This window comes from Gordonia sp. (in: high G+C Gram-positive bacteria) (genome assembly GCF_049647785.1).
GTDB lineage: Bacteria > Actinomycetota > Actinomycetes > Mycobacteriales > Mycobacteriaceae > Gordonia.
The window spans coordinates 1-57,671 of sequence record NZ_JBARYI010000028.1 but is presented as its reverse complement, the minus strand read 5'-3'; the positions used below and the strand labels follow the sequence as shown (position 1 = coordinate 57,671).

Below are 57,671 nucleotides of genomic sequence, written 5' to 3'. Positions count from 1 at the left end.
CTGGGAACTCTAAGCCCGACAACCTCGCAACAACGTACTGCTACCTGTCTGCCGAAACTGCCAGGGGCGGCCATCAGCATTCACGCAGTAGATCAGATGTGTCGGAATTGAGGATTTGACGTGCATATTGTGTACCTCCACGGGGTCGGCAACGGCGACCCCGAAATGACGTGGTTCGAAGGCTTGAACCGGGGTCTGGCGGCTATCGGTGCCAAGACTGTCGACGAAGCGAATGTCGTCGCTCCTCGCTACAGTTCACTGCTCCGAGTCCCATCACTGAAGTCGACGCATCCCGCGGTGACTTACACGGAGAAGAATGATCGGGATGCGCGGCGCGCATTCGAGCGGCGGCAGGGGCAGGTCGAGCTCAAGATTCGCGACCTGGAGGACGTCCGCTCTTTCGGCCTCGGCAAGCTGTCTGACTCGGTGGTGAATGGCCTCCAGGAGCCGTTGATCGAGGCAGCTCCGCTCGAGGTCCTCGCTCAAGTCAAGAATTACCTTGATGATGAAGGCCTTCGTGGTGCGGTCCTGCAACGAATTCTCGATCGCCTGCCAGACACCGATCAGATTGTCCTGATCGGGCACAGTCTTGGCAGCGTCGTCGCCATCGACCTTCTCGACCACCTGCCGACAACGATGCGTGTTCGCCGGTTCATCACGATTGGTAGCCCTGCGGGCAGTCCGGTTCTTCACCGGAATAGCAATCGGATCCTCAAGCGATTCCCGTATTCGAGGGTCGACGATTGGTCGAATTTCCTTGATCCGCTCGACGGGGTCACTGCTGGCCGAGGACTTGCGTCGCTGTTTCCCGGCGCACAGGACTTTTGGCTGAAGGGCGCGCAGACCCACGACTCGAGCAAGTACCTGGAGAACAGGGCGGTGGCATCGTTGATCGACACCGTCGTGAACCCTGGGACCGCGATAGTTCCGGCAAGCGGTGATGTGGTCCGCCGCTTAACCGATGCCGAGGTGACGGTATTGGTGACGCTCGAATTTGCTAATGCGGTTGGTGACCACATTCCGAAAAAGCAGGTCGACACCCGTGAGCGATTCGACGACGCGTTGAGCGTCGTGCGGGATCTGTATATCGCCGAGCTGACGGCTCAATCCGACCTAGGCCAGTTGCCGCCTGAACTGCAAACATTGGTCGACGGACGTCTGCCGACGTTGCCTCGTGTATGGGATCTATCTGACGCGATCAGGCACGTGGTAGTTCTCGCGTACTCGAATGCGGTTGCCCCATACGAGATTGATACCGGTGAGGCATCGATCGACGCCATTTCGTCGGTGATGAGGCAACTCGGTTACTCAAGCGGGATCGCATCGAAGGTCCAAGATGCGGTCCGATCCGTCGATGCGCATTTGGAAGATCGACGCCGGACGCTTGGCACCAAGTCGCGTTGGGCGATGGCTGCTGCTGGAGTAGCGCTCCTCGCTGCGGCACCCGTTGGTCTGGTGCTGGCTGGTGCCGCGGGTACCGTCGGTGCGGCCGCGATCACGAGTGGCCTCGCTGCGTTCGGCCCGGGCGGAATGGTGGGGGGTTTGGCGATCGCTGGCGGACTGGCAGGGACGGGAGGAATGGTCACTGCCGCCGCAGCAACTGCGAAACCGGGAGTCAATACTGTTGTCCTGGACCCCACAAGCATCGCAATCCAGGTCGCGATCGCACACTCCTTGAAGAGTGTGGGCGAACCGTTCGACGCCGGTCTTTGGGAGCGAGTGATGATTGCCGAAAGTGAACTCTCAGCGCAGATCAATCGTCTGAGTCCGTTCAGCGACCCGAAGTCGCCGACCCTGGAACGACTCGCGGCGGGCCGCGACCTGATCTCGTCCCTGCTGGACTACATGAGGAAGCATGGCTTGGTCCCCGCTTCGGTGTTGCCGGCACTGAGCGATCCCGCCCGCGATGACGAAGATTCGGATTCAGATTCGGGCGGCTTCAACATCGGCAGGCTCTTTGGTCGGTAGGGCGACGGTGAACGCCTCGTCCTTTATGCGGATCGTAAAGCCGAGTTGTTCTCGGAGCTTGAGTCCCGCGGCTACATCTTTCGCGAGTCAGAAAATCTGCATGTGTTCATGCACTACGCGTACGGCGGCTACCTCGACACGTAGATCGTTCACGGTGCGCGATTTGCGATGGAGTTGGTCAGCACTGGTCGATCGGTAGACGTCGTCGAATTGAGGAAGGCCACAATCTCTTCACCAGCCTCATCGGAGTTGACGTCCCCGGGCACGGACACCGCAACGCGCTGGACGCATGGATGCTGCCCAAAGACATCCGAAGCGGCGGAAGTGGCGCTGATCGTGAGGTGACCGTCTTCGACGAGCCGAATGTCGATCAGCACCGCCGAACCCGTGGCCGACAGGCGTTCGTTGACGATGTCGCTGACGAGTTGGGCGTACGGGTCCACCGCGTCGAAGAATTCTGAGGGTGCGAGCGCATGTCGGTCGCAGAGGTGGGTGTGGTTGCGGCTGGCGTCGGGTGGAGGCGCATCGGCGTCGTCGCGCGGGGAACGATTGATGATGGCGTGCGGTCGCACGGTCGCGTGACGACGGGCCGAGGCGACAATCAGATCGCCCGCAGTGGAAGTGTGGGCCGGAAGGTCTGAGCTTGCGGACAGCGTCGGCGGGCCGACCGGAACGTGCAGAATGACGGGGGAGTTGGGGTCACCGGCGAGAATGGTTGCGCGAGCGAACATGTCCGGCCTTCCTCTGAGTACGAGCGCCTCCCGGGTTCTTACCGTTGCGGTTCGGCACGCAATCGCCATCGCGATTACAGGACAGGCAATCATGGAGGTACGACAATTTCCGTCGCCAACGACAGCAGTGAGAAGGGGAGGCCTTGATGCCCGGCGAACCCGCCACCTACCTCACGTTGAAGCGCGACGTCGAAACCCGGGAAATGCTTGAGGTGAAGCGGTCGAAGTTCTTGGCCGTCGTCCGTCGTGTCGACACCGAGGACGAGGCGCGCGAAATGATCGCCGACCTGCGAAGCGAGTTTCGCGATGCCCGCCATCACTGCACGGCATTCGTTCTGGGTGCGCGAGGTGAGGTCACGCGAAGCAACGACGACGGGGAACCGTCGGGAACCGCTGGCGCACCAATGTTGGAAGTGCTGCGCGGCGCTGAACTCAGCGATGTGTGCGCGGTGGTGGTCCGCTGGTTCGGCGGCACGCTCCTCGGTGCCGGCGGGCTGGTGCGCGCCTACAGCGACGCGGTGACGTTGGCCCTGGCATCGGCACCGGTGGTGCGGCGCGAGGAACGGATGCTGTCGCGGGTGAGTTTGCCGCATGCCGAGGCCGGTCGGGTGGAATCCGAACTACGGTCGCGCGGCATCGAAGTGCTGGACGCCGAGTACAGCGCTGACGTGTCGCTGCTGCTGGCGTCGACGAGCCTTGAACAAGTGGAAGTGGTTGTCGCTGAAGCGACTTCGGGGACATCCGCCGTAGAACCGGCGGGGACTCGGTGGATCGACCGAGCTCAGTAGCTGCGTCACCGGGGGCTTAACGCCCTGAAACAGCTTCACTGCACCGCGAGCGTTTCATCGAGCCAATCCAGCACCCGCTGATTGAGCAGCGACCGATTGCCCATCTCGCAGTGATCGCCAGCACCGTCCAGTGCCGCGGTGAACGTGAGCAACTCCTTCGGGCAAGTCAGGGCGTCGAAGAACTCGCGTGTGGTTTGGGCGAGGGGATCGTTCTCGGCCGACGTCAGCAGAGTGGGGCAGGTGATTTCGCCGACGCGATCCTTGATCGTGAACTCCGACAGCGACTGAAAGTAGGAGCGCAGGTCGCTGACGCCGTTAGCCCAAAACCCGCGTTGGACAATCTGCCAACGCATGATCCTGCTGTCGAGGACGTGCCGCATGATCTGGTTGAGAACAGCGTCGTCGAGCTCGGCAGGAGGCACTTGATCGCTCACACCGAAGGCGGCGAGAAAGGAGCCGACTGATTCGGAGATGTCCCACTGGCCGGGGTCCGCGATGCAGGCCGCGAGACGGGGCTCGCCCGACGCCGCGCGCGGCGCAAAGTAGCCGCCCAAACTCCAGCCGCTCAGGGCAATCCGATCAGCGTCGACGATGTTGATCGTCTCGGCATAGTCGATGACCGCCGAGATGACGGTCTCCCAGTCGGGGCGCAGCGGAATCCCGTGACGGTAGAGCATCTCGCCCTGTCCCGGACCGTCGAACATCAGCACGTGATAGCCGCGGTTCAGCGCGGCCACGCCCATGGCGAAGTAGATGTCGGTGATGGTCGCGTCGTAGCCGTTGTTCACGATCAGCAGCGGTCGTACTTCGGTAGACCGATGCGTCGCCGGAACCAGGTAGGCAGGCATGTCGTGGCCCTCGAACGGAATGCTCACCGCGCTGACGGGAGTCTCGCCCAATTGCATCGCCTCGTGGAACATCGACATCTGCGTGTCGAACGCCGCGAGCAGTCGCGGGTCGGTGGGTGCCCCGTAGATCGGGTGATAGGCCGCCCCATACATGCAGCTGGCACGTAGGAAACGGTCCCGAGCACTGTGCCGACGCCCCTTGGACAGGAGCGCTCGGGCGTCCGCTGCTTTGGCGTCACCCGAGGCGACGAAGGCGTCGTAGAACGCAGACTCGTCGCCGTCGTCGACAGCCTCGGCCACCGCGACCACGTCACCGATTTCCGCTCCGCCCGCCGCGATGAAGCCGACCGGCCACCGACCAAACCGGTCGAGGAAATCGGAATTGAACAACGCCTCGCGGCTCCGAGACACGACTGCGCTACTGCTCATCACTGAGTCCTTTCGGAAAGCCGAACCGTCGCCGACACCTTGATCGCTGGCGTCGACGCCGCTGTGACCCCAGTCTCTTCGCGACGGCACCGTTCAGCCATAGACCCAAGTCGCTTTCGGGCGAACCCGCTACTGCGCCAAGTACCGCACCACCGCCAGCACCCGACGGTGGTCGTTCGCATCGACCGGAATGCCCAGCGCGTCGTAGATGTGCGACGTGTGCTGAACCACCGCCTTCTCGGAAACCACCAGACGCGCGGCGATCGACGCGTTGCTGCGACCCTCGGCGATCAAGGCGAGGACCTCGATCTGTCGCGGAGTTAGACGGGCCAGTTGCCCGTCGACGAGTCGGGCACGGTTCACCATCACCTCAACGACCTCCGGGTCAATCGCGGTGCCGCCGTCGACCACCGTGTGCAGGGATCCGAGGAAGTCGTCGAGGTCGGAGATCCGCTGCTTCAGCAGGTAGCCGACCCGCTCCGACTGATCGGCCAGCAGTTCGGTGGCGTAGCGGCGTTGCACGTACTGCGACAACACCACCACCGCCACGTCCGGGTACTTCGCCCGAATGCGCGCGGCGGCCACGAGGCCGTCGTCGGCGTGGTTGGGCGGCATGCGGATGTCGGTCACGACGAGATCGGGTGGGCGGGCGTCGACGGCGGCGATCAATTCATCGGCCGAACCCACCGATGCGACAACGGTGAAACCGCCGCGAGTGAGCACCGACTCCAGACCTTGGCGCAGGAGAAGGTCGTCTTCGCCGATCACAACGCTGGTCACAGCGCCTCCGGTTGGTGTGTGCGACAAGGCAATTCGGCGCGCAGACGGGTGCCGTCGGCAGCGGTGCTGTGGACCTGGAGAATCCCACCGAGGGCGTGGACTCGGTCGGCCAGACCGTGGAGGCCGTGCCCGGGACGGGTGGCGGCACCGCCGACGCCGTCGTCGTGAACTTCGACCACCACCCGCTCGGCAACCCGACCAATCCGCACCGACATCCGCTGCGCCTGCGCGTGCTTGAGAGCGTTGGTGAGCCCCTCGGCGATGAGGAAGTATGCGGTGCTCTCGATGTCGGCCGACAGTGAGCCGTCGACGATCTCGGTGTGCAGCGCGGTCGGCACCGGCATCCGATCCACCAGATCCTCGGCGGCCGCGCACAGACCGCGCTCCAGCAGCGCTGGCGGCATCAATTCGTGGACGAAGGCGCGCAGCTCACCCGCGGTTTCGTCGAGCTCGCGGCGCAGGGCAACCACGCGGTCACGGTCGATGGGGGTGCTGCCGGTGGCGTCGGAGGCGATGCGCTGCGCCTCCAACGCCAGCAGGACCATCCGCACCTGAAGGCCATCGTGCAGGGCGCGGGCGACGCGGCGTCGTTCCTGGTCACCGGCCGTCACGAGGCGGGCCCGCGAGGTGATGAGCGCATCGCGCTGGGCGAGCAACTGCGCCGACAGCCGTCGTCGTTCCAAGGCGAGGGCCAGCACGCGGCCGGCGGCGCGAACCGGTTCCGGGTCGGCGATCAGGTACGAGTCGTAGACGATGACCCCGATGAGTTCGTCGGCCAGGGTGATCTCGATGTGGGCGCGATCGTCGGGCAGATCGACGACGACGCCGGTCTCGTCGACCCACTGGGCTTGCTCGGGGATCCAGTAGAGGACCTGGATTGAGTTGTCGCCGAGCGCCCGCGCCAGAAGTTCGGACGGCCTACGCGGTTCGCCGTCACCGAGTTGGGTGGCGAGCTCCTCGAGTTCGCCTTCGCGAGCGAAGCCGCCCCGCAGCATGGCCAACACAAAGGTCAGCGGCACCCCGGCGATCACCACAAACTGTACGACCGCCGCGGTGACCGGCCCGAACAGTGGCTCCAACAGCACCGGTCGCAGCGGAACGGACAGTAAGGCGAGCATCCCGTACACAAACAGCGGGATCAGCACCCGCCGGTGAGCGCTGCGGGCGCGGGCGACGCGTCGCGCCAGAATCACCGCGGAGGCCACGACGACGACAGCACCTGCCACACGCTGGAGCCACGTGCCGATCGACGCGGCAGGGTCGTCGAACAGGTATCGGGGTGCTTCCAAAACCAGCGACACCACATACGCTGCAACGACGACGACCCGCGAGGCTCGATCGGGGAGCCGACCCGATGGAAACGCCAGTAAGAGGTGGACCGTGACCGCCAGCACGAGCGTGGCGGTGACCGAGCCGACAGCCACCAGAGCGGGGATGCCGGTGTTGCCGAGAGTGCCGGCGAGGACGGCGAAGCCGCCGACGGTGACGATCATGCCCATCGGGTTTCCGGGGCGCCGCTGCCAGGCGAGTAGACCCGCGACGATGAAACACGCGAACGTGCCGATGATGACGAGATGCACCCACCACAGTGACCCCGAATCGGGGAGAGTAAGCGCCAGTTGCAGGGCACCCAGGCCCGCTGCGGAACCGCCGAGCATCAGGAGCGCGCGGTCGAGCGAGCGCATATGCGCTGTTCGCGAGGCCGATGCGGGGCCCATCAATTCGATCCGCTCATGGGGCCATCGTAAGTCGCCTGCATCGGTCGCGGTCGTGAGTCGGCGTGGCGGAACTGTACTCATTTGAGGACACTGTGCGTCGCCGGGACCGACCGACACCATGGGCCTGGGTCTATTCCTTTCACCGGCGGGGTCCGGAAGCATCGAGGCATGAGAATCAACAGGCATCGAACTCTGTTCGCGACCGTCGCGGTCGCGGCGGCATTGGCGCTCACGGTCGCTGGCTGCTCGAGCAGTGACGACTCGTCGGGTGACAACTCGGCGGGGGACAACTCCACCTACGGACTGCCCGCCAACGTAACCTCCGGGTTCACCGCGGTGACGGTCGAGAACCTGGGGTCGCCGACCTTCCCGTTTGTTGGCAGCGACGGTCGTGCCCATGTGGCGTACGCACTGCAATTGACCAACGCGGGCCTCGCGCCCGCCACGCTGACGAAGGTTGAGGTGGTGGACGCTAGCAAGCCGTCGGCTGTCCTCGCCTCCTACAGTGGGCCGGCATTGTCGGATCCGAAGTGCGAAACCGGCGAGTGCAATCGACTCCGCGTACTGCCGTCGACGCCCGCCCCCGACGCGGTGATTCCGCCCGGACAATCTCGGGCATTCCTGGTCGACTTTGCCGTCGACCAGGTGAGCGACGTGCCGCAGACGGTTCTGCACCGAATTTCGGCTAAGGCCTCGGCGAACCCGGGGCCCGGTGCGCCGGTTGACGTGACGTACACGGTGGCTCCGAAAGAGGTGGCCGCCGGTACCGCGCGGGTGATCTCGCCGCCGCTGCGCGGTACCAACTGGCTGGCCCAGAACGGCTGCTGCGGCACCGATTTCCCGCACGTCACGTCGCTGGCTCCGCTCAGTGGCGCACTGTCGAACAGTCAGCGGTTCGCGATCGACTGGATGCGGACCGACGATCAGGGTCGCTTCTACGACGGCGACAAGAACAACAACGACAGCTACCTGTCGTACGGTGAGAACATCTACGCCGTCGCTGACGGCACGGTGTCGTCGACACTCGACGACATGGACGCCAACGCTCCCGGCGTCTTACCCGCGTCAGACCCCGTGCTCGCGGCGAAGCTGACGATCGAGAATGTCGACGGCAACCACATCATCCTGGACCTCGGTAATGGGACTTGGGCGATGTACGCCCACCTGCAAAAGGGATCGCTGCAGGTGAAGGCTGGCGACAAGGTTAAGAAGGGGCAGGTGATCGCCAAACTCGGCAACACCGGTAACTCCAACGCGCCGCACCTGCACTTCCAGTTGATGAACGGCCCCGACCTCGCGGGAAGCGACGGCCTGCCATACGTGTTCGATACCTTCGACTACGCCGGTTACGTCGACCCCGCCGCCATCCGTGTCGCCGACGACTTCCTGACCGGCGACTACTTCGCACATCACTCGACCACCCCGCAGACCCGGACCGATCAGTTGCCGCTCAACGAATCGATTGTGAACTTCGCGAATTAGCTACGCGAAATTGGTTTGACGCCCTGTCCGAATGAGCGATGGTCGGACTTGTCAGAGGTGCTTTGTACTCTTCGATCGAGCGTCGCGGTTGTGGTGCCGCGACGGTGATCGGAGAGCCTGATGTCTAGTAAAAAAGCCGATTCGAACGACGGCTGCCTGGGGATGGGCGGCCTCATGCTGTTGTTCCTCGTGATCGGCGGCGTGATGATGATTCCGAAAGGCGTGTGGATCGGGCTGGGCGTCCTCGTAGGCCTGGCAGTCGTGGCATGGCTTGGCGTCATAGTTTTTCAAGAGGTCGATAAGCGGAAGCAAGTACGTTCGGTGGAGCTTGAGAAGCAACGGAAGGCCGCTGCTGTCGCGGAAAAGCAAGCGAGGACGGAGCGACTCGGGTCTGAGAATGCGCGGTCTGTCGACCTGGCGCGCAGTGCCGTCGAGCAGATCGTCGAATCCCGTGCGGCCCGCGAAGGGTGGCTGGGCGACGTTGACTTCGCCGCGGATATCGAAGGTATCGAATCGGACTTTGCGCGAGCGCAAGAACTCCGAATGGTCGCCAACGAGTTGAAAGATCTTCCGGAGCCGAGTCCGGAAGATCGACGACTGTTGGCCGATGCGGTCGCCGCGACAGACAGACTCGAAAACGCCGGACGGGCACGCGTCGCTCTGATCGCCGACTGTGCGCGGGAGGCTGCGCTCGTCGATGAATCTCTGAGTGATGAGGACCAACGAGCACGCACCGAAGAACAGCGTGAAGAGCTTCACCGCAGGTTGAGCACCATGCTCTACGGTGCGGAAGCTTCGGCAACCGAGTCACCGAGCGAAAGTGCCGCCGATCAAGTGTTGGCGCGCGTCGCGGGGTACCGGGAGATTAAGCGGCAGATCGCGGATACAGCTGGCACCGAATAGAGGGCGCTGAAAGTAGCGACGCAAAAGACCCGGGAGCGAACTCCCGGTCCCTTGCTACGTGAATTTGCTACTTGTTCAGCTTTTCCAGCGCGGCAGCCAAGCGTTCGACGGTTCCGTCGACGTCGGTCAGCTTGTCGACGCCGAACAGGCCGATGCGCAGCGACGAGTAGTCCTCGCCTTCGCCGCACTGCAGCGGAACGCCGGCGGCGATCTGCAGGCCAACTTCCTTGAACGCGGCACCGGTCTTGCGGGTGGCGTCGTCGGTGAAGGCAACGACCACAGTCGCGGCGTCGAAGCCCTCGGCGGCCACGGACGGCATGTCGTTGGCTGCGAGGAGTTCGCGGACGCGGGTGCCGAGTTCAATCTGACGGCGGCGCAGTTCCTCGGTGCCGAGGTCGACGGTCTGGCGCATCAGCTCGACGTTGTGTGCGAGCGAGTCGGTCGGCATGGTCGCGTGGTACGGGGCTGCGCCGTCGACGTACGAGTCGCTGATCGACAGCCACTTCTTCAGGTCCAGCGCGAAGCTAGTGGACGTCGAATTCAGCACAGCGTCGCGGCCGCGCTCGCGCAGCATGATGTAGCCGGCGCACGGCGTGCCGCTCCAACCCTTCTGCGGGGCGGTGAGGAGAACGTCGATGTCGAGCGCGGCCATGTCGACCCAGAGGGCGCCGGAGGCGACGCAGTCGAGGACGAACAGTCCGCCGACCTCGTGGACGGCGGCGGCCAGCGTCTTGAGGTAGTCGTCGGGCAGGACGATGCCGGAAGCGGTCTCGACATGGGGTGCAAAGACGATCTCGGGGCGCTGCTCGCGGATAGCGGCGACAACCTCGTCGATCGGTGCGGGCGTCCACTGTGCCTGGTGGGCGTCGCTGGTGGGGCGGGCCTGGCATATCGTGACCTGGTCGGTGATGCCGCCGGTCTCAAGGATCTGCGACCACCGGAACGAAAACAGTCCGTTGCGCACCACGAGGGCGCGGCGACCGGTCGCCAACTGGCGTGCGACGGCCTCCATGCCGTAGGTGCCGCCGCCCGGAACGATGGCGACGCTGTCGGCCTGGTAGGTGGTGCGCAGGATGCCGAGGAGCTCCTGCATGACGCCTACAAACCGCTTGGACATGTGGTTCAGTGAGCGATCGGTGAACACCACCGAGTACTCAAGCAGGCCGTCCGGATCAATGTCGTCATGAGGAAGAGTCACATATTTAGGGTCTCATATTGACCCCGACGGGTTACTCTGGGGCGGATTCGCCCTGGTCCGCCTCGGTCTTGTCGGACTCCTCGCGGACGTACCAGGCGCGGTCGTCGCGTTCCCATCCGATGGATCCGGCGTGCAGCTTGCGGAACTCGCGGAGCACAGGCTTGGCGATGGCGCGGTGCCCGTTCTTCTCGTACACGAACGCAGCCCCGAACTTCGCCTCGATGGCGTCGACGACGGCGACCTGCTCAACCGGGCCGGATTGCCGGATCTCGTCGACCATCCACTGAGCTACTTCTTGTTCCGTTGCCATGGTGTTGAGAGTAGTCAGGGGAAGGGGTGGGAGGGGAATCGAGAAGGTGGGGGTCGCACCGATTGACGGGCTTAGGTAGCGAAATCTGCTTGGCGTCGGTCGTCTAGAAATGTCAGACCCAGATGAGAGTCTCGTGTCATGACCGATGCAATCACCAAGTTCCGCGGAGACTACTTCTTCCTGTCGAACTTTTTCAGATGCGAGTTCGAGGTGCCGGGACTTGGTTACGTCCGGAGCGCCGAGCACGCCTACCAGGCATTGAAGACCGACGCCCTCGAGGCCAGGGCAGAGATCTTGCTAGCCGATTCGCCGCACGACACGAAACGCGTCGGCCGTGAGGCGCCGCTACGGGCCGACTGGGAATTTGGTGGACGTGTCGCGGCTATGCAGTCGGTGTTAGCGGCAAAGTTTAGTAGCCCGGACCTTGCCACTCGACTTTCGGCGACGGGACTGGTGCAACTCGTCGAAGGCAACGAGCACCACGACAACTTTTGGGGCGACTGCGTGTGTGGGTCGCCCGATTGCGTCGATCGGGGTGCAAACATGCTCGGCGAACTTTTGATGGTGATTCGGACAACCGCGACGTGGTCTGGCGACATGGCCCTTTGGTAGAGCGAATCGCGGACATCGATAACTCAGCCGTAGATGTGTCTCGGCGATGTTCTTGAGGTGAGGGCGTGGGTGGGCAATCGCGGCGTTGGGGACTAGCGCGACGGCCGTACGACAGCCATTTCGCGTAGGTGCGTCAGCGCCTCGATTGCTTCATCGATCGCGGCCAACGGGGAGTTGGGCGCGGCCTGAATCTGGGAGATCTGGGTGAGGAGGATATCGCGGGCAACAGTGGAAACCGGCAGGTCTCTGGCGCGTGCGAGGGCCTCAAGATCTGCGAGTCCGTCCTCGTTGAAGCGAACCTGCAGAGTCCGAGTGCGTCTACCGCCACGAGTGGTGACAACGTCGGTGCGCACCACGCGATCGGGTGACTCCTCGATATCGGCGGCTTCGGCGAGTGCCTGCTCAAGGCGGTTGCGAGATTTGCTCATCATCTACTCCGCTGTGTTGTCATGGCTCTGCGCTCGGAGGTGGACAGTCCGAGTGTTTTGCGCCCGCAATACAGAAGTGAAGGGCTCGATCATCTGGGCTTCCCCAACCCCTTCGGCACGCGCAACGACAGCGACACATCGTCGTCGAGATCGAACTGTTTGCGATAGGAGGCGCTGGTGAAGGGAACGCCGTTGGCGTCGTTGTGGAGGGGAACATGCGAGGCCAGGCCCGCAAACCACAGGCCACACACGTGACACTGCAAACGGTCGTGGCTTTCGGCAAGGAATCCCGGCTTGCTCACGGTCATCGATTGCGTGAGTGGCCAGTCGGGGCCGCAGTTCTCCACCAGATACGACCACACTTCTTCGCGTCCACTGCCGATCTCGTCGGCCATCTGAGCCACGCCGTCGAACCGCTTCACCGCCGCCACCATGAACGACTCCCACGACCCATAACCCGCAGCCTTCACACGATTCAGCATGCGTTCCCTCTTGGCCTTCGACGGGACTGCGATCGCCGACTTCGGGGCCAGTCCATGCTGTTTCCGATAGGTCACCGCCGTGAACGATTCACCGTCCGCACCTGAGTGAAGCTTCACGTGTGGGGCCAAGGTCTCGAACCACAATCCGCAGTCGTGACACTGCACGCGATCTCCATCAGAGGCCAGGAAACCGTCGCGACTCTCGCGGTAGGGAAGCGTTGCTGCCCATGGGTCGTCGGACTTGAGCGAACGAGCAAACTTGATGAGGGCCTCACGTTTGACGCCCATCGCCACAGACAATTCGGCAAGGCCGTCGTGATTGCGCGCGGCAGCAACCAGGGCATCGTCGAACGACGCGAACCCAGCATCGGCAATTCGCGCTGCCCAGACATCGTCGTACCCGGCCCACACCGAACGCAGCGAACTTCCCTCGGGCAGTCCGTGTCGACGCTGATAGTTGAGCGTTTCGAGGTGCCTGCCGTCCGACCCCCGATGCGTACGAACGTGCTGGTCGAGCGCACCAAACCAGAATCCGCACTCGTGGCACTGCGCGCGTGAGCCGTGCGCGCCCAGGTGCCCGTCGACGCTCTCCATGATTGGACGTGCCGCATTCCACGCCGAATCAGGAAGGTCAGCAAGAGCTTCAAGGACCGCGAACTCTGACATTCCGAGATGCTCGGCCAGCTCCGCCGGATTCAAGTACTCGGTGGCCGCGAAGGCGAGTGCGTCGCTCCATGTCGCGAACCGGGACGACAATCCCAAACCATGCGCCCGCTGATACGACTCGTACGTGTACGACACATGATGGCTCAAGCGGGTGAACCACAAGCTGCACTCGTGGCATTGGGAGTAGTCGCCGTCGGTGGCCAACGTGCCGGGCACGCTGAGTTGAAACTCGCCGACGGCAGCCCGCACCGCCGCCGGGTCGACGGCTTTCAACGCATTGCCAACGGCATCGCTGCGGGCACCAAGTAGGTCGCCGAGCTCGGCGAGACTGATACGGGCCCGTGCCGCAAAGGCCACCACATCGGGCCACGAGTCGAATCCGCCGATCGCTAAGCGCTGCGACCAGTGACTGCTCGGCCGATCGTCGGCCCCGGAAGTGCTCAGTCGAGTGTCGTCGTCGAGACCGTGCCGTTCCCGGTACGACGCGGGCGTCAACGGGTCCCCGGCATCGTCGCGATGACCGGTCAGATGTTGGCTGAGGCGTTGGAACCAGATGCCGCAGTCGTGGCATTGGAGGTGGTGACCGTTGTCCTCAAGATGGCCGTAGGTGCTCAACCGGAACTCAGCGGTGGCCACGAACGGGTCGACGGGGTTGTCGTCGGTGACGAGTCGGATGACGTCCTCGCCGCGAATATCGACGCGCTCACCCATCGACGCGGTCGTCTGCCCGCTGGTGACAGCCCACCGAACAAAGGCGGTGATGTCGTCGAACCCGGCGAATTGGATCCGCTCGACGATTTGCGCGAACGGGGAGCCCGTCAGCTTGGAGTCCGTGATGCCGCGACGGTGGGCGGCAGCGATGCGGGCGGCATGGTCGAGTTGCCAGTCGGGGTCGAGTTGATCGAGTCGGTCCTTTGCGGCGAGCGGTGCATCACCACTCTTGAGATGACCGCGACTGGTGTTCAGCCATGCGGCGAGGGGACCGGTGGCATCGAGAAGAGTGCCGGTGTCAGCGACATGCGCCTCGGCGAGAGCGAGCATGCGTTGCCACTTTGGTGGGAGAACGGTGCCGACTGCCATGCCAGCATTGCGTGTTTCTTGTGTCGTCACGCCAATCCGTGCGGCAATGTCTGGCCACGTCTTGTTGTTGTCTAGGGCCCAGTCGACGGCGTCCTGCCACGACGACCATCCCGACGCACCGAGCCGCTCTTTCCACAGTGTTCGGGCGCGGGAGTCATATTCGACGGCGACGTCCCCGTCCTGCGGGTAGGTGCCAGCCACAAACTTGTGGGTGTTCAGCGGGCCGGCCTGATCGATGCGCTGTAGAGCATTGGCGCGGGCCCGGACCTGCGTCTCGTCGGCCACCAACGACACTTCCGGTGCCAGGCCCCACTCTTTGCGATAGGCGTCAGCGTTCGATCCGTGGGTATGTCGAATGTGGCTGTCGAGCGCGGCAAACCACTCGCCACACTCGTGACACTGCACCCGATGACCGTCGGACGCTAGCGTCCCGTGGACTGACTCGAAGGAAGGGCGCATAGGGGGACGTAAGTGGTGACGGTGTCCAATTGGCGCATCCTCGCGTCGAGCCGCGGCTGGGAGTTGGAGCGACGAGAAATTCGCGTTAGGTGTCGGACGATCGCGTTGGGTGTCGGTATTGATCGACACCCAACGCGATTGAGTGACACCTAACGCAAGGAACCTGTCAGTGGGGGTGACGCAGGGCTGGGAGCCAGCGGGTTGTCACGGGCTCCTCGATGCGTCGGCACCGCTTCGCTCCGCCGACTTACTCGGAGATCGGGGGTAAGGAGGTTTCCGGCGGAAAGGCGACGCGGCACCCGATGTTCCGCTCGACCGTGTTCGCCCAGGTAGTCCGAGTGATCAGATATCCGAGATGATCAGCCGTGCATTAGCGGCGATCGTGCAGACCATTGCAGCGGACGATCCGGCGGTCCGGGAACAGATCCTTGAAATTCTAGGGCCGATAGCAGACGACGCGCACGCCGCCGTTGAGGCGACCTTGGAGGACGTTCTGAGTGCGCAGGTGTGGGGTACAAAGGTCCACAAGGCGTTTGAGAACCTCGTCGATGAGATGGCGGACCAGATCGCGGAGGTACTTGGTGAAGGCTTTAACATCCATACCGAGGAATCAATCGAAAAAGGACGTTCGCCCAGAATTGGCAAGGACGGCAGTATCGACTGGGAACCACGCGGAACACCGAATACGATCCGTCCCGATGTGATCGTCACGCAATTGATCGATGGAGTGGAGACCCTAGTGCTCATCGTCGATTTGAAGACTGGTAAGGCGGGGATTTCGAAGGCGTGGGCGCGGAGTCTGCGGGATATCTTCAGCATCCCAGGCGAAAAATTAGGTGACCCGATACAGGAACTGCGGCCGAGTTTGCCCCGGCCCACCCAGGTATATGACGAGGAGAAAATTCTGTGGCAATAAGCGTGAAGCAATGGCGATCGGTGATTGCAGAATCGGCTGAAATTCTCGGCGACGACTGGCATGTTGCAGGTAAGGGTCGCTATACCGCCCTAGTTCGGAGTCGACCTCAATGGTTGTTTCATCTGGTCTATCAAGAACCGACCTCAAACGGTCGTTTGGTTGCGTATCAGGGGCTTCTGTCGGCACCTCTGCCGGGGAGTGAGTCTGGTCAGGGTGGGGTCACTGGCGGGCAGTTCCGCGACCCCGAACGCCCCGATCTGCGATTCAAGGATGTTAGTGACCCAGGCGTGGTTGCAGAATTTGCTCAAACGGCTTCTCGATTGAAGCTTGATCCGGTGTTTGACGTGAGTAAAGCTCTGGAGGTTGAGGAGGACTACTATGTTCGCAACTGTGAGCGGGGCAATGAGGATCGTATTTACAGCGGAATGACATTGCGTCGCCTTATTTCTTTGCGAGTGTTGTGCGGTTCGAGGCCGTTGCCGGATCTGGTTTCTGATGTCCGTCGAGTCTTGGTCGACGATGAGTTTTCGTCATTCGGGATTTTGGGGGACCGCAGTCCGGATCGGGGTGAGGCTCGGAATCGGGCGATGTGGCAGGACTTGTTTGCGCGGTTGGAGGCTGCGGATCGTCCTGCGGTGGAGGAGTTGTTGGCGCAGACGAGGTTTGATTCATTGCGGGCGTTTGGGCTTGCTGAGGAAGATATTCCTGATCCTATTTTTCCGAAAATGGAGGTGCAGTGGTGAGTACGTACGGGTTGGTTGTTGTTGCTGATCTGCCAGATGCTGGCGCGGCTGAAGCGTTGGTGGCGCGAGTGAAGGCGGCGTTGATTGCGAGTTGGGGTGCTGGTGAGTCGCCGGTTGAGGACCTGGAGTACGAGGTCGTCGACGTGGACGCCGGTGTTCGGGTGTCGATCAATGTGCAGGGGATGGTTGCTGATCGTCGGGAGGCTGACTTCTTCGCGGGGGCGCCGGCAGGACGTGCGGTGATCTGTGAGGACGGCGATGAGTACGGGGTCCTGTTCCAGGTGTGGCGTTTGGATCCGGCCGGGAGTGAGTGCGTGTACCGGGCGTACGTGCATGACCCCGACGAGGATCCGGAACCGGCGACGGCGGCGCGGGCGATCACCGGTGCTGAACCGGCCGCGGCTGCGGCGGAACTTTACGGTGTTGATCCGCAGGTGCTGCTTGACCTCGAGGCAGATCCCAGTCCTGTTAGCGATGAGTTGGGTGTGATCGGAACGCCGTTCGAGCCGTGGCTATCGCACTTTGGGGTGCAGTGGCCCGACTTGGGATGAGGTGACAAGGGTGCCAGCGTGACGGCTCGCCTCGATGTGCTCGAGGCGAGCCGTCGTCGTTGGTGGGGCGCCCGGAATTTTGAGCGTCACTCGAGCGACGAGGAGTTTGTGTTAGGTGTCGGCTCGGGCTGCGCGGGCTGGGAGCCAGCGGGTTGTCACGGGCTCCTCGATGCGTCGGCTCTGCTTCGCTCCGCCGACTTACGCGGGGATCGGGGGCGAGGCGACGTGAGCGCCGCTACCGGTCGGCCTTCCTGATCACCAGGTGCGCAACGCCGGAGGCCGTTGGCTCGCCGTTGAGGAGTTCGACGAGAGGTTCGCCGTCCTTTGGCCGGATCCGTTCCACACCGCCGTACATGCCGAATGCGCCGTCCTCGGGGAGAACGCGAGTGCACAACAGGTCTCCCTTCTTGGGGACGGCGGCCGAACGTATTTCGACCGACTTGTCTGTCCGAAGGTCGGTGGCATGGAAACCTTCACCCGGCGTCACCGAGTCAACCCGAAGCACTGTGCGCCCGCGCTCTAACAGGTCCTTGCCGCTTTTCACGTCGTCGGCCGGAAGAATTCTGGCCGCGGTCTCCATCAACTCCTCGACGAGACCACCCTCGACGAGGATGAGGTCCGTCAAAACGTCAATGTTCATCATCGTCGGTGCGTCGAACTCGGGGAGATGTAGACGGTCGATCTGCTTGTCACACAGGTCGTTGTAGTCGAGGTTGTATTTGCTGATGACCAAGAACTCCTTGAACTTGGTCCACAACGCAAAGTTGCGCTGCTGCTCGCTGAGGTGGGTCGGCGCATTGGAATCTGGGAACTCGTCGAGCACGGCGAGGGTGTCTTCAAAGACGTCGGGGCCAGCCTTCAGGAAGTAGGCCCGAGCGGTTGCGAACTCATTGCGAAACAACGCGAAAGTCCCCAGGACCTGTTGGGAGGCCAGCGCGTTCGGGTTCGACGCCACGATAGTTTTGGCGAGCTCCTCGGCTGCTTCCGGATCGCGGTCGTTGATCGCGGCCATCATGGCAATGGACTGCAGGCTCGACGGGTTGGGAATTTTGACCCGATTGGTCAAGCTCTTCACCGCGAGTCGGTAGCCTGCGGCCGTGGGTGCGGGGCCCGAGCCTGGATCGGGTCGGCCTGGCTGCAGAGTATCGAGCATCATCGTGACGACGGCCCCGGTGATCTCCGGGTCGGCGAACGAATCGAAGAAATGCGGGTCGTCAGTGATCTGTTTGGCGATCGCGAAGCGGTGCTCAACCTCAGGCGTGCGAGCCAACTGATCGAACGCGATGACAGCGGGGATGGCGTCTTCGTCGACCCCGTACTCAAAATCCAAGAAATCGTAATCGTCAGACACACTCCCACCGTCGTAGCCCGCGTACTCAGATGTCTTGGGTCCCGCGCGGAGAAAAGTGCCATGCTCGAATCATGCTGCGGCACGTGTTGAATGCGGTTGCGATCGTGATGATCGCGGCGATCTCGATTGCCGTTTCGCTGTGGCTGACGCCGATGCAAACAGCGACGGCCGTTGGACAGTCGGTCCGGGTGGGGGCGGCGGCACCGTCGTGGTCGTGGAGTGGACCGGGAGAAGTGGACCTGTTCGGTCAGACGTTGCCGACGGTCATCGACTTTCCTGGCCCGGTGCGCCCGCGGTTGGAACTGACGAACCTGCAGCTGTCGAGCGAGTTGGGCGACCTCGTCGGCCCGACCGCGTCGTCGGCGTCCCGTGAGGCCGCCCAAAACGACCTCCGCGATGCGCTCGTCAACGGCTGGCGCAACTATCTGATCATTCAGGTGTTAATCGTGCTTGGGGTGTCGCTCCTGCTGATGGGTGCGCTGGTCGGCTGGCAGCGGCTGTCGTTGAAGGCGTCGATCGTGACGATCGTCGTGGGAGTGCTCGTCGCCTTGGCTATCAACGTCGGCGCCGTCGTGGCCACAGCGATTTCCGCGGCCGACGACCTGCGCGGGATTGATTCGCTCGCGTCGTTGGTGGGTGCGGCGACGGTCCCACCGCCGGTGACGCCGGGCCCGCTGCCGAAACAGGGGAGCGTGGTGGTGATTGGCGATTCGACCGCTGCGGGAATCGGGAACCCGCCACTACCGAATCCGACACCGCAAGATTCCGCGTGTGAACGGACCAGCGGATCGTTCGCCGTCGCCCTCGACCGCTCGCCCGAATGGCACGTCACCAATATGGCGTGCAGCAGCGCGACCATCCACAACGGCCTACTCGGCGAGCAAAAGCGCGGCGACCTGACTCTGCCGCCCCAACTGCCCGCCGCGCTGGCCGCAGAACCGAGCGCGCTGATCATCAGCATTGGGGCAAACGACGTCGGATGGTCGTACATGGTGGGCTTGTGCGCGACCCTGCCCGACTGCGGTGGCGCTGCCGGGCAAGCGTTCTTTAATAAGAATCTCGCGACCTTTACCCGCGACTACCTCGTGCTCTTGATGCAGTTGAAGGCGTTGCCGAAGCCGCCGGTAGTCGTGATTAACCAGTATTACGATCCGCTGCCCGGCGACAGTTCGTGCATCCTCGACCGCGGCATCACCCCGGCGAAGGCCGACCTGCTGCGCGGCTGGCTGGAATCGCTGAACACGGTGTTGGCGCAGGGCGCGGAGTCGGCGTCGTTCAAGACGGCCAAGCCGTCGTTTGACGGCCACGGCCTGTGCTCGCCGGATCCGTTTGTCCAGGGGCTCGACGGAAAGGCGCCGCTGCACCCGACGACGGCCGGCGGCTTGGCGATCGCACTCGCCGATCAAGGCGTGCTGCTTGAGGCTGGGATCCGGTAAGGCGGGTTTTCTCCCTCCGGGCGTTCCCCTTTTCTGTCACGATTCGACCGTCCCATCACCAAACACCGCGATCGGTGACGGAAAGGGCGATCGGGAGGGCGCGGATGTGACAGAAAAGGGGAAATTCAGGGGCGCGCGGAGCCTACCTGAGCGTGGAGGAGGCCGGGCCAGGCGGCGAGGTCAGCGGGGGTGTGGGCCACCGTCAACGACGCCGACGGCAGCAGGTCGACGAGCACTTCGGCCGTCGACAGTGGATGCCCGGGATCGTCGACCCACGCGAGGATCGACGTCGGCACGTGGATGCCAGCGATCATGTCGGGAGACGGAAGATCGCTCGCGGCCGCCCCGCGCAGCACCGACGGCAGCAGGTTGGCGACGATGTCGGGCACCGTCTCAGCGACACCGGCCAACGTCGGCGGCTGCGGTACGGCACGACCGGCCTCGACGAACGCATCCACCCCGTCGCGCTCAATCAACTCCGCGGCCGCCCGATAACCGTCGGCCATGGCGATCCGCGTCGCCCACGCGGTCGGCGGAATCACGAGGGTCAGACTCGAGAACCGGTCAGGGTCCAGGGTCGCAGCATGGAGCAAGGTCGCGGTACCCATGGACGGTCCGACGCCGTGCACGCGTTCACCCGGAAACCAGGCGTCGAGCAGGCGCAACAGATCGTCGGCTAGCTGTGGCCAGCGGTAGTCGTCGGCGATGGGACGGCCGGTTGAAAGGCCGTGCGCGCGGGCGTCGTACCGCAAAAGTCGCGTGCCGCTGAGGCCGCGACCGAGGTCTAAACCGAGCGTCCGATCGCGCGCCCGGCTCGACGTTAACCCGTGCAATTGGACCACCGGATGGCCGTGCTCATCGCTGAACGACACGTCGAGTTCAGCCCCCGGAACAGTGAATTTTGCCATCGGATTCCTCCCGAATTGCGGTCGTCGCGATGAGGCGTAGCGTAGCGCCATGCGGCTGACGAACATCGGGCACCTCCGTCTTCCGTTCGGGCGATTGTTTGGCTACGACGTCACCGTGGCCGACCCCGGGCGCGAGCTCCCGATCTCCTTCGACCAACGTCGTCACGTCGGCGCGGGCGACCGTCCCGGATCGTGGATGGCGCTGTCGTTCCGGCTGCCTGCGCCCGTGCTTCGTGAGGAGTTGGCGGCGGCGTGGCTGGCAGTGATCGCGCGGCACGGAACGCTCAGTACGGTGTTCGTTCCCACGGTCGACGGCCCGCGCCTGCACGAGGTCGAGATCAGCGCTGGCACGTGGGTAGAACACGACATCGGCACCGGTCAGGCCGTGAACGATGCACTGCGTGAAGTCTTCGACGCGCATTGCCGGCCGTATTCGCGGCCGTCGCACCGGCTGTGTGTTCTTGAGACGACTGCCGGTCCGACGATCGTGGTCGCCGCGGACCATGCGCACGTCGACATGTGGTCGATGCTGGTGATTGTCCGCGATCTGCTCGCCGCGCTCGACCATCGCCTAACCGGCGTCGTCCCCGCGTTCGTCGACCACGCGCGCGCCATGATCGACCGCCCGACGGCACCGGCCGAAATCCGTGATCGGTGGGCGCAGATTCTCGCCGACAGTGGTGATGTGATGCCGCGGTTCCCGCTCCCGCTGGGTGCCCCGGAAATGCAGTCCGAGCGCGTCGAAGTCCGCGACGTTTTCGATGTTGACGACAGTGCAGCCTTCTCGGCGCAGGCACGGAACGACGGGGTGTCGACGCTGTCGCTGGCAGTGTCGGCCATGACTGCCGTGACGCGCGACGTCGCCGGCCAACCGTTGCGCGCCGTGTTCCCGGTGCACAGTCGGTACGACGCAACCTGGCACGAGTGCGTCGGGTGGTTCATCACCAATTCGGTCCTGGCGTCGGCCAATCCAGATCCTGGTGCGTGCGCGGGCGCCGTTCGGGAGGCCGTCAGCCTGGGGTCGTGGCCGCTGGAAGACATCCTGCAACCGTGGGGCGGCGACATGCCCGAAGCGCCTGGGATGTTCGCGATTTCGTGGCTCGACCTGCGCCGCCTCCCGGTTCGCGTCGACTCTTCGAGCATCGACGCCCAGTATGTCGGGGCCGTGATCCGCACCAACGGGGTGATGCTGTGGTTCATCCTCGACGAGAACGGCCTCCACCTCCGGTGCCGCTATCCGGACACGGCGGAAGCGCGGACGAATGTCGGGCACTGGCTCGACGAACTCGTCGCCCGACTGCAGGCGAGCGCGCGGTCGTCGGCGGGGGATGTGCTCAATGTCGGTGGCCGTCGCTTTCGCGTGCAGCGTGCCGCTCGCGCCGACGTCCCGGCGATCGTGGCGCTCCTGTCCGACGATGAGCTCGGTCGCACTCGCGAAGGTGCGGAAGTGGAGCGGTATGAGGCGGCTTTCGACGTCATCGCGCGGGACCGTTCGCACTATCTGGCGGTGGTGCGCGACGGTGACGACGCGATCGTCGGCACGATGCAACTGACCGTGATTCCGGGGCTGTCGCGCGGCGGCACCACGCGGCTGCAGATCGAGGGTTTGCGCGTCGCGGACGGGTCGCGGTCGCAGGGGTTGGGCACGGCAATGCTCGATTGGGCGCAAGCCCATAGTCGGGCCCACGGCGCCCAATTGGTGCAGGTGACGACCGATGAGGTGCGGGAACGCGCCCGCGCGTTCTATGCGAAGGCGGGGTTCGCGTCCGAGCATGTTGGGTTGAAGCGCACCCTGTAGGCGATACCCGCTGTTCGTTTCGCGTTCACTCCGACGATCGAGTTTGGTGACCTGACGACTTTACGGTCGGCCCATGCGAATCCCGTTACAACTGTTTACCGCTGGTGGAGACGACGTTGGTCGTTCCGCCCGCTCGCGCGTCACCTGCAAGTACAAGTGCGGTGAGGCGTGCTGGCATGAACCGGGCAACACCAGCGATAACAGGTACTTCCGCGACGTCGCCCGGACAGCACTGTCACGGCGGACGGTGTTGCGTGGCGCAGTCGGCGCGGTCGTGGCCGCGGGAGCGACGTCGTTCCTGACTGCCTGCGGCGACGACACCACGACCACCGCGAGCGGCCCCTACGACGGCATGCGCTTCGACCCGGTGAAGCCCAACACCGACGACGCCTTGATCACGGCGAAAGGCTATGACCAGAAGGTCGTGGTCCGCTGGGGTGATCCCGTCCTACCTGGCGCACCAGAGTTTGACTTCGACAATCAAACACCCGAAGCGCAGGCGGGCCAGTTCGGGTTCAACAACGACTTTGCCGGTCTGATCCCGATTGCGGGCGTGCCCGGGCATTCGTACCTGGTGGTGAACCAGGAGTACACGACCGAGCAGTTCATGTTCCGCGGGTACAAGGAAAAAGAACCGACCGAGAAGCAGGCGCGGATCGCGATGGCCGCCCACGGCATCACGGTTCTCGAGGTCAAGGATTCCGCCAAGGACGGCTCGCTGACGCCGGTTGTTGGGCCGCGCAATCGTCGGATCACCGCGAGCACCCCGTTCCGGATCACCGGGCCGGCCGCCCGCACTGACCTGGTGAAGACCACCGCCGACCCGACCGGCACCACGGTCCTCGGCACCATCGCCAACTGCTCCGGTGGCATCACCCCTTGGGGCACCATGCTGTCCGCCGAGGAGAACTTCAACAACTACTTCTCCAACACCAGCAAGGTCACCGACAAGGCCGCGGCCGCGCACCTGAAGCGCTACGGCTTCGAGGACGACTCCGACTACCACCAGTGGGGTCAGTTTGAGCCGCGCTTCGACCTCGCAAAAGAACCCAATGAAGCCAACCGTTTCGGGTACGTCGTGGAAGTTGATCCCGACGACCCGCAGTCGACGCCGCTCAAGCACTCGGCACTGGGCCGCCTGAAGCACGAGGCCGCGACCGTGTGGGTCGTCAACGACGGTCCCGCGGCGGGCACCGTCGTTGTCTACTCCGGCGACGACGAACGCTTCGAATACATCTACAAGTTCGTCTCCAGCCGCAAAATCAAAGAGGGCGACAAGCGGCACAATATGGGCATCCTCAGCGAAGGCGCCCTGTACGTGGCGTCGTTCTCCAGCGATAGGCCCGTCACCGTCGACGACGCCGCAGGCACTGGCAAGTGGCACAAGTTGATGACCGTGAACGCGGACGGTTCGGCGACGTCGCACATCCAGGGCATGACGGCCGCTGAAGTTGCCGTCTACACCCGCGAAGCCGCGGACAAGGTCGGGGCCACCAAGATGGATCGTCCCGAAGACATCGAACCCAACCCGGCCACCGGCAAGGTGTACGCGGCGCTGACGAACAACAGCAAGCGCGGTGTCGACGGGAAGCCGGGACGCGACGCGACCAACCCGCGCAACGAGAACAAGAACGGCCAGATCCTAGAAATCACCGACGACCATGTCGGTGAGAGTCTGACCTGGGACCTTCTCCTTGTCTGCGGCGACCCGGCGGAGGCCGACACCTACTACGGCGGCTTCGACAAGACCAAGGTCAGCGCCATCTCGTGTCCCGACAACGTGGCTTTCGACCCGCACGGCAATCTGTGGATTTCCACCGACGGCAACGCTCTCGACAGCAACGATGGACTGTTTGCGGTCGCCCTCGACGGCGACCGCCGTGGCGAAACCAAACAGTTCCTGACGGTCCCGCGTGGCGGCGAAACCTGCGGCCCGATCATTGACGACAAGCGCGTCATCGTCTGCGTTCAGCACCCGGGCGAAGACGACGACCACTCTGCGGACAAGCCCTTCTCGCACTGGCCCGACGGTGGAAGCTCCCAGCCACGACCGTCGGTGGTCGCAGTTTGGCGCAGGGGCGGCGGTTCGATCGGCATGTGACGATTTGGCTGAGCTTGCGCCGAACATTTTCATCGTGGATCTCGGGTAGGGCGCGTCAGCGGCTATGGCCAATTACGCTGTGAACGAGACCAGAAAGGAACAATGCGGGACTCACCCAACAATTAGCCCGGCAAACCGGCCGACACGTCGACCACTGACCCGAAAGCTGTAGTCGCATGAGCGGATCCATCTATGTCATTGGTCGAAGGGAGTCTGACGGCCGTATCGTCGCCACCCTCGGAGACACAGACGCAGACGCGCCGCCCTCGCCCACCGAGGGCGACCGGGACTTCGACACCTGGCAGGAAGCACTCGCCTGGGCCGACGATCAAGACACAGATGTTGACGCCATAGTAGACAGGGGCTTACTGGGCGAGGATGAGCTCGCAGCCGCTGACCGAATGAACGGGTTGGCTGACCAGGCTGGAAAGTTCATGGTGCTCACGCAGGCAACCGTCGCACTTGATGACTTCGCCATGATTTTCCCCGACCTCGCAGACGAATTGACCAGGCTCAGTGAGGATTTGGCTGAGGCGTCCACCAAGATCGCCGAGCTTCTGAAAGCTAAGTCTCGCGAGTACGTCAACGAGCTAGCCGACGACGCAGACTGAAAGCTGTGTCGTACAACGCAACCCAAAAGACTTTCCAATCTGGGGCTCTTTTCGGCGTCTCCGTTCACCGTATGCGCCCGACTGATTGATTGCGGAAAGATGACGAAGACGAGAGCTTGGCGAAGTAACGGCGGTTCGATCGGCATGTAGGTGTCAGCGCGTTGAGTTTGCGACCTTATCCGTAGCAAATTCAACGCGCTCGGCGTGTTGCGGAACCGAACGGGGAGCCACTGCGTCCAACTTGGGTGGAGTACAACGGGGAAATTGCACAACTGCTCGCAGCCCGAGACGGCGTCGTTACGACGGCGCAGGCCTTGGAGTGTGGGCTCACGCGGAGGCAGATCGCGCGCCGGGTCGATCAAGGTGACTGGGTTCCAATGGCGCGGGCGATCTTTCGATCTGCGGCACATCCGCTGACGGAGGCGGTGTTGGTCCGGGCCGCAGTCCTGGCCCATCGAGGCGTCGCCGACCGAACCACCGCCGCGTGGTGGCACGGCATGCTGCCCAACCTGCCGCATCAACTCACGATTGCCGCTCCCAACCGCATCCACCCCGGGCGATGGCGGTTCGGTGACGTTGATCTATCTCGACGGTTTCTGCACCCGGTCGATGTTGTTGAGGTTCGCGGTCTTTCGGTCACCTCGCTGCCGGCGACGGCAGTGTTCGCCGCGGTTGCCCTTGACGACGGCACCAGGTTCCTCGATCGGGTCCTGCAACAGGGCCGGGTCCGGGTCGATGAGCTGGTGTCGATGCTGGAGCGCTACGCGGGAACCATCGGTATGCCGGAAGCACGCGAACTCGTGCGAATTGCCTCGGAGGATTCGGAGTCGGAGGCTGAGCGACTGTTTGTGCGCCTGCTGCGCGAAGCCGGAATCACAGGTTGGGTGCAGCAGTATCGGTTTGGTCGGTGGCGACTGGACTTTGCCTGGCCGGAACTGCAGGTTGCGGTCGAGATCGACGGCTGGGCCTTTCACTACCAGCACGACCGCTTCGGGTCCGACCGCGCGAAGCTGAACGCCCTCGAGGACGCCAAATGGCGCAAGAAGGTCTACACCTGGCACATGTTGAACGAGAAACCAACGGAGACGATCGAAGAGGTCGCGGCACTCTTGTCCGATGCAGCCGAATCGCGTTGAGTTTGCCACCGTATGCGTAGCAAACTCAACGCGATTCGCCGAAACTACAAGACAGCCTTCTGGTACAGCCCCACGACTACCGCGCCGCCCAAGCCAATGTTGTGCTGCAGGGCTAATTGCGCGCCGTCGACCTGCCGCTGATCTGCGGTGCCCCGCAACTGCCACGTGAGCTCGCTGCACTGTGCCAGACCGGTGGCACCGAGGGGGTGGCCCTTCGAGATGAGACCGCCCGACGGATTCACCACGCAACGACCACCGTAGGTGGTCTCGCCGTTCTCGATGAGTTTGTGGCCCTCGCCGACCTTCGCCAGGCCGAGTGCCTCGTAGGTGATGAGTTCGTTGGCGGAGAAGCAGTCGTGGAGTTCGATGACGTTGACTTCGTCGATGCTGCGGCCAGCTTGGGCGAAGACGAGTTCGGCGGCCTTGCGGCTCATGTCGAAGCCGACTGCGGAGATGGCGCTGTCGCCGAACGACGACGCGGTGTCGGTCACCATGGCCTGGCCGAGGATTTCGACGGCCTGGTCGGCGAGGTCGTGTGCGCGGACAAAAGCTTCGCTGGCCAGCACGACCGCCCCGGAACCATCAGAGGTGGGCGAGCACTGCAGTTTGGTGAGTGGCTCATAGATTGAGCGCGATTCGCGAATCTCCTCGAGCGTGTACTCGTCTTGGAACTGCGCGTACGGGTTGTTGACCGAGTGGCGATGGTTCTTTTCGCCGATCATCGCGTAATGCTCGGGCGCGGACCCGTAGCGCTCCATGTGCTCGCGGGCGGCAGCCCCAAACATGTACGGCGCAATCGGCGGCTGCGGCTCGTACAGCTTGGCGAGCGTCATCACATGCTTTTCGAGCGGGCTGGTGCGGTCGGTGTATCCGGCGGCGAGCGAACCGCGCTGCATCTTCTCAAAACCCAAGGCCAGGACGCAGTCCGCACGACCACCGCGGATCGCTTCGGCCCCGAGATAGATGGCGGTGGACCCGGTGGAGCAGTTGTTGTTGACGTTGACGATAGGGATCCCGGTGATGCCGAGTTCGTAGACGGCGCGCTGGCCGGAGCAGGAGTCGCCGTAGACGTAGCCGACGTAGGCTTGCTGAATTTGGTCGTAGGTGACGCCAGCATCGTCGAGGGCCTTGGTTCCCGCTTCGCGGGCCATGTCGGGGTAGTCCCAGCCTTCGCGGGATCCGGGCTTTTCAAATTTCGTCATGCCAACGCCGACGACGAACACGCGATTACTCATTCTGTGACTCCTGACCAGGTTGCCGGTGTCCTTCGACATTAGTGATCGGGCGGGGGCTACGAGTGCTTCTTGATCGACGGACTACGTGTGGTCGATAGGCTGGGTATATGACCCAGTGGCTCGACGATCGCAGCATGTCAGCGTGGATGGCGTATGTGTGGCTGCGTATCCGCGTGGAAGGCGAAATCGCGTTCGATTTGGAACGTCACGGGCTGTCGGCGCCGGACTACGACGTCCTTACGACTTTGTCCGCGCAACGCGACGACAGTATGCGGGCCCGCGACCTCGCGAAGTCGTTGACCTGGCACAAGGCACGACTGTCGCGTCATCTGGCGCGCATGGATAAGCGGGGCCTGGTCACGCGGTCGCCAGCGCCGGAAGATGCGCGGGGAATCGTTGTGGCGTTGTCGCCGCACGGCCGCGAGCGGTTGGAGGCTGCGGCCCCCGACCACGCTGCCCTGATCCAGCGCATGTTCGCCGATCAGCTCACCGAAGCCGAGATTGATGCGCTGGTGTCGCTGTCGTCGAAGGTGGTGGCGGCGGCCGACCGGGAAGCCGAGGCGCGGACCGTTACGTGACCACGACGTCGCGGCGGGCCCGGTACTCCTCGATGGTGAGGCACTGGAGTTGGGAGTAGCTGCCGCCGCGGTTTTCGACGTAGCCGACGGCGGAGACGAAGGGTTCGATGGTGTAGATCTTCGTCAACGGGGTCACGATCAGGAGTTGCAGGCCGAGGCGCGCGAATAGGGAGAGCGCGTAGCGTGCCGAGTCGTCGGAGCCGCGACCGAAGGCCTCATCGATGACGACGAAGCGGAAGTCGCGCGAGCAGGTGGCGCCCCACTTCAGATCGAACTGGTACGCCAGCGAGGCCGCCAGAATCGTGTACGCCAACTTCTCCTTCTGGCCGCCCGACTTACCGTCCGAGTCGGTGTAATTCTCGTACTCGGCGTCAGTGTCGAGGTAGCGCTCCGATGCCGCGAACGTGACCCAGTTGCGGACATCGGTCACCAACTCGGTCCACTTGCGGTCCACATCGGTGAAGCCCTCGCGGCCGCGGAAGCGTTCGACGAGCGCCTTCACCAGCAGGAACTTGTCCTCGGCGTAGCTTTCGGTGGTCTCTTCGCCTTCGGCGTCGGCCTCGAGGGAGCCGTCGCTGCAGCGTCGAAGGTCGGCGCGGAACTCGCGAATATCTTGCGCGGCAGTCGGGTTCACGTCGAGCCGAATGTAGCGGCCCGGGTTGTATTCGATGCCGGCGAGGGACTCGTTGATCGTGTCGATTTTCGAGGAAATCAGGTGTACTTCTTTGTTGAGCTTGGCGGCGAAGATCGCGATGTCGCGGATCGCGTTGGTGTTCAAGTAGTTCTTGAACTCCGACTCGAAACGCGGCAGGTCGTCTTCGGCCAGACGCCGGTGCAGTTCCCGGTACTCGTCGGCCGAGGCGATATCGGCGTCGAACTCGGTGGTTAGTACGGGGTGACTGCGATTGAAGTCCGACATCCGCGCCACCACCCGAGTCTCGAAGGTGCCCGCGCGTGAGGAGTGCTGCTCTGACGAATCAGTTAGGCGCTCGGTCATCGAGACCTCCAACTCGCCGCACTCAGCGACGGTCAGTGGCTCGGCGGATCCCTCCGCGACGGTGGCGCGGTACTCGGCCACCGACGTCGCGATCGCCTCGAAATGGGGTTCGGCGTCGGCGAACTCGGGTTCGGTGGTGACAGCTTGGGCGGCGGCGCGCGACTTCTCGCCCTGGTCGCGCATCATTTCCAGGCGGGAGACCTTGTCGCGCAGACCATCTCGGGTGGCATCGGCGGCCGAGAGTTGCTCGCGGGTCGCGGCAATCGCATCGGTGACCTCCGCGAGTTCCGACGACGACCGCGCCAAGTCCGACTTCCGCTGCGTCAGTTCCGCGATGCGTGCGGCCGACGAGGCCCAGTCGATCGCGTCGAAACTCGGGTAGGCGTCGAGGCTGGTCAGCGCATTGCGCCGACTCATCAGGATCCGACGACGCTCCTCCAACTCGGTAACCTCGGCGTCGACCCGATTGAGGTGGTCTTGCACGCGCTGCCCGGCGGTGAAAAGGGCAGTGATCTTCTGCTCGTTACTCCACCCGAGAACATAGTTGCGTCGGTCGTCGACGCGCTGCGAATCGTCCTTTTCGTGGCGGCCACCGCCCGAGCGGACCTGCCCGGATTCGGTAACCGCAAATTCGGCGGCGCGGAACTCCTCGAGCGTCTCGGCGCACAGGTGGCGAGCGCGCTCAAACAGTCGGCGTTCCAGCCACCGCTCAAACGGGCCTTCCTTGATGTCGATCTTGTGGGCCAGCGCGCCAGCCGGGGGAGTCGCCACCCCCTTCGACGAAACATGGTCGGACACTTTGAAATACACGACGCGACCACCGAGGTGGTTGGCGTCGATCCAGGCCGAAACCTCGTCGTAGCGGTCGGTGGAAACCAGCAACGACAGCCCGAAGCCGCGCAGCACACGCTCGGCGGCCCCCTCCCAGCGGGACTCGTCGTCGCGGACGCCAATGAGTTCACCGACGAAGGGGAGTTCGTCGTGATCGATGCCGACACCGGTGCAAATGAGTTCACGGATTCGGAGATTGCGGTCGGGAATATTGCTGGTGCGCCCGCGGAGGCTAGCGATCTCGCTCGCCACTCGACGACCTTCACCGTCGAGTTCACGGCGGCTGTATCGGACCTCGTTGATCGAGTTCTCGACTTCGACGGTGTCAGCGTCAAGGGCGGTTACGGCGTCGGACACCTCGGTGCGACGGTGGTCGAACTGCCCACGATCTTGCACCGGGGCCAGGCCTGCGTCGTCGATGAGGCGCGAGTACCGCTCGTGCGCGACGGCCCGTTCTTCTCGTTGGCGTTGGGCTTCGGTGATCTGCTGTTCGAGTGCGGCGATGTCGGTGCCGCCGAGGCCAGCTTGTCGTAACTCCAACTCGCGCAATGCGATTCGCAGATCGGCCAGGTCACGGTCGACGGTCTCCAGAGCGGTGCGCGCGGCGACGAGATCCCGGTTGTGGTTTTCGAGGTCGGCAGCGAGAAGGTTGTACTTTTGCTGCGCAAAGTACGACCGCAGAGCGCCGCGTCGTTCCTTCAACTCGGCGGCCATGGCTGTGTGGCGACGGTACTTGTCGTCGTCGGCCAGCAGCGGACCCAACTGTTCCAGCTGTGATCGTGCGAGGACGACAGCGTCGTGCGCGGCGGTGAGATCCTCGAAGTGGCCGACCATCGTGTCGACCCACCCGCTGGAATCGAATGGCTCCAACATGTGGTCGCGGACGAAGTCGTTGAGGTTGCCGACGGCCTTCATCGAGACCGTCTGGTGGAACAGTTCCATGGCCTGCTCGGAGCGGATCGCGAGCGAACGACGGTAGTCGCGGCCGTACTCGGGGAAGTGCTCGTGGATGCGAGTATCGCTGTCCTTCAAGCGCTTTCGCAGTGCGCGGAGGTCGGAGCCGAAGTCGGCGAAGTCGGTGGCAATATCGAGGGCACGGTCGGTGACGGTGAAGAACCGCTCCGGTTGGCCGCTGTCGTGGCGCATGGAAAACACCTGCGCCAGGGTGACCGTTTCGTCGTAGCCCTCGTTGGCGAAGACACCGAGGATCACCGAGTAGTTGCTCATGCCGCGCAGCGCTACGGGCCGCGAAGCTCCGGTCACTTCGTTGCGTTCGGACTTGTAGTAGCCCAGCACATACGACCGCAAGTCGCGCTCACGGGACTCACCTCCGGCCGCCTTGTTGTAGGCGACGCGGTGCGCGGGCAGCAGAAGCGTGGTGAGGGCGTCGACCAGCGTCGACTTGCCGGAGCCGATGTCGCCGGTGAGGAGGCCGTTCTCGCCGTCGAGCGTGAGGGTCCAGACGCGTTGGTCGAAGGTGCCCCAGTTCAGGACCTGAAAACGCTGCAGCCGGAACCCCGACCGCGCTGAACTCGGGTTCTCCAATTCGGTGGGGGCAAACAGGCCCGTCATAGTTGTTCCTCGCGGGAGATGCTGGCGTACTCCGCCAGATGGGCATCGAAATCGGCCAGCCACTGTGCGTCGACGTAGGCCTTGATGACGCGCCGGACTTCGTATTCGCCATCCTGGCCCGGCATGCGCCGCAGGAAGCCGAGGTCGACGACGCGACGGATGGCGGTGTCGGCTTGATCGATGGTCCGGGCTTCGTTGGTGGTGGCCGGGAAGAATGGACTCACCAGGTCGCGGAGTTGTTCACCGGTCAAGATGAGCCGCTCGCCGGCGTCGGTGGTGTCGTGTTCGGCAAGTTTCTTGCGCAGCAAGGCCAGCAGCAACGAGGTGTGCAGCGGGAGTTGGTGCCGTGCGACAAGCCGCGGAATCCCCAGGTCGGCGAGTTCGTCGTCGCTCTTCGACCGTAGGAAGGCATAGCCCTCAGCCTCGTCGATGACCACTGCGAGGCCCAGCGTCGCGACGTAGTCGCTGACCTGCGACGCCAGACCGAGCACATGGCGCCACGTGGATTCGGCGGTATCGCGGTAGACGACGCCCTTCATCAGCGAGGTGACCGCGAGCGGAAGGTTGAGCTCGTTGCGGGGCACGGGCCGGCTCATCGGGTCTCCTGATCGGTCGGGTTTCGACGGGCATAAATGATGCGGGGGATGTGGGCGGTCCGTGTGCCGCCCGCGTCGTCGTTCCAGGTCACCGACTCGTGCGTGTCCTCATCGAAGACTTTCGAGAAACCTTCGTCGGATAGTGAAATGTAGGTGATGAGCTCTGCCAGCCCATGCTCGAGAGGCTTGTCGGCGATCACGTCGGCGAGGGTCACCTGATCGCGGCGGCGCAGCAGATGGCGGACGCCCTCGATGAGGGGTACCGGATCGACGTGGATTTGTTCGAACAATGCCTCCGATTCGCCGTCGGCGTTGCCTTCTTCGATGCCATCGCTCGCCACTTCGACGTTGCTGGAGGGTCGAAACAGTGGCCGCTCGAGGGGGAGGTGAACGTTCGGGGTGGGGGAGTCGATCTCGATGGTGAAGTCGTCGATGCGTCGCTCGCGAACGGCGTACGCCGACGTTTCGATGTTCCGCAGCAGGTCCATGACGCGCCGGTTCTCCAGCCAGGCTTGATCGTCGAGGAAGCGCCGCAACTGTTCGGAGAGGCGTCGGACGGTGCCTTGCGCTCGGGTGCCTGCGTCGAGCCAGTCGTGGTGAATGTTGGTGAGGCGGACATCGGCGTCTGCGACATCGTCGAGGGCCTGCGCGCTGCGAACCAGTTCGTCGAGTTCGTCGAGGCGTTCGGCATTGAGAAGTAGGTCGTAGAAGGCTTGAAAGCTGCGACCTTGGTCGGAGTCGCTGATGATGTTGCGGCTGCCGACGATCTCGTCGAGTAGCTCGCCCTTGGTGCCGCGCCAGGTGGCGATGCGCTCGCGCATCTGCCGGTCGAGGGTGCGGAAGTTTGACTCCACTTCGCGGAAGTCGGACAGGAGGGCCCGCGCGATGTCGGCGAACTGCTGGTAGCGGTCGCGGCGACTGGTGGCGTCGAGGACGTGGAAATCGCCCCGTTCAGCGGCGGCGATTTCGGCGTCGATTGCGGCGCGCCGACGATGAAGTTCGGCTAGGCGGATCTCAGCGTCGGTGCTGGTGCCATACACAATCTGACGCAGCAGATCGAAGACGGTGTTGAGGCGTGATTCGGTGCCGACGAAGCCGCGGTCGCGGAGCGAGCGAACCCAGGAGACGGCGCGTTCTACGGCGATGGTTGCGTCGTAGTGTGGTTCGTCGGATTCGATGACGTAGTACTTGCGGAGCCAGCCGGTGTCGGCGGCCGACCATTCGTCCAGGTACGCCTTTGGCGTGCGTGGATACGTTCCTTCGCCGAGTCGCTTGTTCAAGCTGTACAGCTCATCGTCGAGCAGACTGATCAGAGCTGATTCGGAAATTTCGCGGACATTGTCGTCGACAAACACGCGCCCGAGAAACGAGAGCAGCAGGGGTGCGTTGTCGGCGCGCAGGAGGCGCCAGGCCGCGTTGCTCTTCCGAACGGCGACGATTTCGTCGAATTGCACTTGGTCAGGGTATCGACCGGGCGACGGTGCGCCTCACGGTGCCTCGATTGGGGAGTCCTATCGGATGAGTTGGCTGTGGGCTGGCGTCGATGAAGTGGTGTCGGGATCGGGCGCGGTGAAACCGACGATGACGAAGCAGATCAAAACCAGTACTCCGATCGTCGGGCCTGCGATTCGCCACGGGAGTTTCTTCCAGATCATGGTGCTACCGGCGACGATAAACGCGAGCCCGAAGAAGGTCATCGCGACGGCCATTCCGGGTTCGGACCAGTCTGTGAGTGCGGCGATCGTGATCAACGCGCCGAACAGCAGGATGACCCAGCCGAGCACTTTCAGTAGCATCTGGCCGGGGCGCGGCAGGCCAGTGGCCTGTCCCGTGTAGGCAGGCTGGTCCGGATATCGCTGCTGCGCAGGCGTCGGCGTGGGGACACTCGGCGATGTCTGTGGCGCGTCGAAGTCCGGGGGTTCGAACGGGTTGCTAAAGGGGTTAGTCATGCGATTCCTCTCGTACGGCACACGATAGGCCAGGGCTCTGACAACCCTCGCGGTCGCGGCCTCCGTCGATTTTCAGATTGGGTTGAAACGTTCGAGGAGGTCGTAGGTGAGGGTGCGGGCTTGGTCGCGGAGGGTGCTTGCCGACAGGCTGCGGTCGTCGTTCCACGCCGCGACGATGTCGTAGGCGCCACCGATGTAGTGCTGCGTGAGTTGGGGGAGTCGGTGCTGCATGAGCGGCCATTCCTGCTCAAAGACAGCCTGCCGCGACCGGTACCGAACGATGTCGGTCGATGATTGCCGGAACGTGTCGCCATAGGCGCTCGCGAGGGTGAACTCGGCACCGAAACCCCATTCGACACCGTGGAGCAGGCCGGAGTTTGGTGGACCGAAGAGGTCGATCGAGGTTTCGAGGCCCGCGACCACATCCACGACAGGCAGGTCGGTGACTCGGATTGAATACAGTTCGTTGACCGCTAGTTGGGCGGCGTGCCGTAGTCCGTCGACCCATGTTGGTCCAAACCGGGCATGCGTGATGATGGCGCGGTGAAAGATGGCGCCGACCGAATACTGCCAGGCCTGACGGACGTGCGTGCGCACGGTGAACGGGGTGATCGGCGTTGACATCAACGCCGGGAATACCCACACGATGTCTTGCTCAATGGGAAGGCCACCGGGCAACAACTGCGCGCCCGACATGTGGGGGCTGGTGCGGGCAGCAGCGAATGCGTTGCTGCGGCGCAAGCGGACAATGCCGTCGGGGTCGAGATCTGCGCTCAACGGCTTCCGCGGTTGCGAGGTCACGACACTCCTAACGCAGGTTGGGGTTGGCTCCACCACTCTAGTGGCGAAGCGCAGCCGTTGCGGGCGTGCGCGGTAGTCCGTCGCGGTGGCGATTAGTTCGTGTTTAACAATTCGCGGCACTGTTCCAATTGCCGTATTGGCGATGAAGCTAGCACCAGGATCCGACAGCTTCAGGCCGAATCGAACCGGAGCGACCGGTGGTGCGGCCCCGGCGTGCTGCAACACACCGTTTTCAAGAGTGTGAGTGACCGCATGCGTGCCCCGTTTGGGAGATAGACGTCCGTGTGTTTGACTGCTGAAGGAATCTGGGGGGCATTCAGGTTCCGTGCGGGGGTCGTCGATCCTCCACGTTCGAGGTTGCGGGACTACCGCGCATCGGACAGCAACTGATTTCACACCTATTGGGGGAACCAAGTGAAGCTCATTCGTCGAACACTTTTTGCCGTTGGAGCTGCGGCAATGCTGCTTAGTCCGGCCGCCGTCTCGGTCGCCAACGCGGCACCGACCACAGCTGTCGGTGGTGGCTCCGGCATCGTCATCAGCGGCAAGTACTTGTGCACCATGACGACAGTTGGCCACGACCGCAGCGGCAATCTCGTCGGGCTGACCGCAGGCCACTGCGGAAACCTCGGTGCGCCCATCTCGCTGGAACGCAATCGCGGCGCGGGCACCATTGGACGCATCGTCACCAAGAGCAAGTCGTGGGATGTGGCTGTGATCCGCCTCGATCCGAGCCGCGTCCGCCCCGTTCGATCGGTGGGGCCCGCCCGCATTTCGCGTGTCGGCACCTACCCGCAGCCGTTCAGCAATGTCTGCAAGTCGGGCCGTACCACCGGCTACACCTGCGGCCCTACTCTTGTTTCCGAGGGTGCCACCGCATTCAATTACGTGTGCGCAGCCCCCGGTGACTCCGGCGGCCCCATCATCTCGAACGGTCGCGTTGTCGGCATGCTTAACGGTGCGCTGACTATCGCGGGCCCCGGTACCTCGATCGAGTGCGTCCACCCGGCGCTTCCGATCTACACGCCGATGGTCGCCACCAAGATGACCGACATCGTTAAGGTTCTCAACCGCACCACGGCGGTCGGCTCCGGCTTCCGCCCGGTGTAACCGAGCACGACGTTCGACGCGGGCCGGGTCTAGACAGACCCGGCCCGCGTCTTTTTGGTCTCCGAGGGTGGAGGCGGCTGACCTAGTTTTCGATGCGATCCAAGATGATCTCGGCTAGCTCCGACGCATTCTGGTCGGGGATCCAGTGGCTGGCGTGTTCGAGGATGTGAAGTCGGTAGTCGGCATTCACATAGTTGCCGGTGAGTTCGGCGCCTCGACGCGTCAGGGCACCGTCGCCGGCACCCCACACGTGCGAAGTCGGGACAGTAATGCGTCGTCCAGTCTTCTTTGGATTCGCGAAAGGGAGGCCGCGATACCAATTGATACCGCCGGTCAGGGACTCCGTATTGATCACGCGCTCGTAGGTGTCGGCGATCATCGCCTCATCCATACCGGTATCGGTGAGCATCTTCTCGAACATTTGCGGCCGCACCTGCGCCATCCACTCCGGGAGCGCTGGTAATTGAAATGCGCCCATGTACCACGACCGCCGGAGTTGGTCGCTTTGCTTGATGGAGGCGACGAATGCGGCGGGGTGCGGCACCGAGATACTCGTCAGCGTTTCCACCAAATCGGGGCGCGTTGCAGCCAAGGCCCAGGCAACTTGTCCGCCCCAGTCATGTCCGACGAGATGAACCTTCCCAGCATCGGACTGGATGATCAGCGACTCAATATCGCTGACGAGTTCGCTGATGCGGTAAGCAAATCGGCCGCGCGGGCGGGCTTGCGGAGAGTAGCCGCGCTGGTCCGGCGCGATCGTTCGATAGCCGCGCTGATTCAGAAGCGGCGTCACCAGACGCCACGAATGCGACGTTTGTGGAAAACCATGAAGCAGAACCACGGTCCCCTTGTCGGTGCGCACAGAGGGGTCCTCCGACGAGTCGACGACGTCGAAGGTCAGGCCTGCGCGTGAAAAGGTTTCCATGCCAACTCCCGAACTAGTCCACCAGGATTTCCGTGACAGTGAGTTACGGAAAGATCCGTTCTGCGGCGAACCTATGTTGTCCCGGCCCTGGGGTCAAGACCCCGGGGCCAGACGCTGGGGCCAAGATGTCGCGGACAGGCTGCATGGTTACGAAGCTGCATGGTTGAGAAGCAGGGAATCTATCGTGGACCCATGAGTGCACCGGATCTAATACCCCTCATCGAATCGCTGCCCGCGGGAATGGTCATCACCGACCGGGACATCCTGGGCGCGTACCGATTCGATCGAGCCAACGATCCGTCGGCCGGAATCCCACTGGCACTGGTTCGTCCAATGACCACCGAGCACGTTCAGACAGCGGTGAAATGGTGTGCCGCGCAAGGCGTTCCAATCATCACCCGGGGCGCGGGGACCAGCCTGTCCGGAGGTTCTACGGCCGTCGACGGTGCCGTCATGATCTCCACCGAGAAAATGCGCCAAATGACGGTCGACACGGCGACGCGAACGGTCGTCACCCAACCCGGCATGCTCAACGCGGAAGTAAAGGAAGCCGCTGCCGACCACGGACTCTGGTACCCGCCGGACCCGTCGTCATTCGAGATCTGCAGCATTGGTGGCAACGTGGCCACCAATGCCGGGGGCCTGTGTTGCGTCAAGTACGGCGTGACCGTGGACTATGTCCTCGGGTTGCAAGTGGTACTCGCTGACGGTCGTGCCGTGCGCATTGGCGGCAAGCAACTTAAAGACTCAGCGGGCCTACCCCTCACCAAGCTGTTCGTTGGCAGTGAAGGTCTTCTCGGGATCGTCACCGAGGCGACGCTGCGGCTGTTGCCGCCGCAGCCGCCAGCATGCACCGTGGTGGGGTCGTTCCCGTCGGTCCGTGCGGCCAGTGAAGCGGTCGTGGCCGTGACGGCGAAAATTCGGCCCGCGATGTTGGAGTTCATGGACTCCATCTCCATCAACGCCGTGGAGGACATGTTGAAGATGGGGCTCGACCGGACTGCGGGCGCACTGCTCGTCGCCCAGTCGGATGCCCCCGGCCCCGCAGGTGAGGCCGAAGTCGCGTTCATCGAAAAGGCCTTTACCGAGTGTGGCGCGGGAGAGGTGTTCTCAACATCTGATGCGGTGGAGTCGGAAGCATTTACCGCAGCCCGTCGCGCGGCGATTCCGGCCGTGGAGAAACTCGGCGCACTCCTGCTTGAAGATGTCGGAGTTCCACTGCCAGCGTTGCCCGATCTGATCGACGGCGTCGAAGCCATCGCAGCGAAAAATCGTGTCGTGATCTCTGTGATCGCGCACGCAGGCGACGGCAACACGCATCCGCTGATCGTGCATGATCCCACTGACGCCGATGAGACGGCCCGAGCCAACCAGGCGTTCGGTCAGATCATGGAATTGGCAATCTCGTTGGGCGGCACCATAACTGGTGAACACGGTGTTGGTCGTCTCAAGAAGGGGTGGCTCCGAGACCAAGTTGGCGACGACGTCATGGACCTAATGGGCCTGATCAAGAAGGCCGTCGACCCAGACGGGCTATTGAATCCCGGAGTGATGTTCTAGACGGTGACGGCGGGGTCGTGTATACCTCAACGCCGCCGTGAGCTATCGCCCACCTCGGCATCCGCGTGGAGTTGTCGTGGGGTCTCGCGGATGGACTTGTGTGGGCCAAGAAACGGGGTTCGTCAAGCCCGCGTGAACATCGACACAGAGCCGAATCCCGGTGCGGAGAAACCTGTCCGCGAGAGGTAATGTCCCCCTGTCCAGGTGGCCCCCGACCGGTGCGGTGCCAGCGTGAGAAAAGGTGTGGTGAGACAGCTCGAATGACGGCGTCAGTAACGGATCGTGCGACCGGATTCGAGACCGAGCTTCGGGACTCCTTCACCAGCGTTGACCTTCTACTGGAGGTTGACCTTCATCCCCGGCAGTACGCCTGCGCACGCGACCACATCGGTGCCCTCATGGATGAGATTCCGGCGGGTGCTCACATCGCGCTGCTCATGCGGTTCCCGGCGTTGGTGATCACGGGGTTGGTCGGCCATGCGGCGCTCACCGAGCCTGGCTCCGAGTACTGGGATAGCTTCTGGAAGACCATCGGCCGCGACCGCGACGAGGCGTTCGAGGCCGTCGTCGCGCAACTCCTTGGCGATCTGCTCCGCGAATGCGGCCTCCGCGACGTGGAGGCGCTCCGTGCCAAGAGCATTGCCCCGCTTATGAAGTTGCACGCAGGCCTGAGTGCGACGACCGTCGCTGCTCTCGTCAAAGTGGTGGAGCAACATGTACGCGCCGGGCGCGATCCCCGCGGCACCGCCATTCTGGAAAACATTACCGAGCACGGCTTTAAGCATCGGCAGGTGAACCTTCCCGCCGAGTTCCGCATCCTGCTCAAGTACGCACCCGCGGTGGCCGTCGGGATCTTCAATCGGCTCACCGAACTGCTGGTCGCTACCGTGGCACATCCGACGACGTGGACGCTCGACGCCATTACGCCGACCACGGCCGACCTGCCGACAGGCATTCTTCGCGCAGCCATCGACTGCCTGCGGTCGGCACCGTTCCTCGACGGCGACACGGCTGCGATTGCGTTGTGCACCAGTCGCTTCCCCGAAGTCCGGATCGACGCAGTCGACGGTGAGATTCGAGTGCTGGTGCCGCAGTCGGCCACCGACACCACGTGGCGAGTTTGGACCGGCGGCGCTCCCGAACAGATTGCGGTCCCCGCCGACGAAGCGGCCTCCCTGCCGATTGACGCGGTGGTCCGCGAGACCGTACTCATCAACCTCGATACGGGTATCCGTCGAATCGTTCCGCTTTTCGACCCAACCGACCCGCTGATCGTCTTTGGCGTGGACGGTCGGATTGTCTCTCGGTTCGTGTCGCTGCCCGCCACCGAACTTCTGGTCTTGGTGCCAAATGACACGGACCTGGTCTCCGAGGTCGGGACAAAGATCGCCATTACCGACTGCCGCCCGGCCCCGTGGGGTGGCTGGGAATTGCGGACGGTGGACCTTGCCGGGCACGCGGAACTAACGGCTCGGCGCCTCGGCAAGGACGGTCGTGCGCGCCGCGTGCTTCCGATTGAAACCCTGGGATTTGCGATGCCAGAAGCCCTTTCGGGCATTGTGGCGCGGTCGGGGGACCCCGTCTATGCCGAACGTCCCCTGGTGGATCTGCCGGCGCACGACGGTGACGACACGAAGGAGTGGCGGGTTCGGGTCCGCCGTGTTGGCGACCTGGACTGGGCGATCGACTACCCGTGGGCCTCTGCTGACTACGTGACGTCGGCCGACCCGTTTGACGGCCTCGCCGAGCCACTGATCGGGCGCTATGAGATTGCCGCAGGTGATTCGTACGGCCTCGACCTACGACTGTCCGTGGTGCTCGCGGAAGGTCTTGAATGCAGCCATGATCCGGTACTTCGGTTGCCGGAGGCGGACGGATTGTCGACATCGGTGACGGTGCTGGCATCCGAGGGGTTGACGATCGACGAGCCGGAGCTGTCGTTCGAGGCAATCGAGACCGAACGTGCGACGGTGATTCGGACCGACGAGACGGCCCTCGATGTGGTGGTGTGCCCGCCGCATGCGGAGATCCGGTTTGAGCATCCGGGCCATTCGGCGACATGGCAGACGTCGTTGCCGACGATCGGTGTGGACGAGGCGGGCCCTGGCCGGTTGACGGTTCGCGTGCCGGGTGCGAGCGATGTGTCGTTCGCGCTGCTCGACGCCGATGCCGACATTGTGCGCGAGTGGGAAGCCGACGAGCGTTCGGGTGTGGAGTTCTCGCTGGCAACCAAGTCGGTGAGCGATGCCGCAAAGCGATTGCTCACCGGCACCCTCGTTGCGCTGATCGAGGACGAGAATGGCGATACCGAAGAAACGGAAATCGCGACTGTCGTGCGGTCGGCGCCGGTCGAGGCACCGGAAACCATCGACCACGTCGGTGAAGGACTGACCGCGCAGTGGCTGCGTTTGGACACGGTACAGGCCGAAGAAGTGAACGCGCCGACGCCGGAGGCGACTCCGATCAATGCCGTCGTTGCCCCGGTCGATGAGATTCTGACCGCTGAACCGACGGCCTCCCTCGAGGCGCTGGGCGACAGCCCGGTCGCACCGTCGCGCATTCCGGCTTTGTTGATTCGTTCGGGTTTGGCTGAACAGATCTTTGAGGCACCGACGGATTACGTTGGGCCGCACCCGAACCCATTCATCAGCTGCATTCTGGCGACGTCGGCGGTAGTGGATCAGGATGCTCCGCAACGCGACAATGTGCAGTCGTTTTTGGCGGCGCGTGGTGGCGAAGACCTGCTGCGCATTCTGGCGACGGGACGCCTCGAGGACCCGCGCACCGGCGTGTTTGACCGTAACGTTCTCGCCGTCAACAACATGGACCGTGCCCAGGTGGAAGCAATGTTTGAGCCCTTCCGGATTGTGCCCGGACCGTTGGTTGATGTCGACATGCGGACTGCGGCGACCATTGAGGCCTTCCATCGGCGCGACGAGTGGATGACTGACCCGGTCAGTTCGGAAGCCCCCCGCTACGTAAACAAAACGCTGCGCGACGTGCGACGATCCTCACCCGAGCTGTACGACATGATCGCGGCCCGCAACGAAGCGCTGCACGGCGTCGACACCATCAGTAATCCATGGATGCTCCTATCGATGCAGTCCCTTGCTTTCGCGGCGATTGGACGTCTGCAGGCCTATGGCCGTCTGAAGACGCCGGTCCTGACCGACGAAGCCCGGGCCATGTGGGCCACATTGGCCGACTACTGTCCGGCGATGGTGGCCGCAGACCTGTTGATCGCGAACGCGGCGGTTGTGCGGGCGGACGCCCTCGACAAGATGCGGGCGACCGGATAAACGCCGCACAGCACCTCGGGTGACGGCGTACCTCAGGCGACCGCGTTGCCCGAGGAGGGGCGTGCCGTCGGCACACCCATCAAGGGTTGAACGTTGGACGGGATGGAGTAGCCAACCTGCCACGGGTAGCGGTCGGCGTGGTCGGGCCACACCAACTGCACGGTGCTGAAGCCCTGGCCGAAGATCAGCCGACTAAGTCGCAGCGGTTCGAGGTCGATCACGTCGATCGCCTCAAACCACACGGGCTTCCGCATGCCCGCGTGAACACGCGAACCCGCAGCGACCACGGTGCCGTCGACCGATGCTTGCGCGGCGTGGTTGAGCAACACGCAGGCGAGATCGGGTGGCAGGCCGGTGATTGCTAACTCCGGCAAGCCCAACTCGGTGAGTCCGGTGGTGTAGGCCAACGGGGGATGGCCCACACTGCCGAACACGCCCGTGACCGCCCAGCGGCCCTGCGCGATGAGGGCGAGTGCGCCGCCGACAAGGTCGTCCGAGCCGTCGCACCGGGGATCGAACTCGCACATGATGGCCTCCTTGGCGTTGGTTCGCGAAAATTAATTATTCGCTCAAATGTTCGATTGGTGATTTCACAGTAGATCGGGGATCTGACATTTTTGTGATGAAACGCCGGAGGTGGTTTGCGACCTGCGGAAAGGTGGGCAAAGTCGATCCTGTGGACAGTGGTCACCGGGGAATCGGGCAGGGCGCATAGACTGGTCGCGTGCCAGGCCGAATCCCCGATCACGACATCGCAGCAATACGCGAACAGACGCGGATCGAAGACATCGTCGGCGAGTACGTGACCCTTCGTCGAGCCGGCGCTGACCGGTTGACCGGACTCTGTCCGTTCCACGACGAGAAGACCCCGTCCTTCCATGTTCGCCCGCACCAGGGGCATTTTCACTGCTTCGGTTGCGGTGAAGGTGGCGACGTCTACTCGTTCCTGCAGAAGATTGAGCACGTCAGCTTCGTCGAGGCGGTTGAGCAACTCGCCGACAGCCTCAACTACACGATCAACTACGAGGGTGGCGGCGCAGCCATCAAGCGCGACCGCGGTACCCGGGCAAGGCTGGTCGCGGCGAATGCGGCGGCGCAGCAGTTTTACGCCGAACAACTCGCGACCCCGGATGCTCAAGCGGCACGGGACTTCTTGACCGCCAAGGGATTTGACGCCAAAGCCGCGGCGCATTTCGGCTGCGGGTATGCGCCCGCAGGGTGGGACGTGATGACCAAAGCCCTGCTCAAGCAAGGCTTCCAGTTCTCTGAGCTGGAGGCGGCCGGCCTGTCGAAACAGGGGCGGATGGGGCCGATCGACAGATTCCACCGTCGGCTCCTGTGGCCCATCCGCAATCTGGGCGGCGACGTCATCGGGTTCGGTGCCCGCAAGCTCTTTGACGATGACCAACTCGGCAAGTACATGAACACGCCCGAGACGATGCTCTACAAGAAGTCACAGGTGCTGTTCGGCCTCGACCTGGCCAAGCGGGACATCGCCAAGGGGCACCAAGTGGTCATTGTCGAGGGCTACACGGACGTCATGGCGATGCACCTGGCGGGCGTCACCACCGCTGTCGCAGCCTGTGGCACCGCCTTCGGCGAGGACCACCTCGCGTTGATTCGTCGCCTGATGATGGACGACTCGTATTTCCGCGGCGAAGTGATCTATACCTTCGACGGTGACGCGGCAGGTCAAGCCGCCGCAATGAAGGCTTTCGAAGGGGAGCAGTCGGTGGCGGGTCAAACCTTTGTCGCCGTCGCTCCCGACGGAATGGACCCCAACGACCTGCGGATGAAATCCGGCGACCCCGCTTTGCGGGACTTGATCGCCCGCCGCATCCCCATGTTCCAGTTCGCCATCAAGATGCTGATCGCCAAGCAAGATCTCGACACCGCGGAAGGGCGCGTGGCTGCGCTGCGGGACGCGGTCCCGGTCGTCGCACGGATCCGCGACGTTGCTCTCCGCGATGAGTACGCACGTCAGCTTGCCGGTTGGGTCGGTTGGGACGACGTGGCCCAGGTGCTTTCGCGTGTGCGCGGAGACGCCAAGCGGTACGGCCGCGGCAGGGGCGGACATTCGCGTCAGCAGCAGCGGGATTCGCGGACGCGGCCGGAAGCGATGTCGACTCCGCCGACCGCCCGACCGTTGCCGAACGATCCGCGACTGTGGCAGCAACGCGAAGCGCTCAAGTCCGCGCTGCAGTATCCGGCGATCGCGGGTACCGTCTTCGACTCGCTGCCCGGAGAGTGCTTCACCGACCCGTCGTACCTATTGATCCGCGAGGCCATCGCCAACGCCGGTGGTGCGGCCAGCGGGCTCGGTGGTGCGGCCTGGGTCGACGCCGTTCACAACCTACTGATTGACAATCCGGCTGTCGCCCCGCTGGTGACGGAGTTGGCCGTCGAACCGATTCCCGTCGAAGACGATCGGATCCCGCAATACATTTCGAGCGTGCTCGCGCGGTCGCAGGAGATCTGGGTGGGATCCCAGATTGCCGACATCAAGTCGAAGTTGCGGCGCATGTCGCCCAGCAATGACCCCGACGGCTACAACGCACTGTTTGGCGATCTCGTGGCGTTGGAGTCGTACCGACGGAGCTTGCTGGAGCAGGCCTTCGAGCCGGGCGCCGACGCCATCGGTTAGGAGTCCCGGTACGGCGTCGGGCCGCGGGCCGTAAGCTAAATCCCTGTCGTAATTAACGCGTCGTGGGATGGGGATAGCACGCATGGCAACGTCGGTAACAAGTCCAAGGCCGAGGAGTTCAATTCGTGAATTGACCCTTCGCAGCGTCGTGCTGGGCGGGCTCATCACACTCGTCTTTACCGCCGCGAATGTGTATCTCGGGCTCAAGGTGGGCATCACCTTTGCCACGGCGATCCCCGCAGCGGTGATCTCGATGTCGATCCTGCGGTACTTCCAAGACCATTCGATCGTCGAGAACAACATCGTGCAGACCATCGCGTCGGCGGCAGGCACACTGTCGGCGATCATCTTTGTGCTGCCCGGCCTCATCATGATCGGCTGGTGGACGGGATTCCCGTACTGGGAGACGGTGGCGGTGTGCGCGATCGGCGGCATTCTCGGCGTGATGTACTCGATTCCGCTGCGGCGTGCCCTGGTGACGGGTTCCGACCTGCCGTATCCGGAAGGTATTGCTGCCGCCGAGGTCCTCAAAGTGGGGGATACGTCCGGTCGTGACCCCGAAGACACCTCGCCCGACGCCAATCGCGGCGGTATGCGCGCGATCGTCGTCGGTGCCATCGGATCGGCGCTGTTTACGTTCCTCGGGTCGCTGAAGTTGCTGTCGACCAACGTTGCGGCAGCCTTCAAAGTGGGTTCCGGCGCGACGATGATCGGCGCAAGCCTGTCTATGGCGCTAATTGGTGTTGGTCACCTCGTGGGTATTGCTGTCGGCATTGCGATGGTCGTCGGCCTGGTGATCTCGTTCTTTGTTGTGCTCCCGATCCGCACCTGGAACTCCATTCCGTCGGGCGACCTGCTCGACGCGGTCAGCGGCGTCTTCAGTTCCGACGTCCGCATGGTGGGTGCCGGCGCGATCGCAGTGGCCGCCGTGTGGACACTGATCGTTGTTATCGGGCCCATCATTCGCGGCATCATCGACGCCGGGGCGAGCGCCCGTAAGCGCCAGGCAGGTCAGGAAGTCGACGTCACCGAACGCGACATTCCTATTACATACGTCGGTCTGACGGTGGTGGTCGCGATGATTCCCATCGCTTGGCTGCTCTGGGACTTCCTGCGAGACACCGCGCTCATGGGGAGCGCGCTCGGCATCGTGGTGGTCTCGGTGATCTTCGTGTTCGTCATCGGACTCGTCGTCGCCGCAGTCTGCGGCTACATGGCCGGGCTGATCGGATCGTCGAACAGCCCGATTTCCGGTGTCGGTGTCTTGGTCGTCCTGTGCGCGGCGCTGTTGATCAAGCTGACTTATGGGCCAGCGGGCAGTACGTCGGAGACTGAAACGCTGATCGCTTACACGCTGTTTACCGCGGCGGTCGTATTTGGTGTCGCGACCATCTCGAACGACAATTTGCAAGACCTGAAGACCGGCCAACTCGTGGGTGCGACACCGTGGAAGCAGCAGGTGGCGCTGATCATTGGTGTTCTGTTCGGTTCTGCGATCATTCCGCCGATTTTGGGCTTGATGAACACGGCGTTCGGTTTCGTCGGTATGGAAGGTGCCGGCGAGAATGCTCTCGCGGCACCGCAGGCCGCACTGATGTCGACGCTCGCCAAGGGCGTTTTCGGTGGCGACCTCAATTGGGCGCTGATTGGCCTCGGTGCCGCCATCGGTGCCGTCGTGATTGCCATCGACGAAGTTCTCAAGCGGACCACCAAGAACTTGAAACTACCGCCCCTGGCCGTCGGCATGGGCATGTACCTGCCAATGTCGTTGACGCTGATCATTCCGATCGGTGCCTTCCTCGGCCTCGCCTACAACAAGTGGGCTGACCGTACTGGCGGAGACGTCGAACGCAAGAAGCGCCTCGGCGTCCTGCTCGCCACCGGCTTGATCGTCGGCGAAAGCCTTTACGGCGTGATCTATGCGGCCATCGTCGCCGGTTCAGGCGACAGTGACCCCCTCGCGATCGTCGGCGACGGCCTCGGTAACTGGATGCAGGTCATCGGCGTCGTCGTGTTCGCCATCGGGATCACATGGCTGTACAGCTACACCAAGAAGCTCGCGAGTGACGGCCCGGAGACACAATCGGTGTTGCCGAAGAAGTAGGGCGGCCAGCTACTTTTCAGCTGCCGAGTAGAAGATCTTCTTCACCGCGATAGGGGTGGGGGTCGACTTATCCTCACCGTGAAATACCGTCCACTCCTTGCCGGACTTATTGAACAGGTCCGCCCCGCTCTTCTTGTAGACGAAGAAGTGCTCCTTGTTGGGCAACGAGCAGCCGTAGCCGTAGTCGTATCCGGTCGGTGGGAATGGCCACGCGCCGCCGACCCTGACTAGGCATTGCGCCCCGTTGACGAGTTCTAGCGCCCACGGGTCGACATTCGGTTTCGGAGTTGCGGTGGGCAGCGACCCGGAAAAACTGTGGGGCGTGAGCTTCTTGTCGAACGGGTATGCGGCGCACAGGAGCGTTCCGTTTTTCCCCGGCCAACAGGCGTACGAGGCGTCGGCAGTGGAGCCGCACTGGTAGACGCCGGCCGTCGAGGCTCCGGCTCCGATTCCATAGCAGTCTGTGCCGGAGTAGGCGACACCTGCTGGACCGACAGTGAAGCCGTTAATCGGGTTGCCGCTCTTGTCGACGGCGACTACGTTCACCACCTCCGGTCCATTTGAGGTACCGGACGCTGTGGAACTGCCTGTCGTCGAGGGAAGGCAACCGCACAGGATGACGGTCGTGACGGTGCCGTCCTTGATTCCCTTGCCGCCTTCGTAACCGAGTTTGTACGCGGTGCCTGCTTTGACGTCGGCAGGGAAGGTGGCGACGGAGTCCTTATCCTCCAGGGGCTCGCCGTAGAGTTCGATGGCCCGCGACCCCGGAGTGCCTTTGCCGACACCGTCGATGGTGACGCCGCTGCTCCCAGCAGGGTTGCCGGGGGCGATTTCGATGAGCTTGCCGGAGCCGTCGAAGCCGTAGGTGCAGTCTTCCCACAGATAAATGGTGCGGTCGCCGCTCTTGGTCCCGTTCGACGGGAAGCCGGGATTGGCTTTGCGGATGTCGTCGAGGGTGTCGCCGAGCGTGATGGTGCCGCGCGAGGTGGTCGATAGTCGTGTTGCGGCGCTGTCGGCATTTTGTGCAGCGGCGAGGCGCGCGCTGAGTTGGGCGGCATTGTCGGCGGTGATGAAGATGCCGCCGCCTTCAGTGGCGACACACTGCAGCGAGGCGGCATCCGTGCGGAAACCGACGGCGCTGATGGTGACGTCGGGGCGCTGCGAATGCAACGTCTTTGACGTTTGGCATGGGTCGGGTGCGCACGTGGATTCGCCGTCGGAGACGACGACAATCGACGCTGGTCCGCTGCGGGGTAGCTGCTTCCATGCTTCGGTGAGGGCATTCGCGATCGGGGTGAATCCTTGTGCGGTGATGCCCGTGAGGGCGATCTGCAGCTTGGACTTGTCGAGCGGGCCCAGCGGCAGCACGGTTTTGACGTCGGTACATCCGATGTTCTGCGAGGTGCGTGCCGCGGGTAGTTCGGAGCCGAAAGCGACGACCGCGAAGTCGGTGTCTGCCGGCAGGCCTCCGGCGAGGGCCGTTACCGCAGATTTTGCGGCCTCAAGGCGGACCCCGGGTGCGTCTGGCGTGTTCATCGAGTCGGATGCGTCGAGGACTACCACCGTCGGAATGGCTTGCGGTGTCACTTGATTCCCGGAGTTCGGTGCGCCATTGCTCGACGACTTGGTCGGTGTGCCGTCGGTCGACAGGGCTGAGCAGCCCCCGAGCAGCAGGGTGACACCGGCAGTTAGTGCGAGCAGGGTAGTGGCTCGTAGCTGGCTCCGCCTGAAGGTGATTGCGCGCATGGCTCCAACCGTAAGTCTGAGGGAATCCGGGGACTTCGTGATCCGGACACAAGCGTCCGTATGGGTGAAGGTATTCTCAATCCTCGGGTCGTTTCCGACCCAGGGGGCGATAGCTCAGTCGGTTAGAGCCGCTGACTCATAATCAGCTGGTCGCGGGTTCGAGCCCCGCTCGCCCCACTTAGCAAGAAGGTTCCCGCACCCTTTCTGGTTGTCGCACTATGACGCAACATAGTTCGACAAGCAGAAAGGGTGCGGGAACCTTTTGCGTTGCGGTTAGGCCGCGGGCTCGGTCAGGTCGCTTACCGGTGCCAGGTCTGCGGGGGCAGCGGGCGCGTCGCTCGTTGCCGGGGCTTGGTCGACGACCGGGGGAACAACGTCCGCTGGGAACTCGACCGGCGGTGCCTGCGTGTCCGGAATGGGCTCAGGTGCGGTCGGAGTAACCGCCGTCTCGGGCGTGAGGTTTGCCTTGATGTCGGCGAACGGGATCTGATCCGGATTGCTCGGATCCACTGTGTGCCTACCAGCGGTTGTATCGTCGACCGCGCTCGACACATCCTGCGTGGCAAGCAGGTTGGTCGGTGCCTGCACGTCTGAGAGGGTGCCACCCAACTTTTCGGCGATGTCCTTGAACATCTCCGATGCCTTCAAGATGTTGGTGCCCGTGCCGTTGATGAACGGACCGTACTGTTCGGTTGCGAACGACGACAGCGGGCTCAACAGCGCACCAATGGTATTGAGGTAGAAGGGGCTGAGGGCGGCCTCGGCGTCGCCGATGAAGCCGTTGACGTTGGGCAGTCCGATCAGTGGCAGCAGGCCGGTCACGTTGAGCAGCGACGTCGGGACCAGCGGGTTGTTCAGAAGTGCGTCGAGTCCCAGTGCGGCGAGGGCGTCGTCGGCTCCCCTTGGAAGGCCGAGCTTGACGGCTGGCTTGTCGCCCAACTGCAGGTCCGGGAGCAACGCGACACCGAACAGTGACGGCATGTAGATGCCCGCGCCTGCCGGGCCGACGTTGAATCCGCCGAGCGAATAGACGATCGGGATTGGTAGTAGCGGGTTCTGCAGAAGCAGGACGTTCTGGCCATTGTTGACGTTGATGCCGTTGGTGCCGAGATAGTTGTTGCTCTTGATATTGATGTTTGTGACGCCGAAGCCGAACGCCGTGTTGACGTTGGTCATGTCGAATTCAAGCGGCGAGTACAGGCCGTTGTCAAGCGGCATCATCACCGTCATGTGCATGTTGCCCGCTTCGGCGAGGCCGAACGGCAGTCCGGCGCTGACCGACGTGATCGGCACCGAGACTGTGAGATCGAAAGGATCGCTGACACCGGGGATTGCCGGGAATGCAAGTGCTGCGGTGGGCACTGCAGCCCACCAACCTGAATTGAAGCCGAGCAGGTTGTATTGGCCGCTGCCCTGAGGAACCCAAACAGTCGCGGTTGGCAAGTTAATACCTGGGAGTTCGAAGTTGCCGGGATCGACTCCGGGAACATTGCCGAGTATGCCGTTGATGCTGGGAAGCAAGCCGCCGATCAGGGGGATATCTAGGGACGGCAAACCGAGCTGCGCCAGAAGGGCGCTAGTGAGCGGTTTGTTGAGGATGTCGATCGTCGTCAGGTCCAGAATCAGTTGGCCGGGCGTCTTGATCAGATTGTTTTGGATATCGGTCTTGCCTGCGCCGAGGGCGCCCCAGTCCCAGCCGGATTCGTAACTACTGTGGGTGATTTCAAGGCCCTTGATGAGGTTGCCGAGTGCTGGAATGGGAAGGTTCCCAATGACCTCACCCAATGTCACGCCGAGGATCGGAACTGGATAGGTGAACAGGCCGTCGAGCAGGTCGAGTACGCCAGTGAGCGCTTCGACACCCGGAAGTTTGCCTGGCAGGATGTCTGCGACGTTGATGGTTTGCCCACCGGGCAGCACGATGTCGGGCAAGGCACCGGGGGTTGTACCCCAAGGTAGGTCCATCTCGACGATGTCCTTCAGGGCGCTGATCAAGCCGCTGATATCTGTCAGGTTAGTCAGATCGGTCTTTTTGTAGTCACTTCTCAAAATCGGCAGAATCCCGCCGCTCTGTTCGGCGATCGGATTCCAGATGCTGTTGCCGCCCTGGTTGGCGCTATTGGCGCCGGACAGGAAGTTGTCGAGGGCGTGCGAGAAGTCGCTGATTACCTGACTGTGGTTCGGGGCCGTCGCGGCGGTCGCGAGGTTGGGAGTGCTGAGTGCCAGCGTCGCTGTCGCAGCAAGGGCGCCGGCCGTTGTGGCGGCACGAGTCACGGTGGACTTCTTGAGGGGCTTACGATGCTGACCGCGCATGAACACTCCAATGACCATCTGTTCTGTGAGGGGGTCTCACAGAACGCTCATATGAGGTGTATCGCACTTTTGGTGATTTGGGCCTCTTTCCACCGTGGGTCGTGTTCGGAGCCACTCGTGATTCACCTCATCGGGTGAATGGAACGGGCTGTGGCACGGTAGGGGAATGAGATTGGCACGCAACGGGCTGTTCACGGATCCGCTCGCGTTTCCGAACCTGTCGCGGCGATCTGCGATTGGCGACGCTGTCGTCGGTTTTGTCGTCCTGGGTGTGCTCCTGCTTATGGCTTCGGGCCTAAATGGGACGCAGCAATTCGTGTCGGTTCTCGTTGGGCTGGCGCTTATGTGCCGTCGTTCCGCCCCCACGCTGATGATGCTGTTTGCGCTGGTTTCTGCGGCGATCCAAGTCGTCACCTACGACATCGCGGTTGGTCCCTCGCTGCTGTATGCGGTGCTTTACTACACGGCCGGAAACCATCCCAATCAGTGGGTGCGTCGCGGATCGCTCATCGTCGCGGTGATCGGTTCGGGATTCGCAGCCTGGGCCTACCAGCGATCGCCGGTCTACGGACCAACTGACAATGCATCGACGTTGGCTGGAAACGTCTTGACGTTCTTCGCTATTGCCGTGCTCCTCGTTGGGAGTTGGACCGTCGGCTTCGTGCGCTACCAACGTCAGCGAGTCGAGGAAGCTCGCATTGCCGCGCAGATCTCTGAACTCGAACGACGACGCCTCCTCGACCTCTACGACGAGCAGGCCGAACGATCGAGCTTGGCCCGCGACATGCACGATGTGGTGGCCCACTCCCTGGCGGTGGTGGTTGCCCAAGCCGAAGGTGCGCGCTTTTCGTTGGACGCCAACCCCGACGCCGTCAAAGAGTCTCTTGGTGTCATCGCCGACACGGCACGGCAGGCGCTCGCCGATGTCCGCGGCGTTCTTGAGGAACTACGGAGCACTGAAACGACTGCCGCGTACACGCGAACCGACCGCGACCAGCTGTACGCCCGGATGCGGGCGGCCGGGATGATCCTGCAGACGGATTCGGTCGGTGACGAAGACGCCGCGTCGCCTCTCAATGTGCGCGTCGCTTTTGCGATCCTCACCGAATCGCTTACCAACGCACTGAAATACGGCGATCTCGGGAGCCCTGTGACGGTTCGCCAAGACTGGAGCGAGGGCTGCCGACTGACAGTCCACAACGCGCTCTCGGCTACGCCGTTGGCGCCGGGCGGGGCTGGCCACGGCGTCCGCGGGATGGCTGAGCGGGCCGAACTCGCTGGCGGTACGCTGACCAGCGCTGCCGCCGACCACGGTTGGACCGTCGACCTGTCGATACCAGCACGCCCGGAAGGAATTTCATGATCCGCGTCGCCCTTGTCGACGACCAGCCGCTCTTTCGGGGAGGCATCGCGATGATCCTGGAAAGTCAGGACGACATCAGTGTCGTCACGCAAGCTTCATCGGCGGTCAACCTGGCGAGCACGGTGCGGATCACGAAGCCCGATGTTGTGTTGATGGATGTCCGGATGCCGGGAATCGACGGCATCGCTGCGACCGCGCAGCTCGTGGCAGACCTTGGTGAGAGCGCCCCAAAAGTCTTGGTACTCACGACATTCGACGTCGACGAAGCTGCCGCCCGCGCTATCGAAGCTGGCGCAAGTGGCTTTGTCCTCAAAGACGCTCAGCCAGACTTCCTCCTCGCAGCCGTCCGGGCCGTCGCCGACGGAAGCCAGGTGGTGGCAGCCTCGGCGACCCGGAAGCTGTTTGAGCGGCACGGAAATCGGTCCGCGACGCCCGGCCCCGAATACGACGCCCTGACCGCGCGTGAACGCGAAATTATGGTTCGGGCGGCCAACGGGCTGTCGAACGCGGAGATCGCGGAAGCCGAGTTCCTGTCCGAAGCGACGGTGAAAACTCACATTTCGCGAGTGTTGGCGAAACTGTCGTTGCGTGACCGCGTGCAGCTGGTGGTTTACGCCTACGAACACGGCATCGTCTGACGCCCGTACTACTTCAGGATGATGGGAAACCATCCTGACGTCGCATCCCTACGAGCCTTCTGGGCGACGCGAACGCTCTGGTCAGCGTCATAGCGTGGCAGTCATGACTACACCAGATCCGCACCTTCGGCCCGCCGTCGTTCTCCGGAACGTCTCCCGCACCTACGGGGATCCCGCCAATCCCGTCCATGCCCTCCGCGACGTGTCCGTGGATATTCGACGCCGCGAGTTCACCGCCATTATGGGACCGTCGGGTTCGGGCAAGTCGACCCTGATGAACGTGATGGCCGGGCTCGACAACATCGACGCCGGGCAGATCTGGCTCGGCGACACCCCGCTCGGCGGACTCGGCGACACCGCCCGAACCATCTTGCGGCGCACCAGCATTGGGTTCGTCTTCCAGTCGTTCAACCTGATCCCCACGCTGACCGCGGAAGAAAACATCCGCCTCCCGTTTGTGTTGGCCGGACATGAACCCGACGCCGAACAGCGGGCATGGATAGCGCATCTCGTGGGATCGCTCGGATTGCGAGACCGAATGGACCACCTGCCTTCCCAGCTCTCGGGCGGTCAGCAGCAACGAGTCGCGATCGTCCGAGCACTCGCCGGACGGCCGACCATCATCCTGGCCGACGAACCCACCGGGGCCCTCGACACTCGTACCAGCCGCGAGGTCCTCGCACTCCTGACGACGGCGGCCCGCGAATACGGGCAAGCCATCGCCATGGTGACCCACGATCCGGTTGCTGCCGCATACGCCGACCGCATCCTGGTGCTCGCGGACGGACGGATCGTCGGAGAATACCGGGGACTCGACGCCCACCAGATTTCCGACCTCCTCATCAACCTGCAGGGGGTGGCAGCATGAAAGCCACCGACTACCGTCTGACCACCGGTTCCCTGCGGGAAGTTTCCACGGTGGGGGTCGTATGTGGACTGTCCGCGGGATATGCAGGCACTATTCTCACCGCTAGTGACATTTTGCGCCGTGCCGGAGACGACGCTGACGGCGGTCTCGGGGTCATTCTCGGTGTTGTTGCCAGCGTCTTCATTCTAATTGCGCTGTTCGTCGCGGCGCTGGTCATCAGCAACGGCGTCGACACCGTTATCGCGGGCCGACGCAACCAACTCGAACTGCTCCGCCTCATCGGTGCCAGCTCAAGCCAACTGCGGTCGAGCCTCACCCGCGGGGTTGCGAAAGTGGCAACCATCGGCAGCGTGATCGGACTGGTCGCGGGAGTCGTCGCTGCGGACATCGCCCGCGTCGTCATGGTCTCGCGCGATGTCCTGCCCGACATTCGTTACAGCTACTTACCACCATCCGCTTTGTTCGCAGCTGTCGTGGTGGTGGGAGTTGCCGTGTGCGCCACGCTAGTCGGAACACGGAAGACGCTGAGCGGTGCGGCAGTGACAGGGGGACGCGCCACACGGGTGTGGCTGCGCCATTCGGTTGCGGTGATCCTGATCGGGTTCGGGGCGCTACTGCTGGTGGGTGCTGCAGTGCTCGGTGAGAACGGAAGTACGGAAGGCTTCTTCGCCGCCTTCTTTGGCACCGCCATCACCGCAACCGGATTCCTCATCGGTGCCCGGTCAATTGTGCCATCGTTGGTCGCCGGAATCGGTCGCCTTCTGGGCCGCACACCCGCCGCCATGCTGGCACGCAAGAATGCGGTCGCCGACCCGGCCCGCACTACCCGTTCAACGATTGGCCTCTTCATCGGCGTCACTCTGGTGACCACTGTTATCGCTGGAATGACGTCGCTGCGTACCTCTGCTGACCGATGGGACCTGACGGCCGAAGAGCTCGTCGAACAAGAGAAAATCCTGTCGATGACCACGTGGGTGCTCGTCGGACTGATCGTAATCTCCGTGGTGATCGCGGCCGTGGGCTTCATGTCGACCATGTCGCTCACCGTAATTGGGCGGACCCGCGAAATCGGCATGCTGCGCGCCATGGGATTTACTGCACGCCAAGTGCGGCAAACGATCACCCTCGAATCGGTGGCGCTGTCCGGAACCGCCATGCTCAGTGGGCTCGTCCTAGGCACTCTTTACGGCGCCATAGGCAGCCAGTCATTGATTGGCGCAATGACCCCCGGATTCCCCATTGGGCTTCCCGTTGGAGCGTTCGCGGCGATCGTCGCTGGGACTGTGGTGCTGGTAGTGGCGGCCGCATTACCGCCAGCGCGTCGAGCGGTGTCGGTGACACCGATCGACGCGCTGGCAGTCGTGTGAGTTTGTGCTACTCGCGACGGTCCGCGGCAGCGTCGTTGCTGACCATCTCGGCCTCGGTGAGGAGTTCTTCCTCGGTGACCACTTCGGCGGCCTCGTTCCGGACGGTCGTTGCGAGGGGCTTCTCATCGATGAACAGCAGCACGATCATCGCGATCGCAGCCAGCGGGACAAAGAACAAGAAGATCGGCAGCAGGGCCTCGTTGTACGACTCGATGATCGGGATGCGGATTGCGTCCGGCATCGCATTCACGGCGGCGGGCGTCAGAGCGTTGCGAGTATCTGAACCGCCGGCACTGCTGTTGCCCAACTTTTCGTGCATCAACGCGATCAGACGCGAAGCGAAGATGGAGCCGACGATCGCCGAACCCAGCGTCGCGCCGACCTGACGGAAGTAGTTATTCGCCGCCGTCGCAGTACCAACCATGCTGAGGGGGAACGAGTTCTGCACGATCAACGTCAGAATCTGCATCGACAAACCGATGCCGATACCGAAGACCGCCAAGTAGGCGCACATCAGCCAAGTCGGCGTCGTAATGTGCATTGAAGCGATCAGCAACAGGCCAATGCCCATGATGATGGTGCCGACGATCGGGAACATCTTGTACCGGCCGCTACGGGCGACAGCTTGACCCGAAGCAATCGACGAAACCAGCAAGCCGCCCATCATCGGAATCATGAGGAGGCCGGCGACGGTGGCGTCCACACCGGTCACCATCTGGATATAGGTCGGCATGTAACCCAGTGCGCCGAACATGGCGACACCGATCATCAAGTTCGCAACCGTCGTCAACGTGAAGTTGCGGTCGGCGAACAACGACATCGGAATCACCGGGTTTTCGGCGGCACGCTCAACAAAGATGAAGGCAATTGCGAGGACAACGGTGGCGACACCCAGGCCAATGATCTGGGGGCTGGCCCAGTCGTAGGTGTGACCACCCCAGGTGCAGACCAGCACCAGAGCGGTGGTCGCACCGGCAACCAGTGCCATGCCTAGGTAATCGAGCTTCGGGCGCACTTCGGTGACGACCTTCGGCAACTTCATGAACGCGATGGTCGCGATAATGGCCAGAGCACCCAACGGCAGGTTGAGCCAGAATGCCCAGCGCCAGCCCGGACCTTCCGTGAGCCAGCCGCCCAGCAGTGGCCCGGCAACCGACGACACCGCGAACACTGCACCCATGAATCCCATGTACTTGCCGCGCTCGCGGGCAGGAACTACGTCGGCAATGGCCGCCTGCGACAGGATCATCAGACCGCCACCGCCGATACCCTGCAGGATGCGACCGGCAATCAGCCAGGTGATGTTGGGCGACAGCGCGCCTACCACCGAACCGGCCAGGAACAGCACGATGGCGGTGAGGATGACGGGCTTGCGGCCCAGTAAGTCGCTGATCTTGCCGTACACCGGCATTACGACGGTGCTCGCCAAAATGTAGGCGGTAATAACCCATGTCATCTGGTCGACACCGTGCAATTCGCCGACGATTGTCGGGAGCGCCGTCGATAGCACCGTCTGGTTCAACGACGCCAACAGCATCGTTATCATCAGGCCGATGAAAAGGAGCAGCACGCTGCGACGATTCGCGGCTTCTGCTGCGGAAGCCCGGTTGGCGTCGTCGCCCGGCGGCTTTTCAATCAGTGTGGTCACAGTAGGTCCTTAAAGGATTTGCGGAAGACGGAAACGGCTTCGGCGAGAGCGGGGGAGTCGGGGTTATCGAGGACGTCCGGGTCGGATTTGTAAGCGAATCGAAGGACGGTGCCTGCCAACATGATGGTGGCGCGGGCCTTATTGACCGCGTCGGGACCGGCATCGTGAAAACGCTCGATGATATTGGTGCTCAATAGTTCTTGGGCCGAGGCACCGTGCTGTTGCATGCGTTCGGCGAGCTGCGGGTACGTGATCACGAGTTCGCGGTGGTCGGCATGGAGTCCGCCACCTTGACGAATGCTGGCCGCCACGGCGATTACTAGGTCGACGGCCCGCGTTAACCGGTCCGGTCCCGGCGGCGCGTTCAGAAAATCGTCGACCAAGTCGTCGGGGATGTTAGCTGGGCCCGCGCCGAGAACCGCGTCTTCTTTACATGCGTAGTAGTTAAAGAAGGTGCGCCGAGAAACGCCAGCGCGGTCGGCTATTTCGGCGACGGTGGTGTCGATGAGTCCGTTTTCGCGGACCAGTTCGACAGCAGCGGTACGCAGCGACTTCAAAGTGTCGATGCGCTGGCGCTCCCGTAAACCCAAATTAGAATATTGCACTAGTGCATTATTGCACGAGTGCAAGACCTTGGCTACGTGAGTGTGATGAGCGCTACTCGGGTGGAACATTGGGCTAATCGAAGTGGTTGTCGGAGGCATGGGGCGAAGTTCGGAAACAGTGATCGACCGGCGAATTGTAGTCATCGGTGCTGGTCAGGCTGGACTTTCTACGGGCTACTACCTGCAGCGGGAAGGGCTTCGCGCGGGCATCGACTTCGAGATTCTCGATGCCAACCCGACACCGGGCGGCGCGTGGAGTCACCGCTGGGACGCGTTGACGTTCAGCCTGGTGAACGGGGTGTACGACCTTCCTGGCTCGCCGAAGCCGGTCGCAGATCCGGACGAACCCGCGCGCGAGGTCATCAAGCGCTATTACGGAGGCTACGAACGCGACCGGGATCTTAAGATCTCGCGTCCGTGGCGAGTAGTGGCAGTCGAATCGATCGCCGGAGATCGATTTGCGTTGCGACATGCCGCGGAGAGCGGCAT

47 protein-coding genes and 1 tRNA gene (1 of these 48 running past the window's edge) are annotated in these 57,671 nt (G+C 63.2%); 26 read left to right on the top strand and 22 right to left on the bottom strand.

Annotated elements, in window-relative coordinates; translation table 11 throughout:
- Together WBA38_RS03825 and WBA38_RS03820 are read left to right on the top strand one after the other, a co-directional pair.
- Positions 1–13 carry the final stretch of a hypothetical protein gene (locus tag WBA38_RS03825; RefSeq protein ID WP_424322083.1) on the top strand. The gene continues 425 nt to the left of window position 1, outside the view, so the window shows 13 of its 438 coding nt (coding positions 426–438); its start codon lies off the left edge, out of view; its stop codon occupies positions 11–13.
- A gap of 107 nt (positions 14–120) precedes the next feature.
- Positions 121–1,968, top strand: coding sequence for a hypothetical protein (locus WBA38_RS03820; RefSeq protein WP_424322082.1), 1,848 nt, complete (start codon positions 121–123; stop codon positions 1,966–1,968).
- A 149-nt stretch (positions 1,969–2,117) separates the two neighbouring features.
- On the opposite strand, the gene WBA38_RS03815 is transcribed toward WBA38_RS03820, so the two are convergent.
- Positions 2,118–2,699, bottom strand: coding sequence for a hypothetical protein (locus tag WBA38_RS03815; protein WP_424322081.1), 582 nt, complete (start codon positions 2,697–2,699; stop codon positions 2,118–2,120).
- 146 nt (positions 2,700–2,845) lie between these two features.
- On the opposite strand from WBA38_RS03815, the gene WBA38_RS03810 reads away from it, so the two are divergent.
- Positions 2,846–3,487: a YigZ family protein gene (locus WBA38_RS03810; RefSeq protein ID WP_424322080.1), complete on the top strand. Its 642-nt coding sequence runs from the start codon at positions 2,846–2,848 to the stop codon at positions 3,485–3,487.
- Positions 3,488–3,522: 35 nt separating this feature from the next.
- Here WBA38_RS03810 and WBA38_RS03805 read toward each other — a convergent pair whose 3' ends face one another.
- The 3 genes from WBA38_RS03805 to WBA38_RS03795 all read right to left on the bottom strand — a co-directional run bounded on the left by WBA38_RS03805 (position 3,523) and on the right by WBA38_RS03795 (position 7,343).
- Positions 3,523–4,764 carry an alpha/beta hydrolase family protein gene (locus tag WBA38_RS03805; RefSeq protein ID WP_424322079.1) on the bottom strand — a complete coding sequence of 414 codons (1,242 nt, stop codon included), beginning with the start codon at positions 4,762–4,764 and terminating at the stop codon, positions 3,523–3,525.
- 129 nt (positions 4,765–4,893) lie between these two features.
- The gene (locus tag WBA38_RS03800; protein ID WP_424322078.1) at positions 4,894–5,544 is read right to left on the bottom strand and encodes a response regulator transcription factor; all 651 of its coding nucleotides are present in this window, start codon (positions 5,542–5,544) and stop codon (positions 4,894–4,896) included.
- On the bottom strand, positions 5,541–7,343 hold the full coding sequence (locus tag WBA38_RS03795; RefSeq protein WP_424322077.1) for a sensor histidine kinase: 1,803 nt from the start codon (positions 7,341–7,343) through the stop codon (positions 5,541–5,543). Before WBA38_RS03795 ends, WBA38_RS03800 begins: the two co-directional genes overlap by 4 nt.
- An 87-nt stretch (positions 7,344–7,430) precedes the next feature.
- Between WBA38_RS03795 and WBA38_RS03790 the strand changes: the two genes are divergently transcribed.
- Together WBA38_RS03790 and WBA38_RS03785 are read left to right on the top strand one after the other, a co-directional pair.
- Positions 7,431–8,744: a M23 family metallopeptidase gene (locus tag WBA38_RS03790; protein WP_424322076.1), complete on the top strand. Its 1,314-nt coding sequence runs from the start codon at positions 7,431–7,433 to the stop codon at positions 8,742–8,744.
- Between the two features lie 120 nt (positions 8,745–8,864).
- Positions 8,865–9,647, top strand: coding sequence for a hypothetical protein (locus WBA38_RS03785; protein ID WP_424296284.1), 783 nt, complete (start codon positions 8,865–8,867; stop codon positions 9,645–9,647).
- Positions 9,648–9,714: 67 nt separating this feature from the next.
- On the opposite strand, the gene WBA38_RS03780 is transcribed toward WBA38_RS03785, so the two are convergent.
- The gene (locus tag WBA38_RS03780) at positions 9,715–10,845 is read right to left on the bottom strand and encodes an alanine--glyoxylate aminotransferase family protein (protein ID WP_424322075.1); all 1,131 of its coding nucleotides are present in this window, start codon (positions 10,843–10,845) and stop codon (positions 9,715–9,717) included.
- A gap of 31 nt (positions 10,846–10,876) precedes the next feature.
- Complete coding sequence (locus WBA38_RS03775; RefSeq protein ID WP_424322074.1) at positions 10,877–11,155, bottom strand: DUF6953 family protein; 279 nt, start codon at positions 11,153–11,155, stop codon at positions 10,877–10,879.
- 138 nt (positions 11,156–11,293) lie between these two features.
- Between WBA38_RS03775 and WBA38_RS03770 the strand changes: the two genes are divergently transcribed.
- Complete coding sequence (locus tag WBA38_RS03770) at positions 11,294–11,767, top strand: NADAR family protein (RefSeq protein ID WP_424296279.1); 474 nt, start codon at positions 11,294–11,296, stop codon at positions 11,765–11,767.
- 92 nt (positions 11,768–11,859) lie between these two features.
- On the opposite strand, the gene WBA38_RS03765 is transcribed toward WBA38_RS03770, so the two are convergent.
- Positions 11,860–12,195, bottom strand: coding sequence for a CopG family transcriptional regulator (locus WBA38_RS03765; protein ID WP_424296278.1), 336 nt, complete (start codon positions 12,193–12,195; stop codon positions 11,860–11,862).
- An 89-nt stretch (positions 12,196–12,284) separates the two neighbouring features.
- Positions 12,285–14,882: a MucR family transcriptional regulator gene (locus tag WBA38_RS03760; RefSeq protein WP_424322073.1), complete on the bottom strand. Its 2,598-nt coding sequence runs from the start codon at positions 14,880–14,882 to the stop codon at positions 12,285–12,287.
- A 355-nt stretch (positions 14,883–15,237) separates the two neighbouring features.
- Between WBA38_RS03760 and WBA38_RS03755 the strand changes: the two genes are divergently transcribed.
- From WBA38_RS03755 to WBA38_RS03745, 3 genes are read left to right on the top strand one after another with little or no spacing between them, the layout of a single operon-like run.
- Positions 15,238–15,798, top strand: coding sequence for a hypothetical protein (locus WBA38_RS03755; RefSeq protein WP_424322072.1), 561 nt, complete (start codon positions 15,238–15,240; stop codon positions 15,796–15,798).
- On the top strand, positions 15,789–16,541 hold the full coding sequence (locus WBA38_RS03750) for a hypothetical protein (protein WP_424322071.1): 753 nt from the start codon (positions 15,789–15,791) through the stop codon (positions 16,539–16,541). Before WBA38_RS03755 ends, WBA38_RS03750 begins: the two co-directional genes overlap by 10 nt.
- Positions 16,538–17,092, top strand: a complete 555-nt coding sequence (locus tag WBA38_RS03745; RefSeq protein ID WP_424322070.1) for a hypothetical protein — start codon at positions 16,538–16,540, stop codon at positions 17,090–17,092. The genes WBA38_RS03750 and WBA38_RS03745 overlap by 4 nt, the downstream gene beginning before the upstream one ends.
- Before the next feature lie 235 nt (positions 17,093–17,327).
- Here WBA38_RS03745 and WBA38_RS03740 read toward each other — a convergent pair whose 3' ends face one another.
- On the bottom strand, positions 17,328–18,443 hold the full coding sequence (locus WBA38_RS03740; RefSeq protein WP_424294110.1) for a hypothetical protein: 1,116 nt from the start codon (positions 18,441–18,443) through the stop codon (positions 17,328–17,330).
- Positions 18,444–18,514: 71 nt separating this feature from the next.
- On the opposite strand from WBA38_RS03740, the gene WBA38_RS03735 reads away from it, so the two are divergent.
- Entirely contained in the window at positions 18,515–19,879 is a 1,365-nt protein-coding gene (locus tag WBA38_RS03735; protein WP_424294109.1) for a GDSL-type esterase/lipase family protein, read from the top strand.
- A 125-nt stretch (positions 19,880–20,004) separates the two neighbouring features.
- Here WBA38_RS03735 and WBA38_RS03730 read toward each other — a convergent pair whose 3' ends face one another.
- On the bottom strand, positions 20,005–20,787 hold the full coding sequence (locus WBA38_RS03730) for an alpha/beta fold hydrolase (protein WP_424322069.1): 783 nt from the start codon (positions 20,785–20,787) through the stop codon (positions 20,005–20,007).
- 49 nt (positions 20,788–20,836) lie between these two features.
- Here WBA38_RS03730 and WBA38_RS03725 point away from each other — a divergent pair, with 49 nt between their 5' ends.
- The 4 genes from WBA38_RS03725 (at position 20,837) to WBA38_RS03710 (ending at position 26,433) form a co-directional block, all read left to right on the top strand.
- The gene (locus WBA38_RS03725; protein WP_424322068.1) at positions 20,837–22,585 is read left to right on the top strand and encodes a GNAT family N-acetyltransferase; all 1,749 of its coding nucleotides are present in this window, start codon (positions 20,837–20,839) and stop codon (positions 22,583–22,585) included.
- Positions 22,586–22,658: 73 nt separating this feature from the next.
- Positions 22,659–24,686, top strand: coding sequence for a PhoX family protein (locus tag WBA38_RS03720; RefSeq protein ID WP_424322067.1), 2,028 nt, complete (start codon positions 22,659–22,661; stop codon positions 24,684–24,686).
- A gap of 176 nt (positions 24,687–24,862) precedes the next feature.
- The gene (locus WBA38_RS03715; RefSeq protein WP_424322066.1) at positions 24,863–25,297 is read left to right on the top strand and encodes a hypothetical protein; all 435 of its coding nucleotides are present in this window, start codon (positions 24,863–24,865) and stop codon (positions 25,295–25,297) included.
- Between the two features lie 245 nt (positions 25,298–25,542).
- Positions 25,543–26,433 carry a type IV toxin-antitoxin system AbiEi family antitoxin domain-containing protein gene (locus WBA38_RS03710; protein ID WP_424294105.1) on the top strand — a complete coding sequence of 297 codons (891 nt, stop codon included), beginning with the start codon at positions 25,543–25,545 and terminating at the stop codon, positions 26,431–26,433.
- A gap of 44 nt (positions 26,434–26,477) precedes the next feature.
- Here the strand turns inward: WBA38_RS03710 and WBA38_RS03705 are convergent, their stop codons facing one another.
- Positions 26,478–27,668 carry a lipid-transfer protein gene (locus tag WBA38_RS03705; protein ID WP_424322065.1) on the bottom strand — a complete coding sequence of 397 codons (1,191 nt, stop codon included), beginning with the start codon at positions 27,666–27,668 and terminating at the stop codon, positions 26,478–26,480.
- Positions 27,669–27,775: 107 nt separating this feature from the next.
- Here WBA38_RS03705 and WBA38_RS03700 point away from each other — a divergent pair, with 107 nt between their 5' ends.
- Positions 27,776–28,246, top strand: coding sequence for a MarR family winged helix-turn-helix transcriptional regulator (locus WBA38_RS03700; RefSeq protein ID WP_424297332.1), 471 nt, complete (start codon positions 27,776–27,778; stop codon positions 28,244–28,246).
- Here the strand turns inward: WBA38_RS03700 and WBA38_RS03695 are convergent.
- The 5 genes from WBA38_RS03695 to WBA38_RS03675 all read right to left on the bottom strand — a co-directional run bounded on the left by WBA38_RS03695 (position 28,239) and on the right by WBA38_RS03675 (position 34,992).
- On the bottom strand, positions 28,239–31,646 hold the full coding sequence (locus WBA38_RS03695; protein WP_424322064.1) for an ATP-binding protein: 3,408 nt from the start codon (positions 31,644–31,646) through the stop codon (positions 28,239–28,241). The two genes, WBA38_RS03700 and WBA38_RS03695, sit on opposite strands and share 8 nt — an antisense overlap.
- Entirely contained in the window at positions 31,643–32,242 is a 600-nt protein-coding gene (locus WBA38_RS03690; protein ID WP_424297336.1) for a DUF4194 domain-containing protein, read from the bottom strand. The genes WBA38_RS03695 and WBA38_RS03690 overlap by 4 nt, the downstream gene beginning before the upstream one ends.
- Entirely contained in the window at positions 32,239–33,696 is a 1,458-nt protein-coding gene (locus WBA38_RS03685; protein ID WP_424297338.1) for a DUF3375 domain-containing protein, read from the bottom strand. The genes WBA38_RS03690 and WBA38_RS03685 overlap by 4 nt, the downstream gene beginning before the upstream one ends.
- A 57-nt stretch (positions 33,697–33,753) precedes the next feature.
- Positions 33,754–34,191, bottom strand: coding sequence for a hypothetical protein (locus WBA38_RS03680; RefSeq protein WP_424322063.1), 438 nt, complete (start codon positions 34,189–34,191; stop codon positions 33,754–33,756).
- A gap of 72 nt (positions 34,192–34,263) precedes the next feature.
- Positions 34,264–34,992 (bottom strand): hypothetical protein, encoded by a 729-nt coding sequence (locus WBA38_RS03675; protein WP_424297341.1) that lies wholly within the window; start codon positions 34,990–34,992, stop codon positions 34,264–34,266.
- Positions 34,993–35,451: 459 nt separating this feature from the next.
- On the opposite strand from WBA38_RS03675, the gene WBA38_RS03670 reads away from it, so the two are divergent.
- On the top strand, positions 35,452–36,102 hold the full coding sequence (locus WBA38_RS03670) for a S1 family peptidase (protein WP_424322062.1): 651 nt from the start codon (positions 35,452–35,454) through the stop codon (positions 36,100–36,102).
- Between the two features lie 82 nt (positions 36,103–36,184).
- Here the strand turns inward: WBA38_RS03670 and WBA38_RS03665 are convergent, their stop codons facing one another.
- Positions 36,185–37,027: an alpha/beta fold hydrolase gene (locus tag WBA38_RS03665; protein ID WP_424322061.1), complete on the bottom strand. Its 843-nt coding sequence runs from the start codon at positions 37,025–37,027 to the stop codon at positions 36,185–36,187.
- A gap of 192 nt (positions 37,028–37,219) precedes the next feature.
- Here WBA38_RS03665 and WBA38_RS03660 point away from each other — a divergent pair, with 192 nt between their 5' ends.
- Both WBA38_RS03660 and WBA38_RS03655 read left to right on the top strand, forming a co-directional pair.
- Positions 37,220–38,587, top strand: coding sequence for an FAD-binding oxidoreductase (locus WBA38_RS03660; RefSeq protein ID WP_424322060.1), 1,368 nt, complete (start codon positions 37,220–37,222; stop codon positions 38,585–38,587).
- 260 nt (positions 38,588–38,847) lie between these two features.
- Positions 38,848–41,886 carry a hypothetical protein gene (locus WBA38_RS03655; RefSeq protein ID WP_424322059.1) on the top strand — a complete coding sequence of 1,013 codons (3,039 nt, stop codon included), beginning with the start codon at positions 38,848–38,850 and terminating at the stop codon, positions 41,884–41,886.
- A gap of 32 nt (positions 41,887–41,918) precedes the next feature.
- Here the strand turns inward: WBA38_RS03655 and WBA38_RS03650 are convergent, their stop codons facing one another.
- Entirely contained in the window at positions 41,919–42,413 is a 495-nt protein-coding gene (locus WBA38_RS03650) for a DUF4262 domain-containing protein (protein WP_424322058.1), read from the bottom strand.
- 197 nt (positions 42,414–42,610) lie between these two features.
- On the opposite strand from WBA38_RS03650, the gene dnaG reads away from it, so the two are divergent.
- Both dnaG and WBA38_RS03640 read left to right on the top strand, forming a co-directional pair.
- Entirely contained in the window at positions 42,611–44,530 is a 1,920-nt protein-coding gene (dnaG, locus tag WBA38_RS03645) for a DNA primase (protein ID WP_424296485.1), read from the top strand.
- Positions 44,531–44,612: 82 nt separating this feature from the next.
- Positions 44,613–46,634, top strand: a complete 2,022-nt coding sequence (locus WBA38_RS03640; protein ID WP_424296486.1) for an OPT family oligopeptide transporter — start codon at positions 44,613–44,615, stop codon at positions 46,632–46,634.
- 9 nt (positions 46,635–46,643) lie between these two features.
- On the opposite strand, the gene WBA38_RS03635 is transcribed toward WBA38_RS03640, so the two are convergent.
- Positions 46,644–48,380 (bottom strand): vWA domain-containing protein, encoded by a 1,737-nt coding sequence (locus WBA38_RS03635; protein WP_424322057.1) that lies wholly within the window; start codon positions 48,378–48,380, stop codon positions 46,644–46,646.
- A gap of 103 nt (positions 48,381–48,483) precedes the next feature.
- Here WBA38_RS03635 and WBA38_RS03630 point away from each other — a divergent pair.
- Positions 48,484–48,557, top strand: a tRNA-Ile gene (locus tag WBA38_RS03630).
- Positions 48,558–48,653: 96 nt separating this feature from the next.
- On the opposite strand, the gene WBA38_RS03625 is transcribed toward WBA38_RS03630, so the two are convergent.
- Entirely contained in the window at positions 48,654–50,693 is a 2,040-nt protein-coding gene (locus tag WBA38_RS03625; protein WP_424322056.1) for a hypothetical protein, read from the bottom strand.
- Positions 50,694–50,859: 166 nt separating this feature from the next.
- On the opposite strand from WBA38_RS03625, the gene WBA38_RS03620 reads away from it, so the two are divergent.
- From WBA38_RS03620 to WBA38_RS03605, 4 genes are all read left to right on the top strand, one after another.
- The gene (locus tag WBA38_RS03620) at positions 50,860–52,056 is read left to right on the top strand and encodes a sensor histidine kinase (RefSeq protein WP_424296299.1); all 1,197 of its coding nucleotides are present in this window, start codon (positions 50,860–50,862) and stop codon (positions 52,054–52,056) included.
- On the top strand, positions 52,053–52,694 hold the full coding sequence (locus WBA38_RS03615) for a response regulator (RefSeq protein ID WP_424296301.1): 642 nt from the start codon (positions 52,053–52,055) through the stop codon (positions 52,692–52,694). Before WBA38_RS03620 ends, WBA38_RS03615 begins: the two co-directional genes overlap by 4 nt.
- 103 nt (positions 52,695–52,797) lie before the next feature.
- The gene (locus WBA38_RS03610; RefSeq protein WP_424296303.1) at positions 52,798–53,562 is read left to right on the top strand and encodes an ABC transporter ATP-binding protein; all 765 of its coding nucleotides are present in this window, start codon (positions 52,798–52,800) and stop codon (positions 53,560–53,562) included.
- Positions 53,559–54,929, top strand: a complete 1,371-nt coding sequence (locus WBA38_RS03605) for an FtsX-like permease family protein (RefSeq protein WP_424296304.1) — start codon at positions 53,559–53,561, stop codon at positions 54,927–54,929. Before WBA38_RS03610 ends, WBA38_RS03605 begins: the two co-directional genes overlap by 4 nt.
- Before the next feature lie 7 nt (positions 54,930–54,936).
- Here WBA38_RS03605 and WBA38_RS03600 read toward each other — a convergent pair whose 3' ends face one another.
- Both WBA38_RS03600 and WBA38_RS03595 read right to left on the bottom strand, forming a co-directional pair.
- Positions 54,937–56,577, bottom strand: a complete 1,641-nt coding sequence (locus tag WBA38_RS03600) for an MDR family MFS transporter (RefSeq protein WP_424322055.1) — start codon at positions 56,575–56,577, stop codon at positions 54,937–54,939.
- Complete coding sequence (locus WBA38_RS03595) at positions 56,574–57,182, bottom strand: TetR/AcrR family transcriptional regulator (RefSeq protein ID WP_424296308.1); 609 nt, start codon at positions 57,180–57,182, stop codon at positions 56,574–56,576. Before WBA38_RS03595 ends, WBA38_RS03600 begins: the two co-directional genes overlap by 4 nt.
- 97 nt (positions 57,183–57,279) lie before the next feature.
- Here WBA38_RS03595 and WBA38_RS03590 point away from each other — a divergent pair.
- The coding region (locus WBA38_RS03590) for an FAD-dependent oxidoreductase (RefSeq protein WP_424322054.1) at positions 57,280–57,671 on the top strand (392 nt) is incomplete at its 3' end.

Bases quoted from the DNA above. Each gene is read 5' to 3' on its own strand.
- WBA38_RS03815 (WP_424322081.1), bottom strand. From the start codon at position 2,699: ATGTTCGCTCGCGCAACCATTCTCGCCGGTGACCCCAACTCCCCCGTC.
- WBA38_RS03810 (WP_424322080.1), top strand. From the start codon at position 2,846: ATGCCCGGCGAACCCGCCACCTACCTCACGTTGAAGCGCGACGTCGAA.
- WBA38_RS03805 (WP_424322079.1), bottom strand. From the start codon at position 4,764: ATGAGCAGTAGCGCAGTCGTGTCTCGGAGCCGCGAGGCGTTGTTCAAT.
- WBA38_RS03795 (WP_424322077.1), bottom strand. From the start codon at position 7,343: ATGAGTACAGTTCCGCCACGCCGACTCACGACCGCGACCGATGCAGGC.
- WBA38_RS03790 (WP_424322076.1), top strand. From the start codon at position 7,431: ATGAGAATCAACAGGCATCGAACTCTGTTCGCGACCGTCGCGGTCGCG.
- WBA38_RS03785 (WP_424296284.1), top strand. From the start codon at position 8,865: ATGTCTAGTAAAAAAGCCGATTCGAACGACGGCTGCCTGGGGATGGGC.
- WBA38_RS03775 (WP_424322074.1), bottom strand. From the start codon at position 11,155: ATGGCAACGGAACAAGAAGTAGCTCAGTGGATGGTCGACGAGATCCGG.
- WBA38_RS03770 (WP_424296279.1), top strand. From the start codon at position 11,294: ATGACCGATGCAATCACCAAGTTCCGCGGAGACTACTTCTTCCTGTCG.
- WBA38_RS03765 (WP_424296278.1), bottom strand. From the start codon at position 12,195: ATGAGCAAATCTCGCAACCGCCTTGAGCAGGCACTCGCCGAAGCCGCC.
- WBA38_RS03760 (WP_424322073.1), bottom strand. From the start codon at position 14,882: ATGCGCCCTTCCTTCGAGTCAGTCCACGGGACGCTAGCGTCCGACGGT.
- WBA38_RS03755 (WP_424322072.1), top strand. From the start codon at position 15,238: ATGATCAGCCGTGCATTAGCGGCGATCGTGCAGACCATTGCAGCGGAC.
- WBA38_RS03735 (WP_424294109.1), top strand. From the start codon at position 18,515: ATGCTGCGGCACGTGTTGAATGCGGTTGCGATCGTGATGATCGCGGCG.
- WBA38_RS03730 (WP_424322069.1), bottom strand. From the start codon at position 20,787: ATGGCAAAATTCACTGTTCCGGGGGCTGAACTCGACGTGTCGTTCAGC.
- WBA38_RS03725 (WP_424322068.1), top strand. From the start codon at position 20,837: ATGCGGCTGACGAACATCGGGCACCTCCGTCTTCCGTTCGGGCGATTG.
- WBA38_RS03720 (WP_424322067.1), top strand. From the start codon at position 22,659: ATGCGAATCCCGTTACAACTGTTTACCGCTGGTGGAGACGACGTTGGT.
- WBA38_RS03715 (WP_424322066.1), top strand. From the start codon at position 24,863: ATGAGCGGATCCATCTATGTCATTGGTCGAAGGGAGTCTGACGGCCGT.
- WBA38_RS03705 (WP_424322065.1), bottom strand. From the start codon at position 27,668: ATGAGTAATCGCGTGTTCGTCGTCGGCGTTGGCATGACGAAATTTGAA.
- WBA38_RS03700 (WP_424297332.1), top strand. From the start codon at position 27,776: ATGACCCAGTGGCTCGACGATCGCAGCATGTCAGCGTGGATGGCGTAT.
- WBA38_RS03695 (WP_424322064.1), bottom strand. From the start codon at position 31,646: ATGACGGGCCTGTTTGCCCCCACCGAATTGGAGAACCCGAGTTCAGCG.
- WBA38_RS03690 (WP_424297336.1), bottom strand. From the start codon at position 32,242: ATGAGCCGGCCCGTGCCCCGCAACGAGCTCAACCTTCCGCTCGCGGTC.
- WBA38_RS03680 (WP_424322063.1), bottom strand. From the start codon at position 34,191: ATGACTAACCCCTTTAGCAACCCGTTCGAACCCCCGGACTTCGACGCG.
- WBA38_RS03670 (WP_424322062.1), top strand. From the start codon at position 35,452: ATGCTGCTTAGTCCGGCCGCCGTCTCGGTCGCCAACGCGGCACCGACC.
- WBA38_RS03665 (WP_424322061.1), bottom strand. From the start codon at position 37,027: ATGGAAACCTTTTCACGCGCAGGCCTGACCTTCGACGTCGTCGACTCG.
- WBA38_RS03660 (WP_424322060.1), top strand. From the start codon at position 37,220: ATGAGTGCACCGGATCTAATACCCCTCATCGAATCGCTGCCCGCGGGA.
- WBA38_RS03655 (WP_424322059.1), top strand. From the start codon at position 38,848: ATGACGGCGTCAGTAACGGATCGTGCGACCGGATTCGAGACCGAGCTT.
- WBA38_RS03650 (WP_424322058.1), bottom strand. From the start codon at position 42,413: ATGTGCGAGTTCGATCCCCGGTGCGACGGCTCGGACGACCTTGTCGGC.
- WBA38_RS03640 (WP_424296486.1), top strand. From the start codon at position 44,613: ATGGCAACGTCGGTAACAAGTCCAAGGCCGAGGAGTTCAATTCGTGAA.
- WBA38_RS03635 (WP_424322057.1), bottom strand. From the start codon at position 48,380: ATGCGCGCAATCACCTTCAGGCGGAGCCAGCTACGAGCCACTACCCTG.
- WBA38_RS03625 (WP_424322056.1), bottom strand. From the start codon at position 50,693: ATGCGCGGTCAGCATCGTAAGCCCCTCAAGAAGTCCACCGTGACTCGT.
- WBA38_RS03620 (WP_424296299.1), top strand. From the start codon at position 50,860: ATGAGATTGGCACGCAACGGGCTGTTCACGGATCCGCTCGCGTTTCCG.
- WBA38_RS03615 (WP_424296301.1), top strand. From the start codon at position 52,053: ATGATCCGCGTCGCCCTTGTCGACGACCAGCCGCTCTTTCGGGGAGGC.
- WBA38_RS03610 (WP_424296303.1), top strand. From the start codon at position 52,798: ATGACTACACCAGATCCGCACCTTCGGCCCGCCGTCGTTCTCCGGAAC.
- WBA38_RS03605 (WP_424296304.1), top strand. From the start codon at position 53,559: ATGAAAGCCACCGACTACCGTCTGACCACCGGTTCCCTGCGGGAAGTT.